Genomic DNA, 57,671 nt, shown 5'->3' on the forward strand with positions numbered 1-57,671 from the left:
GGGATTTTCCTTTTGTTACAAAAGAACAGCAGGAAAAGTTCGGTCTAAGGGGCTATGTTGCTGCCTACGTCATACCAGAGAATTTTGTTCCAAAGTGTGAAGGGGCTGAAATCGCATACATAGAAAAGGATACTTATGCAACAATTACTATAACGAATCCGCATAGTAACTCTTTTGAGAACATAACAAATGCATACCATATGCTTTTAGAATTTGCTAAAACATCATCATGGGAAAATAGACTTGCATTCGAAGAAGAGTATGATATAGATGGAGTCCACTATATGGACGTATACGTTCCCATGAATTAGAACATTCACTAATAAGAATAATATGGGCAATAAAAATTAATTTTAAATATATATTACTAAACAGGAATTAATCAAAGGAGGGGTAAAAAATGAGTGTGTTTTTTTACGGCTGTATTACTATGGATGGCTATCTTGCTGACAAAAACCATAACCTGGATTGGCTTTATCAAACTGGTACAATAGAAGAAACTGGTTATGAAAGCTTCTATAAAAACATAGATATTACTATAATGGGTAAGAGAACATTTAATGAAATAGAAAAAATAGGAGATATCAGCGGTATTTATCCTACTACCAGAAATTATGTTTTTACACATGCTGAAAGCTTATCGGCCAAGGAATTTATTCCTATAAATTGTGATGTTGTTGAATTCGTGAAACAAATAGAGATGGATAAAAATATTTGGATTATCGGAGGAAATACAATATTAGCCCCTCTGCTAGATAGTCATTTGGTTGATAACCTGATAATTCAGATCGCCCCTGTATTATTAGGGACGGGGATACCACTATTTTCACAAAAAGAAGAGTTAAAGCGATTTTGCTTAAAAGAAGTAAAAAAATACGGACAATTTGCAGAATTAATTTATAGTAAAATATGATTCGTTGTAGCTTTTCAAAATCCCTACAATAATCTGGTCATATAAATTCCAATCTATAAATTACAAGACTACAAACTTTAATATTAGGTTAGTAGTCTTTTTTATATGTCTATGAGATTTGACGAAACATAGATTGAAAGTATCATTGCTTTTTACGTAAGATGCACTCCATAACTTTTGGAGTGCAAAATGAGATGAGTCAATGGGGTATAAATTAAACCCTACCAACATTAAAATACCAATTAGGTATAACATCTTTTTTAGCAGGAATCGCTTTGTAACCTGCTTCAACCATGGCTTCCATGAAGCACTGTGAAGTAATTTGGTGCCCAATATTAACCCCTGTAAAGCGGTTGAAGCGAGCCTTCAGACCATAAGCAGTCTGTTGATAGTTAATGCTTGGAATCATCTTATAGTTAAAAAAGATGTGATCGATCAGAATATACTGATCCTGAAGAGATAATTCAGAAAAATGATTAACCTTTATCATGGAACGTCTCCTTTCGATTCTCGTTTCTGGCGTGAGCCTACAAATAAATTATATGAGAAATGTAAAAATATATGTCAAATAATTAAAAAGCTGCAATTATAAGAGTAAGATGGAGGTATATCATGGGAGCTATTGCATTTTTGGGTTGCTTGTAGGGTTAATTTTATGGGCAAAAGAAAGCACGACACCAAACACACCGGCTGAGAACACAAGAGAATGAAGGGTTAGATGTAGAACCACTTGGCTTGTGTGTGGAGGTCTTGTAGAGAAGATATAGAATGAAATATACAATCAAATTAACCACATAAAAGGAGAATTAGGTTAACATGCAAAATTGGTCAAGAAATATAGATTGTTATGAACTATCAGATAAATATTCGATTATAAAAGCCAATCCAAAAGAATTCGCAATATATGAATCAGTTTACGGAGATAAAATTTATAATAGATTTGCCGTTAAGCATTGGGATTTACGATTATCAATAAGTCTCGATAATCCCTTTGCCAAAGATGAAAGCTTTTACTGGATAAAGGCTGGTGAACTAAGAATCGGTGGAGTTCTAATAGAGCCTAATGTAATATCACGTTTATTTATTATTCCTCCTTTTACAAACATATTTGAAATAATAAAATTATTAAAAAAGCTATTGCTTCAATGGTCAGATTCCAACAATAACATATATGCTTATCAAATTCCTCAGGAGCAATCTCACTACTTTGAAATGCTCGGTTTTTGGCCAGATAAAAATAGACGATGGATGATGAGACCTACGGAAGTTTTTGATTTTGTATGGGATAATGCTATAACAGTAAGAATTCCAAAGAAAAGTGATAACGAAGAAATTGCTAAACTATTTTATGAAAGTTTTAGTGGCGGTATAGATCGTGAATATTTTACTAAACAAAATGAGCAAGAATGTACATATGAATATTACTTAGGTGAAGTAAATGCTTACTTTAACGACTGTACTGAAAACATTTTACTTGACGCATCTACACTTGTATATGACAAAATAGAAAAAAAGTTAATTGGTGCTTGTCTTGTATCACTTTTTGAGGAGTGGCCTTTAATACATTCAATTGGGGTGGATTCTTCGCATAGAGGAAAGTATCTCGCAACAACAATGCTTAAAAATGCACTAACAATTTTGAATAAGGAATATCCTATATTACGATTGTTTGTAACAATAGGAAACGCTTCTGAATCAGTTTATTATGAACTTGGATTTATTCCAGGTGTTGAATTTAAAAGATTTTATATACCAGTATTGAATGGTGAACATGAAAATTGGATATAAGCCATAAAAATAGACATACTTATTTTATACAATAAAATAAGGAGTTGTGAGAAAATATGATAGAGTCAGATACGATAGAACTATTACGTGCGTGCGATGCAGGGATAAAAATGGGAGTCGCGTCAATTGATGAAGTTTTAGAATATGCCTATGATGATAAGCTGAAAAAATATTTGATTGACTGCAAAGACAAACATGTTAAATTAAAAAATGAGATACACACCCTTTTAGATGAACTTCACGACGACGGCAAAGAGCCGAACCCAATGGCTAAAGCTATGTCGTGGATAAAAACAAATGCGAAATTGATTGTGAAGGAGTCAGACCATACAATTGCTGACTTGATAACAGATGGATGCAATATGGGTGTAAAATCGCTCAATAAGTATCTAAATCAGTATAAGGCGGCTGACGAAAAGCCTAAAGATATTACGAAACGGCTTATTAGTCTCGAAGAAAAGCTTGCTGAAGATATGCATCAGTTTTTGTAAATAAGTCTGATAAATTTTGTTAACACTGCGGACAGAAATTGAGTGGAGTCATGGAATGAGGGACTCATAAAAAGAACAAGGTGAGCTTATAGGATTGGGATTTGAAAGGTTATGTAAACGGCATCGCGCTTGTAAATACGCGTTTGCCGCCCAGGAAAATCCCGTATCTATATAAAGCACCAGCTGGCTGCAGGAAGCGCTACCCATACGTAATGTTAATATATGTCTCTGATTCCGCATTAGGTGCTTGTCGATATATATTTTCCCTTATGCGTTGAAAATATGCTGAAAAACAACTATGATTGTGAGACGCAGATATTCGCCTTTATAATGTTGTAAAAAAGACCGTTTGGTAATATAATATTACTTATATTACTGAATTGGTCTTTTCTTACTGATTTGGGGTATTATATAGCATGACTCATTAAACCCTTGTAAATGCGACGTTTAGAAGAGTATAAAAAGTAACTTAACATTCCTTCTATGTATATCAGATCACTCCTTATTTGCTGGAGGCGGAGGAATAAAAATTTTGTTTGGTACAGGCATATCTATTTTCGTGATATGCCTGTTTGACTATTATTTACAAAGAAAAGAAAAAAGAGAAAATCCGGTGGGAAATGAAGAAGGTATTTTTAGTTAACAGTTTTAAAAGGAAGTTGATGGTTGCCCTTATGTCTGTAGGGCTGGTGCCATTAATCATTATCAGCATTTTATATCAGAATATCCTGAATAACCGTATCGTTGAGGATACGAATGCAGCAAGCATTGAAAAGCTGAAGTATTTAAGTATGAATATCGAACGTCAAATAGATGCGGCAGAGCAATTACTTGGCTGGATTACATATAATCAACGCCTGGAACAAATTTTGAAAAAGTCATATGATCAGGTTTATGAAAAACAGATGGACATTATTGAATTCAGCTCCTATACCATGGAATATGCCATTAATGCCAACGTAGAAAATAAGATTTTTAAAATACTGATCATGAATGAGGATGGTTCTTCCTTTCAGATGGGCAACGGTTATTCCCTTCTTCGGGAAGCGGATATCATGGAAGCGGGCTGGATGGAAACATTCCAGAGAAGGAAAGCGGATGAATTGATTCTGAGCATGGACCGGTATGCGAAAGATACCTTTGTTTTCCCTATGAGCAGCCGTATTTATGACAATCTGACCGGCAAGCCCATAGGCTGGTGCTTATTGATCTTTCAGAATAATATGTATTCAGATTATCTGCTTGCCGGAACTGAGGAAAATAGACAGGAGCACCTTTTTATCATTAACGGAAGCGGCCAATGCATTGCACATACTGATAAAAATCTGTTGGGGACAGATATGTCAGATGTTTCTATGGTTCAAGAGATTCTTCAATCCGGTCAGGAGACCGGTCATGTTACAGGAATCTATGATGGGGAGGCCATGATTCTCCATTACTATCAGATTCCGAATACAAATATGATAGAGATCCAGGGTACTTCCCTAGAGGCATTCTTACAGGAGAAACGCAGCATGACCAGACTGCTGGCCTTGCTCATCCTCACTACGGTGACGGCTATTTTATTTGTAATTCTCTATTTAAGCAATATGCTGATGCGGCCGATTAATACCATCAGCGAATACATCAAGAAAGTACCGGGAAGTGGTTTTAAGGGTAATATGGTCCTAAAGGGGGATGACGAGTTTAAGAAAATTGCGATATCCATTAACAACATGGAACGGGAGATTCTCCAGCTGATGGAACGGGAAAAGCAGGAAGAGGAAGTAAAGAAGAAACTGGAATTTAAGGTTCTTCAAAATCAGATTAACCCGCATTTCCTCTATAATACTCTAAACTCGATTAAGTGGATCGCCTCGCTGCAGCATGCGGATACCATCCGGGATATGACGTCTGCACTGGGCCGTCTTCTTCAAAATATCTCCAAAGGTACAGACAGTAAGATACCGATTTACGAGGAGATGTCCTTATTAGATGATTATATTCTGATTCAGGACATCCGTTACAGTGGAAAGATACAGGTGGAATACCACATTGGAAACAGTGAGATTACCCAGGCCTATATTGTGAAATTTTTATTGCAGCCAATTGTGGAAAATGCTATCTTTCATGGAATCGAGCCAAAGGATTCAGGAGGCAGGATTGACATCTATCTGGATCGTGTGGAAGATGATATTCATATTAGCATCGTGGATGACGGAATTGGAATGACTAAGGAGCAGATTGCTTCCCTTTTATATCCGGAAGAGGCAGGGGAAAATGTACGGGGACTCAGCGGAATCGGTGTCAGCAATATTCGAGAGCGGATTATAATGACCTACGGAAAAGAGTATGGAATCGAAATCACCAGCCGTATGGGAGAGTATACCAGAGTGATGATTAAAATCCCCTATGAGAGAGAAGGTTAAAAATTGAAAACAATCATGATTATAGATGACGAACCTCTGATCCGACGAGGCCTGGAGAGCATGATTCACTGGGAAGATATGGACTGTCGGTTGATTGGTCAGGCTGCCAGTGGGGAGGAGGGGCTTTTAAAAATCCGGGAATGGAAGCCGGATATTGTATTTACTGATATCAAGATGCCGAAGATGGACGGGATTGCCATGATGAAGGCGGTTGCAAATGAAGCAGATCCGCCTGTATTTGTAGTCCTCAGTGGATATAATGATTTTGAATTGGTCAGAGCCGCTATGCGTCTAGGCGCTGTGGACTACTTGATGAAGCTGAATCTGGAAGAAGAGGAATTAATCCGCGTAGTGAAAGAGGCATCAGAGCGGGTAGCTGATAAGAGGAAAGAGCCGGTTTCTGTTCCGCCTTCCTATGATTTTAAAGAGCATTTTCTAAAAGAACTCCTAAGGATGCGTCAGGATAAAGAGTTTTACCGGAAGATGGAACCACAATCATTTAACTTAAAGTCAGGAGCCTCTTATCGGCTGCTGGTCATAAAGCTGACAGAACTTCCGGACGAACAATGGAATCAGAGTAAATTGTCTCAGAATTTCCTGATCAATATCTGTAAAGAGCAGATTTCAGAAGATGTAGAAGTTTATGAATATCATCTGGAGGCTGATACATTTGTGCTTTATATTGAGAGCGGAGGAGTCCTTTCCAAATCAGTGCTGATTTCTCAATGTGAGGCGATGGAGCTGGCAATCAAGAAATATTTAAATCAGGAAATCAGGATTGGAATCAGTACCCCGCATCATAATGCCATGCATCTTCCGGAGGCATTTGAGGAAGCCTTGCAAAGCATTGCCTTCCATATCGGCGGAGTCAATACCAGAATACATTTCTATATGGATCTATTAAATACACACTATCTGGAAAAGCAGGTGGATCATATAAAATCTGAGACGGATTTGTTTGATGCAATAGAGAACTTTTTGCTGCAGCTGCAGAAGTTTATCACCCAGCGTGCCACAAGGGAGGAAGCTGTACATATTTGTTATCTGCTGATCACTCAGATTTATGAATTGGATTCCAACAGTAAGCCCTTTTTTATCCGTTGGTTTGGGAAAGAATATACCTCCGTCCGGGATTTTAGCAGTGAGGTGGATTTGGCGATGGTAAGTACGTGGGTACTTCGGCTGGAACAGGGGCTTAACAGCTTCAGTCAGGAATATATGGGGGAAATTTACCGATATAAAGTTAAGAAAGCAAAACAGTTTATTTTAGAGAATGTCTACCAGAAAGTTTCTTTGAATCAGGTGGCGGCTGAACTGGAGATTACACCGGGCTACCTGAGCAGAATCTTTAAAAAGGTCACGCAGCAATCTTTTTCTGACTATATTGCAGAGATAAAAATTGAGGAGGCCAAAAAGCTTCTGCTCCAGGATAACAACCGGGTATATGAAGTGTCGAATAAGCTGGGATATGAAGATCCATATTATTTCAGTAAAGTATTCAAAAGGGTAACTCAGATGACACCCAGCGAGTATATTGCAAGAAATTAAGCAAGGCCCATCAGCCCTTTAAACCGCTGGTGGCCACCCCTTCGATGAAGAAGCGCTGCATACTTAAGAATAGTGAGCCGACCGGAATCAGGGAAATCAGCGCAGCGGCCATAATCAGATTGTAGTCTGCCGAATACTGTGTGATGAACATGCGTAGTCCTAGCTGTATGGTTTTTAATTCATTGGAATTTAAGTAAATCATGGGACCCATGTAATCATTCCACACATTGACAAAACTGAAGATGACCAGGGTCGCAATTGCAGGTTTGGACAGTGGCAGCATGATTTTTTGATAGATTCCAAATTCACTGAGGCCGTCAATCCTGGCGGCTTCTGACAGTTCCGTCGGGATGCCTAAGTATGCCTGGCGGATCAAAAACACGCCGAATGCAGTGAATGCCTGCATAAGTATTAAGGACAGGTGAGTGTCGGCCAGATGCATTTTACGTATCAGGATAAACTGTGGAATCATATATACCTGCCATGGCACCGCAATGGTTGCAACATAGCATAGAAAAATAAAGTCCCTGCCGGGGAATTTCATCTTGGCAAACGGATAAGCCGCAAAGCTGCTGGTCAGCACTTGAAGTAAGGTGATGATGATAGCTAATTTAAAGCTGTTTTTGAAGAATAGCAGCAGGGGAATCTTTGTCCATATGTCTGAAAAATTTTTCCAGTTAACCTGTTCAGGAAGCCAGTGCATGGGAACGGAAAATACATCCTGGCTGGTTTTTAGTGAGGAGGACATCATCCAGAAAAATGGGAGCAGGATGATGAGGCTTAATATGATCAGCAGACCATAAAGGATAATCTTTTTAAAAGAACTAGTTTGTGAGTTCATTCCTCTTAATTCCTTTCTCTCGTTTTTTACATGTAGCTGACCCATTTTTTTTCTGCCCGGAACTGGACGATGGTAATAGCCAGGACTATGATAAACAATATCATGGAGATGGCACTTGCATAGCCAAATTCATAGTTGATGAAAGCAGTGTTATAGATGTTAAACACCAGTACATTGGTGGCCCGGCCAGGCCCTCCGTTGGTCATGACGGATACCAGGTCAAATACCTTAAAGCAGGCAATGGTGAGCATGATACTGACGAAAAATGTAGTCGGTGTCAGCATGGGCAGGGTAATGCTTTTAAAACGCTGGAAGGAATTGGCTCCGTCCACCTTGGCTGCCTCGTAAAGTTCCCGGGGGATTGCCTGAAGGCCGGATAAATACAGGATCATATAGTACCCCATACTTTTCCAGATGCTCACGATAATGATAACCGGCATAGCCCAATCAACGGAGGAGGTCCATCCCGGTGGATTGGCGATACCGAGGAACCTAAGAATATTGTTGACTGGTCCCAGAGTCGGATGGAACAATAAGTTCCATACCACTGCGATCGCTACCAGGGATGCCACATGTGGAAAAAAGAAGATGGTACGGAAGATGTTAATCCCTTTCATCTTCTGGTTTAAAATGATTGCAAGGCCCAGAGCCGCCGCCATGGTGAGTGGTACGGTGAATACAGAGTAATATACCGTATTCCATAAAGAAATCTTAAAGGTGTCATCGGTCCAAAGACGTTTGAAGTTTTCAAACCCCACGAATACCATAGGGTTGGCTGAATCCCATTCCATAAAACTGAGCCCCATGGAACACACGATTGGAATCAGGGTGAAGATCAGAAAGCCAACCAGATTGGGAAGTAAGAACAGGTAGGCCATTGCCATATTTTTAACTTTTCGCTTTGTCATAGTTATGCTGTTGCCAGCTCCTCCTTCGATTAGAATTTTAAAATCCTCTAGATCCATTGCAACGTAGATTTAGAGGATTTTAATGGATGATACTATTTGTTCAGCAGCTTCTGAACACGCTTTGCCATATTGTCAAGGCCGTCATCTATGGTCTCTGCTCCCAGCATAATTAAGTCATGCTCTTCAGAAATTATCTTATCAACGGCACCAGCCTGAGGAATCATCTGACATTCCAGCACAAAGGAATCAACAGTGATAGCTTCTTTGAATCCTTCCGGCATACCTTCTACATTCACCAGGGTGTTGATGGTTTTCTCATTCTGGTAAGCGGGAAGGGTTCCCAGGCTTGCAAGGAGGTCAGCGCCGGGTTCGGAACACATGAACTGAATGAACCGCCATGCTTCTTCCGGATGGGCTGCATTTTTGTTGATCGCAATTGGAGTAGGGTTGCTGATTGCAATATTTGGATCCTGGCCCTCGAAGTGAGGTGCTTTTGCTGCGCCCCATTCAACGCTTGTTTCACCCTTATTTTTGGCATTAATGATTAAGTTGGCAAACCAGGTACCCATAGGTTCCATAGCAACCTGCTCTTTATAAAATGGTCCGCTGTAGTGGACATTACCGGTTTTTAATGTACCGTAATCCATGGCAGTTTTATCTTCGTTCTGTATGCCAAGGAACAGTTCATATACAGGCTTTAAGAACTGGTAATCACCTTTATCCATGGCATGATCTTTATCCATACCCCAGCGGTAGAGGGAGCCTGGCCAGGTATGAAGATGGGAGCCATAGACCTTGTCATTGCCTTCGCCGGAAGTCAGCTTCTTGGCCAGTTCGCGGTATTCGTCCCAGGTCATATCATTGGAAGGATAATCTACACCGGCTTTGTCAAACAGGGTTTTGTTGTAATATAGGAGATAGTAATCGTTTCTGAACGGAAGACCATATAACTGATTACCGATCTTGATTCCTTCATCCGAACCGTAGTAGGGTGCCATATCCAAACCGCTTTTTTCAACCATATCATCCAAAGGCATCAACTGGTTCTTCTCTACCAGACTTGTGTAGATTGGCATGCTCTTGATTGTGATGACATCAGAGGTATCGCCGGAAGAAAGAAGAACCGGGATCTTGGTGTCGTAATCGGTTCCCCCGATATCAGTAACCTTTACTTTGATATCGGGATTTTCTTTTTCAAACGCCTCCACAAGCACTTTCCAGTAATCGGTTGTGCCATAATCCCAGACGGTGAAGGTGATCTCCACCGGTGCTCCGCCGCCTTTCTGTGTGTCAGAATTTTCTGCCTGTGCAGCTCCTTGCTTCTCAGCCGGTTCGGTTTTAGCGCTTGTACTGCTGCAGCCGGTCAGCAGAGAAACGCCACAGGCTGCGATACAGGTTAATGCGGCTGTTTTTTTCATCAAGTGTTTCAGTTTCATGTAAACTCCTCCTGTTGTTTGTGTTGATATCGGTATTATAAAAAAATAGACGGTGTAATTGAATGGAATATCTGTTTTTATTTCGCCATTATTGAAACTCTGAAGGATAATTTTGATTTTAACCCTATAAAATTATGAACTTTCATGGAATATATTGCAGTTGCTGCTGGTTGCAGGGATAAAATCATACAGTATTTATGAAAATCCTCCATGTATTTTCCGTCTATATTCTACTATACTTATGGCAGATTAAAAAGGAGGTTTTAAGAATGGAAGCGTGGTTGGAGCAATTATATAAGAAGATAGAGGGGAAGATAGAGGCAGAGTGCAAACGAATAGGTGGAAGAATTCCGTATTGGACGAAAGATGGTATCTATGCGGAAGATTACGCCGTGAAAGATATTTACTGGTGGACCAATGGGTTCTGGCCGGGTATTCTCTGGAAAATGTATTACGCAACCGGCAAGGAGGAATACAAACGGCACGCGCAGGAGGCAGAAAAAACTCTGGATGGAGCACTGCATGGTTTTATGGGACTTCATCATGATACGGGTTTTATGTGGCTCCATAGTGCGGTGGCCGATTACCGTCTGACTGGCTCGGAGGAATCCAGAGTGAGAGGTCTGATGGCCGCCAATATTCTCGCTGGAAGATATAATCCGGCGGGAAGCTATATCAGGGCATGGAATCAGGAATGTGTGAAAGAGGGGGAGGACTGTACCGGATGGATCATCGTGGATTCCATGATGAATATCCCATTGCTTTATTGGGCGAGTAAGGAACTAAAGGATCCCAGATTTTACAACATTGCAAAGAATCATGCGGATACAATCATGAGAACTTTGGTCAGAGAGGACGGATCCTGTGGGCACATTGCCTGTTTGAACCCCGATACCGGAGAACTGGAACGGATTCTGACGGGACAGGGATATTCGGATACATCCTCCTGGTCCAGAGGGCAGTCGTGGATTCTGTACGGTTTTGCGCTGAGCTATCGACATACGGGGAATGCTGCTTATCTTGAAACAGCGAAAAGGACGGCCCATTATTTTATCTCCAATATCACTTTGACGGAATATATTCCGCTTTGTGATTTCCGCCAGCCGGATCAACCGGCATATCTGGATGCTTCCGCAGGATTGTGTGCCGCTTGTGGACTCTTAGAGATTGCGGAGCATGTGGAGGAGGGAGAGAAAGCCCTTTACCGGAAACATGGTGAAAGGATTGTGAAAGCCATATCGGAAGTGTGCTGTAACTGGGATCCGAATGTGGATTCGATCGTGCAGCAGTGCAAGGTGGATTACCATGGCAGCGGCAACCGGCAGACGGATTTAATTTATGCGGATTATTTCCTTGTGGAAGCGGTTTTAAGACTTCTTAATAAAGACTTTTTAATTTGGTAAAGAGGGAAAGAAGGTGTGGCAATGAAACAGATCATAGAGAGACTGCATAAAAGAGAGGATTTTGAAAGGCTTGTTTTAGAATTGCTGAATCCCCTAAAACCATATTATTCTCAGAAAGGGGCCTGTCTTAAATTAGGCAGCACGGCGGCGGTTTATGATCAGGACGCCGCCTTGGCGGAAGGATTTTTAAGGCCGCTATGGGGGCTAGTTCCATTGTGGGCAGGAGGAAGCGAAGAGTCAGAGTTTAAAAAGATTTATCAAAAAGGTCTGGCTGCAGGCACAAACCCGGATGGTGCAGAGTACTGGGGAGGATTTCAAGATGTAGATCAGCGGTTTGTTGAGATGGCCGCAATCTCTTACGGGATTTTAATGTCACCGCAGGTAGTATGGGAACCGCTGTCAGAACAGGAACAGTCTAATTTGGCCGGATGGCTGGATGGAATCAACCATTATCAGTGCCCGCCCTGTAACTGGATGTTCTTTGGAATCCTGGTTAATGTTGCATTAAAGTCTCAAGGACGGCCATATAATGAAGATCGTCTGATAGAATATCTGGATTATATTGAGTCATGTTATCAAGGGGAAGGTTGGTATATTGATGGTCAGAATGGGGAAAAGGACTATTACGTTTCCTTTGCATTTCATTATTATGGGCTTATATATGCACGGTATATGAAAGCAGAGGATCCTAAACGGTGCAGGATTTATGAACAGAGGGCATTTAGCTTTGCTGGAGAATTCCTTTACTGGTTTGCGGAGGATGGTTCTGCACTGGCCTATGGACGGTCTTTGACGTATCGTTTGGCACAGGTTTCATTTTTCTCCATGTGTGTGGCCAATGAATTGGAGGTGCTTCCTCTTCCGGTGATGAAAGGACTGATTGTGCGCCATCTGCAGTTCTGGTTGAAACAGTCTATATTTGATAATGCCGGCATTCTGACGATAGGATATGGATATTCCAATCTGCTGATGTCGGAACAGTATAATGCCCCTGGTTCTCCATACTGGTGCATGAAGGCATTTGCCCTGTTATCTCTTCCGGCAGCCCATCCTTTTTGGGAGATGGAAGCAGCCCCCTTGCCAGAAATGGATGATCTGCGTGTAATTTCAAATGGTTCTATGCTGGTGCAGCGTCTGGGAGGAGAAGTATCTGCTTATGTCAAGGGACGTAGTCTGCCACATCACCATGTGCACATGGAGGAGAAATATTCTAAGTTTGTATATTCCAGTAAGTTCGCATTTAGTGTTCCCCGGTCTCTTCGGACTTTGGAGGAAGCGGCTCCTGACAGTGTTCTGGCTGTAGAGCATGGTGGGATGATTCATACGAAAGGAATTACAGGACGTTCGTATATTGAGAATAATGAAATCTATATGGAATGGTCTCCCTGCGAGGGAGTCGATATCGTAACAAGGATTGTGCTTCTTCCTAAGGGGCACAGAAGAATTCATACAATTAACAGCAGATTCTCCTGCAAAGCCTTTGATTGCGGTTTTGCCATACCTTGTAATAAGGAGACAAGGAAAGAACTATTGGAAAATGAGGGAGTTGCATCAGTATACAATGGCTGGACCGGTTACCAGGCCAGATGTGTAGGAAAGAAGGGGAAGGGATTCCTGATCCATGCTGCGCCTAACACCAATCTAATGGATCCGAAAACAGTGATTCCCAGTGTTGTGTACGAAATTATAGAAGGAACTCAGACGGTCATGACTGAATTCCTGGAAGTAACCGATGAGAGTGTGGTATAACACGAGTTATAATCAAAAAGGCTGGTATTTATTCAATGGAAGATTGAATAACCAGTCTTTTTTAATTTGTAATTATCATACGGTTGGTAATAAAAGGAACAGGAAACCAGAGATTTATATGCCATATATATACAATTGAACCATTTTTTGCGCGTTGTTCAAAGAATAACCAGCATGTTATACTTGTAAAAAACTAAGAGAGAAAAGGAACATGTGATGAACAAAAGTATTATGAAGAAACTATTTCTGTCTGTCTCCGTTTTTATGGTGATCATTCTGAGTTGTTACTTAAGCAGGGTGGCATTTGCTGAAAAGCCTAACAGAATTTCCTCAGAACCTTCCCAAGATTCCACAACCATAACGGTTGCAGACAATCCGGTACCTCTTTCCCCGAAAACCATTGCAGATAATTCTGAAACGGCTGCTGTCCTTGCTGCAGAGGAATCAGATGCACCACCCGCAACGGAACAGTCTACTTCGTTAGCAGCGGAATCATCAGCTTTACCCGCAACGGAACCCACCAACTTACAGTCCGGAAAATTAGTTGGATATTATGCAGCATGGGCGGCCTATTATAATTACTATCCAAATCAGATCGATGCCGGGAAATTGACCCATATTAATTATGCCTTTGCCAACATTGGTTCTGACTTAAAGCTAACCCTGGGTTATCCTGACGTGGATTCTTCTAATATAAAGCTTTTAAATTCTTTAAAGCAGACAAATCCGGATTTAAAAACACTGATTTCCGTCGGAGGCTGGAACTGGTCAGGGAAATTCTCGGATGCGGCTCTGACAGAGGAGACCAGGACTGCATTTGCAGACAGTTGTGTTGATTTCATTAAAAAATACGGGTTTGACGGAGTTGACTTGGACTGGGAGTATCCGGTCAGCGGAGGTCTGGCAACAAATACCAGGCGCGGAGAAGATAAACATAATTTTACTCTGCTTCTTAAAAAGATTCGAGAAAAACTGGATGCTCAGGGTGCTGCTGACAATAAGCACTACTTACTGACCATTGCAGGAGGAGCGGATACTTCTTACATAAACAAAGTAGAACTGTCAAAGCTGGCCCAGTATCTGGATTATGCAAATCTCATGACCTATGATCTGCATGGATATTGGGATTCCAATACAGATCTTCTGGCTCCTTTATATGACAACGATGATCCTTCTCCTCAGTATAAATCCAGTGTGGATAAGGCTGTCAATGCCTGGCTGGGCGCCTCTTTTCCGGCAGAAAAGCTTGTAATGGGGATTCCGTTCTACGGATATTTATATTCTTCTGTAAATAATTCAAACAATGGAATGTACCAGACCTTTGGCGGTTCCAGTTCCATTGGATATCAGGATATTAAAGACAAATATTTAAATAAACCAGGTTATACCAGTCATTTCCATTCCCAATCAATGGCTCCCTGGATATTTAATGGTACAATCTTTATAAGCTATGAAGACCCGAAGTCCATAGGCTATAAATCTGATTATATCAAATCAAAGAAGTTAGGCGGTGCTATGGTTTGGGAGCTGAGCCAGGATCCAAAGGGAGAACTTCTCAGTGCACTGTATCATGGATTAAAACAATAAAAGAAAGGCGTCAGTTCCTTATCCCAGGCAGGGAATATGGAATTGACGCCTGTTTTTATCTTATTTTTCCAAAGTGCTTAGACCAGCAACTTCATCAACGGGAAGAGAAAAAGCAATGGCATGTTCTCCGGTTTCTTTTAACACCGTTTCACAGATGGATTTAAGAACTGCCTGTTTATCCGTGAAGGGAACCAGGATAAGGAGAATTTCCTTCTCGCTGGAAAGAGTCAAACCAAAAAGCTTTTTTGAATCATCAGCAAGAGCTTCTCTGGCTTTGACCAGGGTTCCTCCCTTGCAGCCGGCATTTCTTGCCGCTTCCATAATAGGAGCGGAAAGGTCGGTATTGATGACAGCAGCAATTAGTTCGTATCTGATCGTATCTGACATAGAGCGATCCTCCTTGTGATAATCTGTGGATGTGGGCATATCCCCGGCTGCCGGGGCAGTTTCTAATATACTGGAAGCAGCGGCGCTGATCCCTGATAAGGGGATGGTGAATACAATGCCATAGCCTGGCTTTTCAAGCTCTAATGTTTCGTGCAGTGCAGATAGTAAGCGTCTGGTAGCTGCTTCCTCCACAATTCCGATAACCAGATCTTTTTCCGGCTCATCAAACCCCAGGCAATCCCTGATTGCAGAGCTTGCGGTTCCATGTCCTCTGGTAATGAGAAGCAGTTCCTGATGATGTTCTCTAAAAACGGAAGCTGCTTTCTCGCCCTTTCCTCTGGCTACGATAATCGTGATCCAGTTTATTTTACGATTGGAAGTCATCAGCCTCCTCCTTTCCTAAGTCAATAAATTCTAACTCCATATTAAGAAGCGGCGCATTGGCCGGAACGTTCGCTTTTTTAGTTTTGTAGTTATAGGAAACACCGATGAGCTGAATAATGATCAAAGGCGTCATGGCAACCATGGCTACGATACCAAAGGCATCAGTTACAATATTTCCTCCCAGAGCCTCACAGGCTCCCATTGCAAAAGGAAGCAGGAAGGTAGCCGTCATAGGACCGGAAGCAACCCCGCCCGAATCAAAGGCAATGGACGTAAAAATAGGTGGGACCACAAAGGAAAGGCCAAGGGCCAGGGCGTAGCCGGGAAGCAAGAGAGCCATTAAGGGCAGGCCGGTCATAACCCTTATGATTGACAATCCAAGGGAGATAGCCATGCCTATGGATAATCCTGTCATCATGGTTTTTTCTGAGATTGATCCTCCTGTAATCTCCTCTACCTGCTTATTTAAAACCTGTACGGCAGGTTCGGCTTTCACGATAAAGTAACCGATAAGCATGCCGATGGGAACCATGACCCAGTTATAATGGAGTGAGGCAAGCTGCTGCCCCAGATAATTACCGGCAGGCATAAAACCTACGTTGACGCCGGTAAGGAAGAGCGTCAGTCCGATGTAAGAGTAGATGAGTCCTACCAGGATTTTAATCAACTGTCTTTTTCGCAGCTTCAGAAAGAAAAGCTGGAATATGATAAAGAACACCAAAACAGGAAAAAGAGCCAAAAAGACTTCCCATGCATAATCAGGAAGTTCATGCTGAAAAGCCAGCCAGAGATCCTGGGAATTATTTATGGAAGGGATCATTAAGGGTTCATAATCAGTGGCAGAGGATTTATAGACCAGACCCAGTATCATAACGGAAAGAATCGGTCCTATGGAACATAGGGCGACCAGACCGAAGCTGTCGCTATCCGAGTTCTTACCCCGTCCGATTGATGAGAGACCCACGCCAAGAGCCATGATAAAGGGCACTGTAATAGGTCCTGTTGTAACACCGCCGGAGTCAAAGGCTACAGCCAGAAATTCTTTAGGAACAAAAGCGGACGTTACAAAGAGTATGGCATAACAGATCATAAGGATATGGGATAAGGTCCAGCCAAACAAGGTTCTTAAAAATGCGATTGCCAGGAATACCCCAACTCCTCCGGCCACAGAAAGAATCAGGACCATGTCAGGAACTGCGGGCGTCTGTCCCGCCAGGACCTGAAGGTCAGGTTCTGCGATGGTAATGATAAATCCAACGACAAAACAGGCAAAAACAATAAGCGGAAGCTTTTTGGATTTTGCCAGGTGGGCACCCGCTTTTTCGCCGATAATCATCATGGACATATCAACACCAAGTGTGAAAAAGCCCATTCCAACGGTTAAAAGGGTTGCACCTACCAGAAACAGCATCAGTGGGTCAAGAGGCATGGGAGTGATGGTTATGCACAGGATCAACACGATACATGTAACGGGCAGGACAGATGATAAGGATTCTACTATTTTTTCTTTTAATTTTTGATTCAAAGAGATACCTCCTGTTGTCCGTCTTTTATGATAGGGATTCTTAAGAATGATAATTTGCACAGAATTGTGCGTGAGCCTGCAGACTCTTTTTAGATCATGACTAGTTTAACATACAATTAGTTGCGAGTGCAACTAAAATTTTTATGAACAATTGGTATTTCTGGAAAATTCCCTTTTCAACTGTTCACAAATGTACAATTACCTGTCTTACTAATTTCATACCCTTTTAATGGAAGGAGGTTGTTTTTAAATTCCTGAGAATTTACGGTATCGGCAATGCTTTGAAAGACCGGATGGTTAAAGGCTTCCTTAGAAAAGACCAGGTCCATGGATGCAAAGGACAGAGGGATATAATCCAGTTGTGGGTATGCAGCCAGGTGGGAGATATCGCCGATGCCTGCGTCAGCACTTCCCGATGCGACCGCATTAGCGGCTGACATGTGGGAGAGACATTCCTTCTGGTATCCGTGTATAGCGGCCTTCTCCGTGTTTTGAGTTGAAAGGCTGGAGTCCATATAGATCCGGTACCCGTTACCCTTCTCTCGGTTTATGAACCTAATATCCGGCCGGCATAAATCCTTTAAGGTGTGTATGCCCTTTGGATTTCCTTTTCTGATATAAAGACCTGCCTGAAGATTGCAGATATGAAGGACTACGGCTTCCTTTCCTGGCATCAGGTTTTGAATCTGCTGAATTTCCTGTCCTTCCCGGCCGATACAGAAAGAGGTGAGAGCCATATGGGTCTTTTCAAAGTACAGGGAATACAGGCTGTTATATTCATTCATATAAGAATGCAGGATGGGAAGGCTGTCCGGACGCAGGCTCAGCTGGCTGCGAAACAGCTCCACAACTCTGGATTCCTGGCTGCTTATAATCAGGCCGCTGGCATTAAGAAGATAATCCATCTGCCGGATTGCAGAATCGGCGGTAAACAGGGGGATGTCCATGATCCCGGGAAGAGGTTCATCTGCGTGGGAAGAGCTGTTGCTGCCTGGAATCTTTAAATATTCATCCAGCTGTTCCTGACTGATCCTTATCTGCTTACCTACCTTGCTTGCACTTAATTCTCCCCTCTTTATCAGTTCATATACAGTGGATTTTTTAATTTTAAGCTGATCGGCGACTTCCTGGGTGGTATATATTTTTTCCATACGGTTTCCTCTTTATTTCTTGTGGTTTCCATTATTTATAAATAGTTATAGCATATTTCATTTCATTGTCAATCAAAGCCGCAAAAGCCGGCTCAAATCCCGATATTATTATAAAATTAGATTGGCATTGACAATCCGTAGGATATCATCTAAAATGAATTGGTAATTACCAAACGGGACAAAACCCAACGAAACATAATTAAAATGAACAATAATATATTATTGTTCAAAAACCAGGAGGAAGTATTATGAAATCAGGAAAGAAATTACTTGCAGTAATGATGGCGGCTATGTTTGCTGCCGGTACGGTTGCGGGGTGCGGTTCAACCGGTACAAAGGCTACGCAGGCAGATCAGACAACTGCAAAAGAGGAGACCAGTAAGGTTGAAGAAACTACGAAGGCAGCTGAAACCACCGAGGCAAAGGCAGAGAAAGAAGACCTTTATGTTTTTATTGCGGCCAGTTTAAAAAATACAATGGAAAAGATTAAGGAAACTTATGAAAAAGATCATCCAAATGTAAACATAATATACAATGCAGACAGCTCCGGCACTCTTCAGACCCAGATCGAAGAAGGCGCCCAGTGTGACGTTTTCTTTTCTGCAGCAACCAAGCAGATGGATGCGTTAAAAGAAGGCGGATTTGTAGTAGACGGCTCCATCAGCAACCTGCTTGAAAATAAGATTGTTCTTATTAAGCCAAAAGATGGGAAAACTGAGGTAACTGGTTTTGACAATATCACAAAGGCATCAAGCCTTGCTCTCGCAGGAGAGGATGTACCAGTTGGCCAGTATGCGAGAAAGCTGTTCACCAATCTGGGAACCCTTGATCAGGTAATGAAGATGGAAATTAATGAAGGCGCGAATGTTACTGCTGTTTTGACAGCAGTTGCAGAAGGAAGCAATGAAGTTGGTGTTGTTTATGCAACCGATGCAGCTTCTATGGCAGACAAGGTTGAAATCATTGCAGAAGCAGATAATAGCATGATCGATCCTGCTGTTTATCCGGTGGGCCTGATCATCGACAAGGAGGCTTCAGAGGGGCAGGTTAAGGCAGCCGCTGATTTTAAAGAGTATCTGGTAAACGATGAAGGCGTTATGAAGCTGTTTACAGATGCCGGATTTGCAAAATCCACAAAATAATAATACATAAAAAAGGGGGTGAAAATCTATGCTTGATCTGATGAAAACAATAGATTGGAGTCCCCTTTTTATTTCTCTTAAAACGGGGATTCTGGCAACTGTGCTGACATTTTTTCTGGGAATAGGCGCTGCTAGACTGATCATGAAGCTGAATAACACGGCAAAATCCATTGTAGATGGTATCTTAACATTGCCTTTAGTGCTCCCGCCTACTGTGGCCGGGTTCTTTCTTCTTTTGATCTTCAGCCTTCGCAGACCTTTCGGTAAATTCCTTTTTGAAGAATTTAACATAAAAATGGTACAAACATGGCCAGGCTGTGTTATAGCTGCTTTTGTCATCGCGTTTCCTTTGATGTACCGGAATGCGAGAGCAGCTTTTGAGCAGGTAGACGTTGACATGATTCATGCGGGAAGGACCCTTGGTTTATCGGAGAGGAAGATTTTCTGGAAGATTATCGTTCCCATTGCGGCACCTGGACTGGCTTCCGGGACCGTGCTCGCCTTTGCAAGAGCCATCGGAGAATACGGGGCCACTGCCATGCTGGCAGGGAACATCCTGGGAAAGACCAGAACGGTTTCCGTTGCAATAGCTTCCGAAGTAGCGGCAGGAAACTGGGATAAGGCTGGATTCTGGGTTTTTGTCATTGTTATCTTGTCTTTTTTTATCGTTGCTGTTATAAATTATATATCCGGAAAAAATATGAAACATGTGAACAGGTGGATTTGATATGGCATTGCAGGTAAACATCCGAAAAAAGTTTTCAGGATTTGAATTAAATGTAGAATTTGAGACTGAAGCCGGCTGCATGGGGATCTTAGGAGCCTCAGGCTGCGGGAAAAGTATGACTTTAAAATGTGTGGCAGGAATTGAAACACCGGATCAAGGCCGGATTGTTTTAAACGGGAAGGTGTTGTTTGATTCGGAAAAAGGGATCAATCTACCTGCCAGAGAACGCCGTACCGGCTACCTGTTTCAGAACTATGCCTTGTTTCCCACCATGACCGTAGAGGAAAACTTAAGTATCGTGCTTCCAGGAAAAAAACGGGATAAGTTACCCCTTGTTGCAGAACAGCTAAGGCGCTTTCAGCTGGAAGGGCTGGAAAAAAGATACCCCTCCCAGCTATCGGGAGGGCAGCAGCAAAGAGTGGCTCTGGCCCGCATGCTTTTATACAAACCGGATATTATTATGTTAGATGAGCCCTTTTCTGCATTGGATGGCTTTTTAAAGGACACGCTTCAGATGGAAATGCTGGAACTGATCAGGGACTATAGCGGTGATGTGCTCATGGTATCCCATTCCAGAGATGAAATCTACAAATTCTGTGACCATATGATGCTCCTTTCAGAAGGAAAGACTATATTAAAAGGCTGCACAAAAGACATTTTCCGAAGACCGGAACGAATGGAAGCGGCAAAGCTGACCGGCTGCAAAAATATATCATCCATAGAGAAAATAAGTGATTATGAGCTTTATGCCTGTGAATGGAAGATAAAGCTTAAAACAGAGGAGAAAATCGGAGATTCCGTCAGGTACGTGGGAATCCGGGGCCATAACCTGATTCCGGTTCAGGAACGGTCGGAGGAAAATGTCATGGGAATTGAATTGGCTGGGTTTGCTGATACGCCTTTCCAAAGGCAGTACCTGTTCCAGAACTCAGACGATAAATCCTCCTCAAAGATCTGGTGGGTCCAGGATAAAATGGACTTTGAGGAAGGAAAGATTCAAAATATTCCGCCATTTATGAAGTTTCCCAAGGAAGACCTCCTGCTTTTGCTATAGTGTTTGTGAGAACCGGTTGACAATGAGTATAGAAATGCTTACAATCATTTTATGAAAAAGCAGTATAATCTTTTGGCTTATAATCCATAATTACTTCTATATATTTCCACTTTCCTGCCATGCATTTTTGGCAGAACCCGCCCCGTTTTACCGGGTGTAAAGGTATACCGAAGTATATTTCAACAGGCCAGGATTGGATGAGAGGAGGCATATGAGATGAAACTCAGTGCAAGAAATCAGTTTAAGGGAAAAGTTGTAGGAATTGAGACAGGTGCGGTAAACGCCATTGTAACCATTGATATTGGCGGCGGCAATATCGTATCGTCCACAGTTTCCATGGCGGCGGTGAAGGACTTAGGACTGGAAGTCGGAAAGGATGCCTATGCCATCATTAAAGCGACTTCTGTAATGGTTGGGATTGATTAAAAGTATATTTTCTAAAAAACTGACAGTCCTATATAAGACAGTTTAAATTAAAAACTGTTTATGGGCACTGCCAAGTAAGATGTGTAAGAAAGGAAGCGTATCGTTCAATCCGAATGATACGCTTCCTTTCAATTTGTACGATGATTTATTGTTGTTTTGGCTTGATTGGACTTATCTGCTATATGGACAGGGGAAGAAAGGAAGTAATTGGAACACCAAAACAATGAGATAGAAATCAAACAAACAGAGAATTTATGAAATGTATTGGAGAACTATTGACTCTAGCATAGTGCTATAGTTTATGATAATTGATGCAGTTGGATTAATTGCAAGGAGGTGGTATTTATGCTCAAAATTGGAGATTTTTCAGCATTATCAAAGATAAGTATTTTTATGCTCCGGCACTACAATGAAATAGGTTTGCTCATTCCGGTATATATTGATGAGTTTACAGGTTACCGCTATTACAGCGAAGAACAGCTCCCTATTGCCAATCGTATACAGGCGCTAAAAAATATGGGGTTTGGGTTGTCAATTATTAAGGATATCCTAGCGGAATACAATAATGAGGATAGCCTAAAACGATATTTGACTCTTCAAGCCGCTCAAAAACAAGAAGAAATTGAGATAATGCAAAAGCAATTACTGTTGCTTCAAACAACCATAAAGGGTCTTAACAAGAGTTCCTCACTTTCCAGATTTAACATAGCGATTAAGGAAATTCCTAAAAGGAATGTCATAAGTTATCGCAGTACAATTGCCGCATACAATCAGGAGGGTATTCTGTGGAAGGAATTGTCGGAGAATATTGAGGAACAAAACATACAGTATGCTAATCCAAGCTACAACATTGCAATCTTTCATAATGAAGGATTTGTAGAACATGAAATTGATGTAGAAGTTCAGAGAGCTGTTGTTGGAAATTATAGAAGTACAGATATTGTAAAATTCAAAAGCGTTCCTGTGATTACCGCCGCGACATTAACTTACAAGGGTGGTTACATTCAACTTGTCGAAGCAAATGAAGCAATTGCAAATTGGATTTCAGAAAATGGTTATGAATTTGATGGTCCAATCTTCAATATCTATCATGTTTCTCCTGAAACTGAACCCGACCCGGCCAATCTGATTACAGAAGTATGTTTTCCAATTAGAAGCAAATAGCGTGTTCATTTTAATCGTTGCTGAATAAGCAGCGGTTTTTTTGTTACTTAAATTTCTTTTATACCTATTGACTCTAGTACCGTACGATACTGTACGCTTATTACAAAGAGAAAAGGAGGTATAAATTTGGAGGCTATTTCAGTTAATAATCTATCAAAAGAGTATGCAAGCGGTAAAATGGCGCTTGACAATGTAAGCATTACAGTTTCAACAGGAGAAATATTTTCTTTGTTGGGGCCGAATGGAGCGGGTAAAACGACATTAATCAATATCCTGACTACGTTTTTAAACCCTACAGGCGGGCGGGTATCGGTTCTAGGTCATGATGTTATTACAGAGCAGAAATCTGTTAGAGCCGATATTTCCTGCGTTGCTCAAAAGGTATCCATTGACGATCACTTGTCCCTGCGGGAAAACATGCTGTTCCAAAGCCGACTTCATAAGCTGGACAGAATGACTGCAAACAAGCGCATGGACGCTCTTATTGACACATTTAGCTTAAAAGAATATGAAAAGTACAGGGTAACAGCATATTCCGGAGGTGTAAAACGGCGTTTGGATATTGCCATGAGTATGATGTCATATCCCAAGATTCTATTCCTTGACGAACCAACTGTAGGAATGGATATTGAATCACGTAAAGCCATGTGGGAAGTCGTTAAAACAATCAAAACCCAGTTTGGCACAACCGTTTTTCTGACAACTCATTATTTAGAAGAAGCCGATATGTTAAGTGATACGGTATGTATTATGAAGGATGGACATGAACTGGTGCAGGATACACCGGAACATTTACGAGAACATACCCGCAAAAATATTGTTCGTATTGATTTGAATGATCCAGAAAGGCAACAGGAATTAGCAGCGCAGATTTCAGCCCTGCCATTTGTGAAAGGAATTCGAAAAGAGCAGAATACCATTTATGCAAATACGTATGACGCAAAAAAGGACTTTTACGTTCTGAATCAATTTTTGTCAGACAAACGAATTCATTACTCCGCAATTGGAGTTGTAACACCCAGCCTTGATGATATCTTTCTGTCTCTTACACAAAAAAATGATGGGAGCGTTCGAAATGCAAACTTATAATCTTTTTTGGAGAAGCGTAAAATGGCGCTTTCAAAATCCGGTAACTATTATTATGACATTGGTTCAGCCGCTCATTTGGCTTTTATTGTTCAGCACTATATTTAGCGGCGGTAAAGCAGAAGAAAATTACACTGCTTTTATTCTGCCCGGCATACTGGTCATGGGGGTGCTGTCCAGCTCCGGGGTAAGCGGAATCGCCAATTATTCCTTGAAAACAGGAGGCAGTTTCTACCGGATTATGATTTCCCCCGTGAGAAGGAGCTCTGTTATACTTGCTCATATTTTGGATGCCGCTGTCCTGTCATTTATCCAAATTGCAATTTTAATGGGCATCGCTTTTCTAATGTCCGTACGAATTGCTTCAGGAATAAGTGGAATGCTTTCCATGGCTGTATTGCTGTTCCTGGCGGTGGCATTTGTGGCAGCTGTGTCTTATGCCATCAGCCTTACGCTGCCAGATGAAAATTCTTTTATTGCACTTATAAATACGTTCACTTTGCCGTTGTTCTTTGTCAGTTCAGCATTAATACCTTTTGAGCAACTTCGTGGTGGATTCCGGATTGCAGCAATGATTAACCCGTTTACCCATGTTGTTAATAGTCTTAGAATGCTGGTACAAGGAACAATGATTGATTGGTTTCAATTGTTTTCCGTAGTGGGACTTCTCCTCGTCTTAGGTGCAATTAGCTTTATTGCAGCTGTCTATTCATTAAAGAAAGATAGTTATTGATTTATTTCTAAGACATTGGGAAACGTCAACAGATAGAAATATGGCGTAGCTTTGCGCTACGCCACACTTTCAAAACTGATACAATACTGTTATACGAAGGACTGCCATTTGACAGTCCGTTTTATACTTTTTAATTATGTACATGTAAATCTTCATAAAAGGAATAATCTAATCCTTAAAGGTCCCTGGATTTATCCCCTTTCATAATATGAGCGCCAAGGAGGAGTACCAGATAGAATATGCTTAATATAGTAATATGGAATGCAGTTTTTATAAATAATGGCATGCTCTTAAATGGATCTGTCACGGAAAACAGCGCAAAGTAGATACCGATGGCGAGCACCATCAGGGCCGCCGGCTTTAGGATCATATCCCAAGCGTTCCACACAAAATCCACCTTTTTCCGCAGGGTCAGCACATGCATCATGGCCAGAAGCAGTTCACTGGCCAGCATTCCCACCAAATAGGCTAAGATCCCATATTTGGGAATTCCAAAGAGAACAAATCCTAAACGCAATAACAATGCAATGGCGTTCTGGACAAAGGTGACAGAGGTTTTCCCCAGGCCGTTTAAAATACTTCCCATAGTAGTTACCAGATAGAGGAAGGGACAAAGCCATGCTAATATGGTCATATAGGTTCCGGCGCTATTATCCTTAAATACGCTGACACCCAAGTCATTACCAAACAGGGTAAAGATACCGATGCAAAGGATTCCTACGTACAGGCAGTAACGAAGTGACATGGAAATGGCATCACCGATCCTCCGGTCATTTCCCTCTGATTGGGCCTCGGCTACCGTTGGCAGCAAAAGGACGGCCAGGGAATTAAATATGGTGGAAGGGAAAAGAATAAAGGGCAAAGCCATTCCGGTTAAAACACCATATACGGAAAATGCTCCTGAATCGGAAAGCCCTGACATCTGCAGTCTGCTGGGAATCAGGATGGCTTCTGCGCTTGCAAGGACATTTAAGACCAGGCGGTTCCCCATAAGAGGCATTGCCAGGTGCATGAGCCCGGGAGCAGTTTCATGGAAGGAAGATGTAACCGCTGTGACGCCTTCGGGCATTTTTGGTGAAAAAAAGCGATAGGCCGTGATCGTATAAAGAGAAGAAACAATTTCTCCTATCAGATGTCCCATGGCTGCCAGCTGGACAGTGATTTTAATTCCGGATTTTATCATAATATCTGCAATGAGGAACACAGCTCCGATTCTTATGAACTGTTCTATTACCTGAGCAGATGCCGGGACATGAGGGCGCTGCATACCATAATAGTAACCATTGATACAGGCGTGAATGGCCGCACATGGGACGGATACCGCAATAAAGAGAAGAAGAGGGGCGCAGCGGGGTTCCATCAGGATATTGGCGGCCAGGAAGTCCTTAAACCGGATGATGGCGTAAGCCAGGATCATGGAAATTGCCACTGAAATAATAAGGCCGGTTCGGAAGATGGAACGGCCTTTTCTCACATTAGCGGCTACGGACTGGGATATGGCGGTCTGGATGGAACCGGCGCATAAGGCAAAGCAGACGCCAAACACCGGATGGATCAGGTTAAAGATTCCTAGTCCTTCTGCGCCAATGGTCCGTGAGAGAAAAATCCGGTAAAAAAAGCCTAACAACCGGGTAATCAGCCCGGCAGATGTCAAAAGAAGGGTGCCGGTGAGAAGCGCATATTTTCTTGGCGAAAGTTTTCGGGGAAATTTCAGAGAATCATTCATGCAATCTCCTGAAAATGAGAATTATTATAAATATATGGAATGGGTTTCTTCTTCATGACATCTGTTGCAGTTCCATTATGCCAACTCCGATTGTACAAATTTTTATGCATGGCTAAACTGTAACTATAATGAGAATCATTCCTATTGAAATTCTAGGAAATGTGTGTATAATAGAATTTGTAGATGAAGCTTTTAACTTTAGGACTACAGAAAGGCGGAACTAACAATATGAAGCAATTGATTTATCTTGACAATGCAGCAACTACCCAAACACGGCCTGAGGTCGTGGAAGCCATGCTGCCTTATTTTACGGAGTATTATGGAAATCCATCATCCGTATACGAGTTTTCCGGCATCTCAAAAAAGGCCGTCTCAGGAGCCAGAGAAACCATTGCAAATGCTCTGGGAGCCAAGGCCAACGAGATCTATTTTACAGCAGGCGGTTCAGAGTCTGACAACTGGGCACTGATTGCAACTGCTGAGGCTTATGCTAATAAAGGAAAACATATCATCACCAGTAAAATCGAACACCACGCTGTGCTTCACACCTGTGAATATTTGGAGAAGCAGGGCTTTGAGGTGACCTATTTAAATGTGGATGAAAATGGGGTTATAAAGCTGGAGGAGCTTAAAAAAGCCATCCGCCCTGATACCATTCTCATTTCCATTATGTTTGCAAATAATGAAATAGGTACCATAGAACCGATTAAGGAAATCGGTGAGATTGCAAAGGAACACGGAATATTATTCCACACAGATGCGGTCCAGTCATTTGGCCATGTGCCCATTAACGTAGATGAATACCATATCGATATGCTCAGTGCCAGCGCCCATAAGATCAACGGACCCAAAGGTATTGGCTTTCTCTATATCAGAAGCGGCATCAAATCCCGTTCCTTCGTTCATGGAGGTGCACAGGAAAGAAAACGCCGTGCTGGTACGGAGAATGTGCCGGGAATCGTAGGCTTTGGCAAGGCGACAGAGCTTGCGGTAGCAGGTATGGAAGAGAGAGCAAAGAAGGAAAGCGAGCTTCGCAATTATCTGATGGACCGGGTTATGGCAGAAGTTCCATTTACAAGAATTAACGGGCACAGGAAAAACAGACTGTCCAATAACGTTAATTTTGCTTTTCAGTTTATTGAAGGAGAATCCCTTCTGATCATGCTGGATATGAAGGGTATATGCGGTTCCAGCGGTTCTGCCTGTACTTCAGGCTCCCTGGACCCATCCCATGTGCTGCTTTCCATAGGCCTTCCTCATGAGATCGCCCATGGTTCCCTTCGTCTGACCTTAGATGAACGCAACACAAAAGAAGAGATGGACTATGTTGTGGAATCCATTAAGGAGATCGTGGAAAAACTGCGCAGTATGTCCCCGCTTTATGAGGATTATATCAGGCATCAGGCGAAATAATTCAAAGCACCGCCTTTAGGCGGCCGGAAACAAAGCAGATTGATTACCTGGAAATGGAGAAAATAAATTATGTATACAGAAAAAGTTATGGATCATTTTGAGCATCCAAGAAATGTAGGGGAAATTGATAACCCCAGCGGTATGGGTACCGTAGGAAATGCCAAGTGCGGCGATATTATGAGAATTTATCTGGATATTGATGAGAATCAGATTATCCGTGATGTGAAATTTAAAACCTTTGGCTGCGGAGCCGCAGTTGCTACAAGCAGCATGGCTACGGAGATGGTGAAGGGAAAAACTGTTCAGGAGGCTATGGCTGTGACCAATATGGCCGTTTGCGAAGCTCTTGATGGATTACCTCCGGTAAAGGTACACTGTTCCCTGCTGGCAGAGGAAGCAATTCACGCTGCCTTATGGGACTATGCAAAGAAAAACGGACTTGAGATTGAGGGCTTAAAGAAACCCAAGTCTGATATCGGTGAGGAAGAAGTGGAAGAAGAATATTAAGATGCCGGGCTTTTGCTTATCCGGCTAGAAAGTGGAAACATAAAGCTATGAGCAAAGGGAAAGTAGTAGTAGGAATGTCTGGAGGTGTGGATTCTTCTGTGGCGGCATGGCTCTTGAAAGAACAGGGGTATGAAGTCATAGGTGTTACCATGCAGATATGGCAGGATGAGGATACCGGGACCCAGGAGGAAAACGGAGGCTGCTGCGGCTTAAGTGCTGTGGACGATGCCAGACGGGTGGCCTGGGACCTGGAGATTCCTTATTATGTTATGAATTTTAAAGAAGAATTCAAATCCCAGGTCATTGATTATTTTGTAGATGAATACCAGAAGGGACGTACGCCCAATCCGTGCATTGCCTGCAACCGTTATGTTAAGTGGGAGTCTCTTTTAAAGCGCAGCCTGGATATAGGGGCGGATTATATTGCCACAGGCCATTATGCTCAGATTGATAAGCTCCCAAGCGGAAGATATGCATTAAAGAAGTCCGTGACAGCGGCAAAGGACCAGACGTATGCCCTTTACAATTTAACACAAAACCAGCTATCCCATACCTTAATGCCGGTGGGTGCTTATTCCAAGGACCAGATCCGTGAGATCGCGGATAGGATCAACCTGATGGTTGCCCATAAGCCGGACAGTCAGGAGATCTGTTTTATTCCGGATAATGATTATGCAGGATTCATTGAGGAAAGTGCAGGAGAAAAAGCACCGGAGGGGAACTTTGTAGATCTTTCCGGCCAGGTGATCGGCCGGCACAAAGGAATTACCCATTACACCGTAGGCCAGAGAAAGGGACTTAACTTATCCATGGGCCGCCCGGTTTTTGTGGTGGAGATACGGCCTGAAACCAATGAAGTAGTGATTGGAACAGGCGATGATGTTTATTCTGATACCCTGCGTGCCAATCATATTAACTGGATGGCTATCCCCGGACTTTATGGAGAGAGCATGCGGGTATCGGCAAAGATCCGCTATAGCCATAAGGGTGCCATGTGTACCATACGTGAAGTGGAAGATGGCGTAGTGGAATGCAAGTTTGATGAACCTCAGCGGGCTATCACTCCGGGGCAGGCCGTGGTATTCTATGACGAAGACTATGTTGTCGGAGGAGGAACCATAATTTGAGCAATTTAAGAAAAGGTCGCGGTTGGCTGATCATAGCCTCAATCCTTCTTTGTACATTTATGCTTGCAGGCTGCGCCAGGAAATATGAAGCAGTAAAAGCACCTGCACTGGAAGAAGCACAGGGCGGCATAGGCCAGGAAGAGGGCGAAGAGACCGCTCCTGTGTCCATTGCGGAGGATAAAACCGTAGAAACTGAGAACGGTAAATCAGCGGAGACAAGCTCTCATGAAGCTGCCGTAACCATGGAGACAGCTCCTGCCTTTGAGGCAGCCGATGAGACTGTTTATGTTACCGGATCCCAGGTGAATGTAAGAAAGTCACCTTCTGCTAACGGAGAGGTCCTGGATAAGCTTGATAAGGGGACTGCCCTTAAACGGACCGGATACAGCGAAAGCTGGAGCCGGGTGGTTTATAAAGACAAGGAATGCTATATTTCCTCCCGGTACGTGTCAAAAGACAAGCCGGTACAGGAAACGGCAAGTGCTGCTCCTTCTGTTTCCGGAAATGGGACAGGAAAGATTATTGCCATTGATGCGGGCCATCAGGGAAAAGGCAATTCCGAGAAGGAACCCATCGGGCCAGGCTCTTCTGAGATGAAGGCAAAGGTGGCTTCCGGAACCCAAGGAACGGCAACCGGAATACCGGAATATCAGCTCACTCTTGCAGTTTCTTTAAAATTAAAGCAGGAGCTTATAGACAGAGGTTATCAGGTTTATATGATCCGGGAAACCAATGATGTGAACATCAGCAATGCAGAACGTGCACAGATGGCGGATAAAAGCGGAGCGGACATATTTGTCCGGGTCCATGCAAATTCCTTAAATGACAGCAGCGTTCAGGGTGCTCTTACCATGTGCCAGACATCTAAGAATCCTTACAATGGGAGTTTATACAGCAAGAGCGTGTCTCTTTCCAAAGCCGTTGTAAATGGAATCTGCAATCAGACCGGATTTAAGAACCGGGGAGTGCAGGAGACGGATTCCATGAGCGGTATCAACTGGTGTAATATACCGGTGACCATTGTGGAGATGGGATTCATGAGCAACGCGGACGAGGATAAGAAGATGGCTACCGAGGAATACCGAGATAAGATCGTAAAAGGAATTGCCGACGGGATTGACGCTTATTATAAATAAAATAAAAGAAGAACAGTGTTTTGAGCTTGACTCAAAACCTGTTCTTTTTTGCATTTGCCAGGCCAGGCATAAATGAAAAAGAAACAGCATACATTTTCCTGAAATGCGGCTGAGCAGCAAGGAGAATGGAATCATGGCAGATTATGGACTGGCGATGGCAGGAGGCGGAACCAGGGGAGCGGCTCATGTGGGAGTATTATCTGCGTTAGAAGAAGCAGGGCTTCTTCCAGACAGGGTAGCGGGAGCCAGTGCCGGAAGTATTGTCGCTGGACTTTATGCATCAGGCATGACAATAGGGGATATGAGGGAAACGGTGCGGTGGCTGATAAAACATGGCAGGAGCATGATTGATCCGGATATTTTAGGAATTGCCCTATTTCTTCCCCAGTTCCTGATGGGAAGGGAGACAACGCTTCAAGGGCTTATAAAAGGGAATCGGCTCCAGCGTTTTCTCTGCGATTTAACAGATGGGCTGGAGATACAGGGAAACTGCTGCAAGGGCCTGCTGGTTCCGGCTGTGGATATTAACAGCGGGGATACGGTAGCCTTTACAAACATGTTTACAGAAGAAATTCCCCTCTCCGCATTAAAGCAGGAACATGTGAAATGGGAGCGGAGCGGACTTCTTTGTGATATCATGATGTCAAGTTCCTCAGTTCCTGCCGTATTCCGGCCAAGGCAGATGAACGGGTTTCTGCTGGTAGATGGGGGCGTAACGAACAATCTTCCAGTTGACCTTTTGATTTCGGCGGGGGAAGCAAAAGTCATTGCGGTAGACATTGGAGAAGAGTATGAAATGCCTCATGATTATTCCATCATTGAAACTGCATTCCATTCCTTTTCCATTATGAGCAGGGAGCTTAAGGACTGCCGTTCCAGTGGTGAGATCCTTCTGCTAAAGCCGCCTATGCCAAAAGGAGCAGGGCTTTTGACCTTTGAATGCATGGAAGAGTGTATGGAAAATGGCTACGTTTACACAAAAAAAATGATACCAAGAATCAGACGGGTACTGGAAAGGAGATAAGATTTATAGTATTCTATAAAAACAGATTACGATCAGGAGGAAGAGAAATGGAATTGACATTTAAATACGCCGAAAGAAGAGATACGGCTCTTATATTGAAATTCATTAAAGAACTGGCAGAATATGAAAAGATGCTTGATGAGGTGGTGGCCTCAGAGGAACTGCTGGAAGACTGGATTTTTAATAAGCAGAAAGCAGAGGTGATCTTTGCCCTGGCTGACGGGAAAGAGGTTGGATTCGCGTTGTTCTTCCATAACTTTTCTACATTTTTAGGGAGAGCGGGAATCTATCTGGAAGACTTGTACGTAAACCCGGAATACAGAGGCTGTGGAATTGGAAAGGCATTATTAAAGAAGCTGGGGAAGGTTGCTGTGGAACGGGGCTGCGGAAGGCTGGAATGGTGGTGCCTGGATTGGAACAAACCCAGTATTGATTTTTACCGTTCTATGGGAGCGGAGCCTATGGAGGACTGGACGGTTTACCGGATAGCCGGCAATGCTTTAAAGGAGCTGGCTGATTAATTTTTGATATTTTATTTATAGCCATAAAAGAGGGCGTACACAGATGCAACTGCGTACGTCCTTTTTCACGTTTATTTATTTTTTTCAATTTCCTGCATCTTCATAGCACGAACCTTTAATGGAAGTCCAAACAGAGTGATGAAGCCATCCGCGTCGTGGTGGTCATATAAATCGCCTGTTGTAAAGGAAGCCAGGGACTCGCTGTATAAGGAGTAAGGAGAAGTGGTTCCTGCCTTAATGATATTTCCCTTATATAGCTTAAACTTTACTTCTCCGGTCACATACTCCTGAGTGGATTCCACAAATGCCTGAACTGCTTCACGCAGGGGGGTAAACCATTTTCCCTCATAAACAATCTGTGCAAACTTATTGCTCATATCTTTCTTCACTTCCATGGTAGCACGGTCTAACACCAATTCCTCTAATTGCTGATGAGCCTCAAGGAGGATGGTTCCGCCGGGAGTTTCATAAACGCCGCGGGATTTCATGCCCACAACCCGGTTTTCCACGATATCCACGATGCCGACGCCGTGCTTGCCGCCCAGTTCATTTAACTTGGCAATGATATCAGAAACTTTCATCGTTTCCCCATTGACGCTGGTAGGAATCCCTTTTTCAAAGGTCATGGTCACATATTCCCCTTCATTCGGAGCCTTTTCAGGAGATACGCCCAATACTAATAAATGGTCATAGTTCGGTTCGTTTGCCGGATCTTCAAGTTCCAGGCCTTCATGGCTGATATGCCATAAGTTACGGTCACGGCTGTAGCTGTTGTCAGCAGAGAACGGAAGGTCGATTCCGTGCTGTTTGCAGTATTCGATCTCATCTTCACGGGACTGCATGGTCCATACATCGGTCATACGCCATGGAGCAATGATCTTTAAATCAGGAGCCAGAGCCTTGATTCCCAGCTCAAAACGGATCTGGTCGTTTCCTTTGCCTGTAGCACCGTGGCAGATGGCGGTAGCGCCTTCTTTCCTTGCGATTTCCACCAGCCTTTTTGCAATGGCCGGACGTGCCATGGATGTTCCTAATAAGTATTTGTTTTCATAAACTGCATTTGCCTGCACACATGGAATGATGTAATTATCGCAGAAGTCATCAACCAGATTTTCAACATATAATTTGGTAGCACCGGATAATTTGGCTCGTTCCTCTAAGCCATCCAATTCATTTCCCTGACCGCAGTCGATGCAGCAGCAGATTACTTCATAATCAAAATTTTCCTTTAACCACGGAATAATGGCTGTGGTATCAAGACCACCGGAATAAGCTAAAATAACTTTCTCCTTCATTTATACATCCTCCTAAAATTTAAATGGATTTTTTTCTTTGAACTTTCATAAATATACACCAAAATATTAGAAAATGCAAGGGTAAAATAAAAAATATAAAAAAAACTTGCATAATATACGCTGTCAATGTATAATTATGAACTATCAGTAATAGAAAAGTCTGGAGGAACCTTATTTTTAGCAGAAGAGTATGTATAAATAAAGTATAAAATGCCAGAATCCAGCAGTGATAAAAAATTGATAACCTATGAAAAAATATAAGGAGAGATGAATATGATTAAGGCAGGAATAATAGGATCTACCGGATATGCAGGCGGCGAGCTTGCAAGACTTTTGCTCCAGAGAGACGACATAGAGATCTTATGGTACGGATCAAAAAGCTATGTGGATCAGAAATACGCATCTATTTACCAAAACATGTTTCAGATTGTGGACGATTCCTGCCATGATGATAATGTGGAGGCCTTGGCTGATATCGCAGATGTAATTTTTACGGCAACTCCCCAAGGCTTTTGCGCCTCTCTGATGAATGAGAAGATTTTAAGTAAGACAAAGGTGATTGATCTAAGCGCTGATTACCGGATCAAGGATGTAGCTGTCTATGAGGAATGGTATAAGATGGAGCACAAGACGCCTCAGTTTATTAAGGAAGCGGTCTATGGGCTGCCGGAAATCAATCGGGAACAAATAAAGAATGCCAGGCTCATTGCCAATCCAGGCTGTTATCCTACCTGCTCCACTCTATCCATTTATCCTTTGGTAAAGGAAGGTCTCATTGACCCCGGCACGATCATCATTGACGCAAAATCCGGAACGTCCGGTGCCGGAAGAGGAGCAAAGGTGGATAACTTATACTGCGAGGTCAATGAAAACATCAAGGCTTACGGCGTAGGCGTTCACAGACATACACCGGAAATTGAGGAGCAGTTATCCTATGGAGCGGGCCGTCCAGTCACCATAAGCTTTACCCCTCATCTGGTGCCCATGAACCGGGGCATTCTCATAACTGCTTATGGGACTCTCACCAAGTCGGTTTCTTATGAGGAAGTAAAGGCAGCTTATGATAAATATTACGCAAAGGAATATTTTGTCCGGGTTTTGGAAAAAGATGTGGTACCCCAGACCAAATGGGTGGAAGGAAGTAACTTTGTGGATGTGAATTTTAAGATTGATCCTAGAACCGACCGAGTAATCATGATGGGGGCTATGGATAACCTGGTAAAGGGTGCCGCAGGACAGGCGGTTCAAAATATGAATATCATGTTTGGATTGCCGGAGAATAAAGGGCTTAGGCTTATTCCTATGTTTCCGTAAGATATGCCAGTAAAGGTTTAGTCAAGAAAGAAACAGCCAGTTTAGTCCAACCGGATCGATAATTAAAAGGATAAGGAGAACATATATGATACTTCGTACCATGACATTGGAAGATTATTACCAGGTACATAAGCTATGGACCGGGATCAAAGGATTTGCAATCCGTACGATAGACGATTCAAAGGAAGGCGTAGAACGGTTTTTAAAGAGAAATCCTGAAACCAGCGTGGTGGCAGAAGAAGATGGAAGCATCATTGGATCCATCCTATGCGGACATGACGGGCGGCGGGGCTGTATGTATCATGTTTGTGTGGCAGAGGAATACCGGCAGAACGGAGTAGGACATAAGATGGCTCTGGAGGTAATGAAACGGCTGCAAAAAGAAGGAATTAGCAAGGTTAACTTAATTGCCTTTAAGTCCAATACTGTTGGCAATGAATTCTGGAGCAAGACAGGCTGGACATACCGCAATGATATCAATTATTACGATTTCAATCTAAATGACGTAAACTCTATAAATTTTGTTGATTAAGTGAGGAAAATGAGATGAATTTAAAAAGAATATCTGCAGAATTTTCCGTATGCAAACTATCCGGGCCAATGGACTGGGGAAAACTTAATGAATCCTCCGGGTTTTGGTTTCTGGGAAAGACAGATGAGGAACTGTCGCTGGTATGTGAAACAGCCTCAGTTCCCGAAAATACCGTGGAGCGGGAGGACGGTTTTTTGGCATTCCGCATAGAAGGAATCCTGGATTTTTCCCTTATTGGAATATTATCAAAGATATCAACGGTATTGGCTGATCATGGTATCGGAATATTTGCAGTATCTACATTTAATACGGATTACATTCTTGTGAAAAAAGATAATTACGAAAAGGCTTTGAATCATCTGGAGGCCGCAGGGTATACGGTCACAGGAACAAAGGAGGAAGACTAATATGAAACAGATAGACGGCGGAGTAACTGCGGCAAAAGGATTTAAGGCAGCATCCACGGCAGCGGGAATTAAATATAAAGACAGAAAAGATATGGCGATGATTTACAGCGAAGTGCCCTGTAAGGCAGCGGGAACCTTTACAACCAATCTTGTGAAAGCTGCCCCGGTAAAATGGGATAAAGTCGTAGTGGAAAATTCTACTTGCGCTCAGGCTGTGATTGTCAATGCGGGAATCGCCAATGCATGTACCGGAGAGGAAGGGCTTCGTTACTGCATGGAAACTGCAGAAGCGGCGGCGGAGAGCCTTTCCATCCCTGTCAGCTCCGTGCTGGTGGCGTCCACTGGAGTGATCGGGAAACAGCTTCCGATGGACCGCATTGTAGCAGGGGTGAAAGCCATGGTGCCGGAACTTGATAGCAGCCAGGAAAGCGGGACGGCAGCTGCCATAGCTATCATGACTACAGATACGGTTAAAAAAGAAGTTGCGGTTCAATTTGAAGTCGGAGGAAAGACCATCACCATGGGCGGCATGTGTAAGGGTTCCGGAATGATCCATCCCGACATGTGCACCATGTTAAGTTTTGTTACCACAGATGCGGCTATTTCCAAAGAGCTTTTGCAGGAAGCCTTAAGAGAGGATATCAAAGACACCTATAACATGATTTCCGTGGATGGGGATACCTCTACCAATGACACTGTGCTCCTTCTTGCAAACGGCATGGCAGGAAATGAGGAGATCCAGTCTAAAAACGAGGATTATGAGGCATTTTGCAAGGCGCTTAATTTCATTAACGAAACTCTTGCAAAGAAGATGGCAGGTGATGGGGAAGGCTGTACCGCATTGTTTGAGGTAAAGATCATAGGAGCAGAAACGAAGGAACAGGCAGTGATCCTTTCAAAATCAGTCATCACCTCAAGCCTTACCAAGGCTGCCATTTTCGGCCATGATGCCAATTGGGGCCGAATCCTTTGTGCCATGGGCTATTCCGGAGCCGTGTTTGATCCGGAAAAGGTAGACTTATATTTTGAGAGCGCAGCGGGAAAGTTAAAAATCATTGAAAACGGAGTCGCTCTTTCCTACAGTGAAGAGGAAGCCACCAGGATCTTATCCGAACCGGAAGTGACGGCAACTGCGGATATAAAATTAGGTGAAGCAACAGCTACAGCCTGGGGATGTGACCTGACTTTTGATTATGTGAAGATCAATGCGGATTACCGCTCATAAGAAGGGGATATCAGGCAGGAAAGTGGAAAGGAGAAAATATATGCAACTGGATCATAGCATTATGGAAAAAGCAGAGGTATTGATCGAAGCCCTTCCCTATATACAGCGTTTCAACCGTAAAATCATTGTGGTGAAATACGGCGGCAGCGCTATGGTGGATGAGGAATTGAAAAAGCAGGTCATCCAGGATGTAGTTCTTTTAAAGCTGGTAGGTTTCAAGCCAATCATTGTTCATGGCGGAGGAAAGGAAATCAGCAAGTGGGTAGAAAAGTCTGGCATGGAGCCCCGATTTGTCAATGGCCTCCGAGTAACGGATGAACCTACGATGGAGATTGCAGAGATGGTGCTGAACCGGGTCAACAAAAGCCTGGTACAGATGGTGAATGAGCTGGGAGTAAAAGCAGTGGGAATCAGCGGCAAGGACGGTATGATGTTAAAATGCCAAAAGCGCTATTCAAACGGAGAAGACATTGGATATGTGGGAGATATTACAGAGGTGGATCCTCAAATCATATATGATTTGCTGGAAAAAGATTTTCTCCCTATCATCTGCCCTGTAGGCTTTGATGAAGATTTTGAAACCTATAATATCAATGCCGATGATGCGGCCTGTGCCATTGCTACGGCTATGGAAGCGGAGAAGCTGGCTTTTTTGACGGATGTTGAGGGTGTTTATAAGGATTTTCAGAATAAGGAATCCCTGATTTCAGAAATGTCCATGGCCGAAGCACAGGAATTTGTGGAAAGCGGGATGCTGGGAGGAGGTATGCTCCCTAAGCTTCAAAACTGCATCGATGCTATGAAGCAGGGAGTATCCAGGGTACATATCATGGATGGACGGATTCCCCATTGCCTGCTTTTGGAAATATTCACGAACAGGGGAATCGGAACAGCCATTATGAGTGCAGGAGAGGAGCGGTTTTATCATGCGAAGCAAGCAGGAATACATTGAGAAAGCGGAGTCAGAGATTTATAAGACCTACAACCGATTTCCGATTGTTTTTGACCATGGAGACGGTGTCCGTCTTTATGACACGGATGGAGAGGAATATCTGGATTTTGGAGCCGGGATCGCAGTCATGGGTTTGGGCTATAACGACCCGGAATTTAATGAAGCCTTAAAGGAACAGGTGGATAAGCTTCTTCATACCTCTAATTTATTTTATAATGTCCCGGCCGTGGAAGCGGGAGAGCTGATTTTAAAGGCCTCGGGTATGGATAAAGTGTTTTTTACCAACAGTGGAACGGAAGCTGTGGAAGGCGCTTTAAAGATAGCCAGAAGATACGCTTACAATAAGGACGGAGGCCATGACCACGAAATCATTGCCATGAAACATTCTTTTCACGGCAGGAGCTTTGGAGCTCTTTCCGTAACAGGTAATGACCATTACCAGGAACCTTTTAAGCCTTTGCTTCCGGGAATTAAATTTGCTGACTTTAATGATCTGGACAGTGTGAAGGAACTGCTGAATGATAAAACCTGCGCCATAATCATGGAAACAGTTCAGGGAGAAGGGGGCATCTATCCGGCCGATGAGGAATTTTTAACGGGTGTAAGAGCACTTTGTGATGAGCATGACATGCTGCTGATCCTTGATGAGATCCAGTGCGGAATGGGACGGACCGGTACCATGTTCGCCTGGCAGAAATACGGTGTAAAGCCGGATGTGATGACCGTGGCAAAAGCTTTAGGAAACGGCGTACCGGTGGGAGCATTCCTGGCAGCAGGAAAAGCCGCGACGGCCATGTCCCCCGGCGACCATGGTACCACATACGGCGGAAACCCCTTTGTAACAGCTGCGGCGTTCAAAGTACTGGAATTGTTTGAAAAGAGGAAAATCGTAGACCATGTAAAAGAAATGGGAGAGTATCTTGCAGCAAAGCTTAAATCTCTGGCGGACCGGTATGATATTATAACTGACCAGAGAGGCATGGGACTGATCCAGGGACTTGAGTTTTCTGTACCGGTTGCCCCCATTGTGAGCCAGGCCCTGTTGGAACAAAAACTGGTGCTTATAAGCGCCGGGGCGAATGTTATCCGCTTTGTTCCTCCGCTTGTGATCGAAAAAGAGCATGTGGATGAAATGGTTGAGAAGTTAGAGTCGGTACTAAAGCGCCAGCCTTAACACTTTTGCCGGAGTTTTCGGAAGGATTTCTGAAGACTCCGGTTTTTTATGATTGATTCTCAAAGCTTCAGCAATTCCGGCTCAATCCTGTTAATATAAGTTTCCAAAGAATTCCGGTCAATGAGCGCTGGAATCACCCCTTGTCTGGAAACGCAGAAGCCTGCGGCATATGCAGCGATTCTGGCCGATGCTTCCATGGAATATCCGGATGATAAATAAGCGGCCAGCGCTGCGATGAAAGCATCTGCGGCTCCGGTAGTATCCACAGGGGGAAAGGGGGAGGCTGGTAAGTATCCCTGAAAGGATGGATCCTTTAGATAACAGCCGGAATGCCCAAGGGTAATGATTACAGTCTTTGCTCCCTGTTTCACAAATTCCTCAGCTTTTCCTTCCACATCCGGAATATGCGGGCATAATAATTCTGCTTCTATCCGATTGGGAACGAAAATATCGATCAGCTTCATGAGAGAAGGACGGATGGATTTCATGGCAGCCGGCTTCAAAATGTTTTCGGCCCCATATTTTTTTGCCAGACTGGCAGCCGTTTCTATGGCTGATTCAGGAACTTCCGTTTGAAGAAGGCAGTAACCGGAATGTTCAAATGCTTTTTCATAAGAGATAACATCAGCCGGTTCCAGATTCTGATTGGCTCCTGTCAGGATGGTAATCATGCTTTCACCGTCATTCTGGACATGGATATAGGCTTTTCCTGTTTCCCTGTGAGCATCTCTTTTCAAACCCTGGACATCTACCTGGTTTTCTTCCATGCAGGTGTATATTAAGTTGGAGTCATAATCGCTTCCCACTTTGCCGATAAGAGAAACTTCGTTCCCGAGTTTTGCAACGCCCACAGCCTGGTTAGCTCCCTTTCCCCCTGGGATGACGGAATGCCTGCTGGTGCTGACGGTTCGTCCTGGCTGGGGAAGTTCATCCACGTTTAAGGTTACGTCGATGTTTACACTTCCGACTACCACAATCTTTTTTCCATGAGAGGCAAAGGGGAGGGCAATGCTTTGGGTATTTTCAAGAGGAAAGTCCCCTAGAAAAGGTGAAAATTCTTCTTCCCTTTTTTCACACTTTTCTATCAGACGGCCGCAGACAAAGCCTCCGAATTCATAGTAAGGAATCCGGATGCTTGATATACCTGGGAAGGCAATGTTTTCACGGGCATCATCTCTTAAACTAATAAGGGACAAATCCGAAGGAACATGGAACCGGAGCTTTGATAAATGTTCCAAGAGAACAAGAGCGGATGCATAATGAGTGCTGATAATTCCCGTCGGAGTGTGGGTCAATATGCCGTTGTGCCAGCCTTCTGCTTCAAGAGGAAGGTTCATGGAACTGTTGTAAGGAATGCTGTGGTCAAACAAACATTTCTTAAAACCTTGGAGAACCATCTCTGACCGCAGGCTGCCCTGTTTTGTGAGACAGCCAAGTTTTGTGTGGCCATATTGAATCAGAATTTCTGCTGCAGCATATCCCATGCCTGCAAAATCAATGGAGTAGGAAAGAGGATCTTCCCTGCTGTTAATACAACAAACCTCTATGCCCTGTTCCTCGAAATAATGTCTGCCATCCAGGCTGGCGTCGCTTACTGGTTCCCAGATGACCCCATCTACATGATTATTGCATAGGGAAGTGATATTTTTCAGTTCATTTTCAGGACTGTCCATGCTGTCATAGATTAAAATACTATAGCCGCTTTTCTGTGCCGCACTTATCATACCGTTTATCAATTGACTGGTTTTCCCTATGGATTTAAGCAGGACACCGAACATAAAGGTTTTTGCTTCCGGATTATTTTTAACCATACTGTAAGGGGTATAGTGATAGTCTTTTACAATTTTGAGGACACGGTTTCTGGTTTCAGGACTTATGTTTTTGTCTTTGTTGTTCACTATTTTTGATACGGTGGATATTGAAACACCGGCCAACTGGGCGATTTCCTTAATTGTCATGTGGCTCTCTCCCTTTTATTTATTGATTATAACAAATAATGAGTAATATGAAGTTAATTATGTGGCAGATATATGTATTTGTCAATAAGTTATATAAATGATATTAGCAAAATAATATAAGAAAGTAGTTTAATAAAATATTTTTTTATGCAAAAGTACTTGACATCTCATTCGGAGGATGTTAGCATTGGGATTATAGAAATGCAGATAAGAAAGCTGTTTTATTTTTGGGCAAAAAGGAAAAACGTTTTACCAAAAAGATAAGAGTGAAATGATTTCCTTTTTCACTATATTTTTAAAGGAGGTATTTCAATGAAAAAAAGAGTTTGGAGCATTCTGATGACGGCAGCACTGGCAGTATCGCTGACCGGCTGTTCCGGTGGGGCGGGAGCAGCAAAGGAGGCCGGTAAAACGGTAGAGGCAACCGCAGGAACAACGGCAAAGGCAGCATCAGAGAATGGGGATGGAAAGGAAAAGACAGGGGCCGGAAAAAGGGTATGTATTGTTTATTCCGGTAATTTAGGGGACAAGTCCTATAATGATTCCTGCAATGAGGGGGCAAAAGAGGCTGCCGCAGATTATGGAGTGGAAATTAAAAATCTGGAGGGCACATCTGCAGAGGAATGGGAAGCAAACTTTTTATCTGCCTGCGAGGACGGTTATGATCTTGTCATCTGCTCCTCCTCTAACTTTGAAGAGTACATGAAAGAGCATTGTGCCAGCTATCCGAATGTGAAATTTGCAATTATCGACACTACGGTGGAAGGCGATAATATTGTATCCATCAGCTTCGCACAGAATCAGGGTTCTTTCCTGGCAGGTGCGGCAGCCGCCATGTTTACTCAGAAGACAGATATTGAAGGGGTAAACCCGGATAAGATCATTGGCTGGGTAGGCGGAATGGATATTCCGGTTCTTCATGATTTCTTCACTGGATATGAGCAGGGAGCAAAATACATAGACCCGGATATCAAGGTTCTACAGTCTTTTGCAGGAACATGGAACGATCCGTTAAAGGGCAAGGAGCTGACACTGGCGCAGTTTGATCAGGGCGCAGATATCGTAATGAACGTAGCTTCTGGTACAGGCCCTGGAATTTTAGAGGGAGCAAAGGAAGCTGGAAAATATGCCATAGGTGTGGATTTAAACCAGGATAATGACCAGCCGGGAAGCATACTGACCTCTATGGTAAAGCGTGTGGACACAGCCTGCTATCTGGCAATCCAGTCAGTGGTTGAAGGCACATTTAAGGGTAATTCCACTTCATATCTGACCATAAAGGAAGAGGGCGTTGGCCTGACCGATTTCAGTGTGATGAAAGAGCACCTGGGAGATAAATTCCCGGAAGACATTGTAGAAAAGGTTAAAGAACTGGAAGAGAAGATCGTTTCCGGTGAAATAGTTGTAGAGAATTATACCGGTTTCGGTGCAAATAAATAGCAGGAACTGAAAAGAATGCAGAATGGTTTGGATTTCCTGATTCCCCTCGGATTTCCAAACCATTTTACAATCATAAGGTGCGGGAAACGGCTGCTAACATAAAGAAGAGGGTGAAAGTTTGAGCGAATATGTAATAGAAATGAAGGATATTGTAAAGTCATTCGGAAATGTTCATGCAGTAAGGAACGGGCAGTTCACCTTAAAAAAGGGTGAAATCCATTCTCTGATCGGAGAAAACGGAGCCGGTAAATCCACCATGATGAAGCTGCTTTACGGTATGTATCCCATTGATGACGGAAGCATCCGGATCCATGGAGATCATATCCCATCCATTTCTCCTAAAATTGCCATTGAAAAAGGAATCGGAATGGTTCATCAGGAATTTATGCTGGTCAATGAACTGACGGTATTGGAAAACATTATTCTAGGATTTGAACCAAGGCATGGAATCACCATTGATTTTGATAAGGCCAGAAAGACGGTGGAACAGTATATCAATCAATATGGAATGGATATCCAGCTTGGGAAAAAGATCAATCAGATATCCGTAGGTGAGGCGCAAAGGGTGGAGATCATCAAAACCTTAACCAGAGGAGCAAATGTTATCATTCTGGATGAACCTACGGCAGTCTTAACGCCCCAGGAAACCAAACAGCTTTTTGTGATTCTTCAGAATCTAAGAAAAGATGGGAAATCCCTGGTATTTATCTCTCATAAATTGAATGAGGTCATGGAGATTTCTGACCGCATCAGCGTAATGCGTCAGGGAAATTATATTGGAAGCGTCAGTAAGGAAGAGACTTCTCCGGCAGAGCTTGCCAAAATGATGATCGGAAGAGAAGTATTTTTAAATATAGAAAAAACACAGACAAAGCCAGGGGAAAAGGTTCTGGAAGTAAAGGATGTATGGGTTTCCGGAGAAAAGGAGATCTCAAAGATCCGTGGGGTATCACTGGATGTCCGGGCAGGAGAGATCGTTGGTATAGCGGGAATCGATGGAAATGGACAAAGTGAGCTGATTGAAGCAATCGCAGGACTCCGGCAGGTTGAAAAAGGAAGCGTGCTCTTAGACGGAAAAGAGTTAGGGGGCCTAAGTCCAAAACAGATCCGAAAAGCAGGTTTGTCCCATATTCCGGAAGACCGTAATACAAGAGGTTTAAACCGGTCTATGAGTATCAAGGAAAACCTCATAGCCGTACAGGTTGGGGAAGCTCCCTTTTGCAAAGGGGTCGTACGAGATGATAAGGAAACGCTGGAATATGCAAAACAGCTGTCTGAAGTTTTTGATATCCGTCCCAGAGACCCGGAGATATCCACTCAGTCCTTATCAGGCGGAAACGCACAGAAGGTAGTAGTTGCAAGGGAAGTTTCTATTGGGGGGAAACTTCTGGTTGCATCACAGCCTACCAGAGGTGTTGATATTGGAGCCATTGAATCCATCCGGAAAATTCTGCAGGAGGTCAAAGCCAAAGGAATGGGGGTTTTGTTAGTCTCCGCTGATTTGGAGGAAATCTTGTCCCTTTCAGACCGGATCGTTGTCATGCACGAAGGCAGGATAACAGGAAGGTTAAAAGCGGAGGATGCCAACGAGGATAATCTGGGATTACTGATGATGGGCGGAACTGCATCAGCTGAGGAAAGGGGAAGTACAACATGAATGTAGCGGTAAAGAGCATACAGAAAATTTTACTTACCATGCTGCTTGCATTGGCAATCGGAGCCTTATTTATCCTATTTATCGGAGAAAATCCCTTAGAAGCCTATGGGGCACTGCTGCGTGGGGCATTTAACGGGAAGCTAAAGATAGGAACCACCCTGGCTAGCTTTACGCCCCTTCTTCTCACCTCTTGTGCGTTTGCGGTCGCGGCAAAAGCGGGAGCATTTAACGTAGGTGTGGAAGGTGAGGTGTTTCTGGGAGGGATTACTGCCGCATACATCGGCATCAACTGGACCTTTCTTCCGGCTCCTGTCCTCTTAATTGTCTGCTTTCTGGGAGCCATGACAGTGGCGGCTTTGTGGGCACTTATTCCAGCCGTGCTGAAAGCTTATTACCGTGTGAGTGAGGTTTGTGTGACCATTCTCATGAACAGCGTAGCTTTGTACATAACCTCTTATCTGGTCAGCGGTCCCATGAGTGCAGGCGTGGCCAATGCCCAGTCTCTGCCGGTGACGGTGAATCTGCCTCAGTTTATGAAGCCAAGCAGTGTCAATGCGGGACTTTTCATAGCCCTTATTACAGTGGTTTTTATGATCTGGGTCTTAAACAAAACTACTTTTGGATATAAAGTAAAAACAGTGGGAACCAATCCATCACATGCGGAGTATGTGGGCATCAGTCCCAAGAAGATATTTATACAATCCATGATGCTTAGCGGAGCATTGGGCGGAATGGCCGGCTGTATTGAGGTCTTGGGAGTTCACGGTTATTTCCTGAATAATTTTGCGGCAGGGCTTGGTTCCAACGGCATGCTGGCTTCTCTGATCGTTAAGAACAATCTGATCTTTGCACCCTTTATGTCCTTCTTCCTGGCGGTGTTAAAATCAGGAGCCATGGGGATGCAGCAGAGCACCGGTGTACCAAAATCCATTGTTGACACCATAACAGCCGTCTTCATTATTGTGGCAACCATGGAACTTTTGTTCCAGTTTAAGGATAAGAAAAATAAAAAGGAAAAGAGCAAATAGGAGGAGGCAGGACTATGGATTTAGGAAAAATTTTCAGTGTATCCTTGATATATGCAACCTTTCGTTCTGCCACGCCTATTATTTATGCGGCATTGTGTGCAGCCATCACTCAGCAGGCGGATATTTTAAATATCGGAACGGAAGGAATCATGCTGACCGGTGCGTTTGCGGCAGTGGCAGTCAGCTATTTAACCGGAAGCTGGCTTCTGGGAGTTGTAGTTGCCATGATAGCAGGGCTTATTATGGCCATGATCATGGCAGTAGGCCATATCCGTTATAAAGCGGAGATCTGTGCCATCGGTATGGGGATCAATTTATTTGCACTGGCGATCACCAAGTTTCTTTTAAACAGTGCTTTGGGAAAAAGCGGAACCTTTTCGGAACCAGGGATCATTGCAATCCCAAGGGTCAGTCTTCCTTTTCTGGCTAAAGTTCCATTTTTAAAAGAGATTTTTGACAACTGGTGCATCACCGAGTGGTTTGTGATTGTACTGATTATACTGGTCTGGTTTGTGTTTTATAAAACGGTCTGGGGCCTTCGTTTAAGGGCAGTAGGACAGTTTCCAATGGCAGCACAGACGGCAGGAATCAATGTAAATTCCATGAAATACCGGGCCATTGCCATATCGGGCCTGATCGGAGGCCTGGCAGGTGCCCATTTATCCTTAGGATACAGCAAAATGTTTACGGAGAATATGACAAATGCCAGAGGATTTATGGGAGTGGCGGCCATGTATTTTGGAGGTGCCCACCCAATCCTGACTGCGGCAGGATGTCTGGTGTTCGGATTAACAGATTCCATAGGAGCCAGACTTCAAGCTTACGGAGTGCCGTCTCAGCTGGTGCTTTTGATGCCTTATGTGGTGACCATAGCCACCCTGGCAGTATCCATGGCATCTAAAATGGCAAGGGAAAAGAAGAAAAAGAGTGCATTGGCAAAAGCTTAAAAAGGAGAATAATCAATGGAAAAGCAAAAGGTTATCCTGGACTGTGATCCGGGACACGATGATGCAGTGAACATAATACTGGCAGGAAAAAACAGTGGGATAGAGGTGCTGGGCATTACCGTGGTGGCAGGAAACCAGTCCCTTGAAAAAACAACAAGAAATGCCCTGAATATCTGTCAGTACTTAGGGCTTGATATCCCAGTCTATGCCGGCTGTGGGCAGCCCATGATCCGGGATAAGCAGCTCCTTGCAGGGGATATCCATGGAGAAAGCGGACTTGACGGTCCGGTTTTTGAACCGTTACAGAGAAAGGAAGAGGCGGAGCATGGAGTCATGTTTCTCGTCCGCACGCTGATGGAGTCGGAAGGTGACATTATTCTGGTGCCAACAGGTCCCCTGACCAATATTGCCATGGCTATGAGAATGGAGCCTCGTATTATACCGAAGATAAAAAGAATTGTCCTTATGGGAGGCTGCTATCAGCTGGGTAATGTAACTCCGGCGGCTGAGTTTAATATCATAGCCGATGCAGATGCAGCTCATGTGGTATTTACCAGCGGACGCCCGATTACTATGGTAGGGCTTGATGTGACCAGGAAGGTACTCTGTTATCCCCAGGTGGTAAAACGGATGGAAGCAATCGGTACACCGGCGGCCCGACTGTTTACAGATCTGATGGGACATTTCAATAAGAGCCAAAGGCAAGTTTTCGGCTGGGAAGGCGGCCCTCTTCATGACCCGGTGACCATTGCCTCCATCATTGATCCGGAGCTCCTGGTGACAAAACCTATGTTTACGGAAGTGGATATCAGAAGCGTACAAAGCTATGGAAGGACCAATTGTGACTTCTTTGGCTACAGTCACAGAGAAGCAAATGTGGATGTGGCAGTGGATATTGATGTGGAACGTTTCTGGGATTTGATCGAGACGGGAATCCGGGCTTACGGTTCGTGAGGTAGATGATGGAACGATTAAAAGAAGTACTGGAAAACAAAAAAGATGAATATGTTAAATATTTATCAGAGCTGATTGCCATTGATACTCAGGATCTGGGACATGGGATTGCCGGAGGAAGAGAAAAAGAGGGACAGGAATATTTAATACGGCTGCTGGAGGAGATGGGAGCAGATCAGATAGAAAGAGATCCCATGACCGAAGAGACGATCGCAGCCTCTATAGAAAAATATGGAGAAGGCAATCCTGGTCATGATTATAAGGACCGCTATAATGTTTATGCCGTTTTCAAAGGGCAGGGAAGCAAGAGCCTGATGTTTAATGGACACATGGATACCATGCCTCCGGGGGATGAGTCCTTGTGGAATGTGCCTCCCCATGCACCGGAAATAGCAGATGGCAAGCTGTTTGGCCTGGGAGCTGCGGATATGAAAGGGGGCCTTATGGCTTCCGTCATGGCAGTAAAGCTTTTAAAGGATGCCGGTATCTCCCTTCCTCTTAATGTCCACATCTGCTCGGTGTGTGATGAAGAGGGAGGCGGAAATGGCTCCATTCAGGCGGTCATGAGAGGAAAACGGGCAGATGGAGTGGTGGTCTGTGAACCAACATCCGGAGAGCTGATTCTGGCTCATATGGGATTCGTATTTATGAAAGTACGGATCGCCGGGAAATCCAACCATTCCGGAGCCAAATGGCTTGGGGTAAGCGCCATTGAAAAGGCAATAAAGATCATAGAAAGGCTGAATGAACTGGAGCATGGTTGGCTGCTTAAATTTAAGCACCCCCTTCTTCCGGCCCCTAATTTAAACGTAGGGACCATTCATGGAGGAAGTGCGGGATCTACGGTTGCCGGGGATTGTGAATTTGATATGTGCATCCATTACCTTCCTGGTCTGATGAGTCATAAGCAGGTGGCAGATGAGGTCACAGATGAGATCAGGCGCCTGGCAGAAAGCGATCTATGGCTGCGGGAGCATATGCCGGAAATCAGTATTTATCAGGCCGGAGGTCCTTTTGAAATGGAAAAGGGGCCGTTTGTAGACAGCTTTGAACGAGCATTTGAAAAAGCGGAGGAAAAACCAGTGGCCATAAAGGGCTCACCGGCTGGCTGTGACTCCAGGCTGTGGAGAAATATAGCTGGTTGTCCGACCATTCAGTTTGGACCCGGAAATCTGGAACAATGCCATTCCGTAAATGAATATATTCAGATAGAGGAATATCTTAAGGCAATTCATATCTATGCACAATTGATTTTAGAGTGGGGAAAGGAAAACAGGACAGATGAATAAGAAAATACTATTGGCAGGAGAATCCTGGATGAGTTATACTACACATGTAAAGGGGTTTGATTCTTTTTATACCTCTACCTATGAGACAGGAGAAAAGTGGCTGAAAAAGGCGCTGGAGAATGCCGGTTATGAGGTAACGTTCCTTCCGAATCACCTGGCATCGGACGAATTTCCATTTACTATGGAAGAATTAAAGCAGTATGATGGGGTCATTCTGTCCGATATCGGAGCAAATACCCTGCTGCTTCCCGTAGCGACTTTTGCTCACAGCCGGAAGATGCCGGACCGCTGTAAGCTGATCCGGGATTATGTTCTGGATGGAGGCGCACTTTTGATGATCGGGGGATATATGACATTCTCCGGCGTGGATGCAAAGGGAAAGTGGCATGATACCGCTGTACAGGAAGTTCTTCCCGTAGAGGTTTTGACTGTGGACGACCGAATGGAACACTGTGACGGAGCAAAGCCTGTTGTAGGAGAAGTCCATGAAGCCATATCCGGACTTCCGTCAGACTGGCCGGAGGTATTGGGATACAATAAAACAGTGGCAAAGCCGGAAGCAATTGTACCCGTTACCATAGAAAATGATCCGTTCCTGGCATTGGGAACCTACGGAAAAGGAAGAAGTGCGGCATTTACCACGGATTGTGCCCCTCATTGGGCTCCGCCGGAATTTTGTGAGTGGGAATATTACGATCAGCTTTGGAAGGGGATTCTTGACTGGCTGACAAAAGAATAGAGGGCTTGTAATGAAAAAGGAAGGCTGGGAAGAGGAAGCGGTACAGCTTTTAAAGGATTTGATGGAAATCAGGACAGTAAACGGAAAAGATGGAGAGAAACCGGCTGCGGAATATATCTGTCAATACTTAAACAGCCGTGGGGTGAAGGCCTTTGTCCAGGATATCGGAGAGGGAAGGGGAAACGTAATTGCCCTGCTCCCTGGAGAGGATACGGACAAGGGAATGATCTGGAATGGACATCTTGATACGGTGGACTACGGTCAGCTTGAGAGCTGGGAGCGTTCACCATGGACTCCTGTGATCCATAACGGTTTCCTCTTTGGCCGGGGAGCCAGTGACATGAAGAGCGGACTGGCTGCCATGGTATATGTTCTCGGAATGCTGGGGGAGGCTGGAAGAAAGCCCAAAACCTCCATCCAGTTTCTTGGGACATGTGACGAAGAGCGGGGAGGAACCGGAGCAAAGGCTATCATTTCCGGCGGACATATGATGGAAGCATCCACGTTACTGATCGGAGAACCTACAAGCTGTACCGTGGGGATCGGACAAAAAGGCTGTATCTGGCTGGAATTAGAAGTAAGGGGTAAGACCAGCCACGGGGCATATCCGGAAGAAGGCTGCAATGCTGTCACGTGTGCATATGAAGCGGCCGAGCGACTGGGAGACTGGATCTGTGGTCATGACCATCAGGTACTTGGAAATGCCACCGCACAGATTACAGAAATCCGGGGAGGGATACAACCTAACATGACACCGGATCTGTGCACTGTTTTAATGGATATCCGAACCGTGCCGGGACTTACATATGAAAAGATTCTCTGCCAGCTGGAGACAGTTTTTCAGGACATCAGCCGGAAATCCGGAGGAATTCCCAGTCTGAATACTTCAATTAAGAATCATAGAATAAGCATTGAAGCGGACAAGTATTCCTGGGGAGTTTCCCGGTTGGTAAAGAGTATGGAGGCTGTGGGAATTAAGGAAGCTTATTCAGGAATCTCTTATTTTACAGATGCCTCCATACTGGCAGAAGGAAAAGAAGGGATGACGACTGTCTTATTTGGACCAGGTTCGGCAGATATGGCACACAAGCCCAATGAATGTGTACGCATCGCAGATTACCTTATGGCAGTACAGGCATTGACAAATATGGCAGCAGCGAGGATTGAGGATGAGAGCGACAATTAAGGACATTGCGAATGACACAGGACTTTCTGTGACGACGGTATCTCTGGTATTAAATGGGAAAGCCCATAAGATACCGGAGGATACAAAAAAACGGATTATGGAATCGGCACAGAAGCTTAACTATCGGCCGAACCAGCTGGCAGTCAGTCTGGTTAAAAAGAGAAGCAAAACCATAGGCCTAATTATTCCTGACATCGGAAATGTCTTTTACGCCCATATGGTAAAGGGAATTGAGGAGTGCTGCAGGGAGTTTGGCAGAACGCTGATCTTGTGCAACACCAACGATCTCCATGAGAGGGACATGGAATATATCCATCTTCTGGCCGACCAGGGCGTAGACGGAATCATCTATGTCATGGCCAGAGAAAGTGATGAGACAGCCGGTAAAGAATCGGTTCGTTTATTGGAACAGCTTCAGCTGCCGTTTGTGCTTTTGGACCGCTATCTTACGGATGCGGACTGCGCTGAAATAATCCTGGATCATGAGCTTGGAGGGTACCTGGCAGCGAGACATCTGACAGAGCTTGGCCATAAGAAGATCGCCTGTGTAACAGGTCCTGCAAATCTGGCGGATTCAGAAAGAAGATTAAAAGGATATGCCCGCGCTCTGCAGGAATTTCATATTCCTTTTGATAAAAAACTGGTTTATGAAGGCGATTATACCATGGAATGCGGGGAACGCGCCGTAACAGAGCTGATGCAGTATGGATTTACGGCGGTATTTGCCTGCAACGACCTATCTGCTTTTGGAGTGTATAGGCAGCTGTCCAAATATCATAAGAAAGTACCTGAAGATATATCGGTGGTAGGATATGATGATGTTTTGTATGCGGATATGATGGCAATTCCTCTTACAACGGTCAGACAGCCGGTATATGAGATGGGAGTGGAGTCAGTCAAACGGTTGATTTCTCAGATAAAGAAGAAAAAAGTAGAAAAAAGACAAGCGGTATTTGAACCGAAATTGATAATAAGAAGCAGTACAATGGGAATTGGACAGGAGTGCAATATATGAAAATATTGAATTTTGGTTCTTTGAATATTGATTATGTTTACCAGATGGATCATTTTGTCAGAGAGGGAGAAACCATATCCTCTGATTCTTTGGAGATATTTTGCGGAGGAAAAGGCCTCAATCAGTCTCTGGCACTGAGCAAAAGCGGCGTCAAAGTCTGGCATGCAGGAGCGGTTGGGGAACTGGATGGCGAAATATTGACCCAGCAGCTGGAGCAATTTGGCATAGACACAAAGAATATCAAGCGGGTAAAGAATAAGACAGGTCACGCCATAATTCAAAAGAATCAAGCAGGACAAAATGGCATTCTTTTGTATGGTGGAGCGAATCAGGAAATAACAAAGAATCAAGTGGACCAAGTTTTAAATGAGTTTGGAAAAGGAGATTTTCTCATTCTTCAAAACGAAATTAACGAAGTTGGATATATTATGGAGCAGGCATACGGGAAAGGAATGAGAATCGTTTTGAATCCATCCCCTATGAACCGTAAAATATGGAGTTATCCTCTTCATTATGTGGAGTTTTTTATACTGAATGAAATTGAAGCAGGGGATATCTGCCAAAAGTCCGGAAGCGGCAGAGAACTTTTAGATCAGTTGACCGAAAAATTCCCCAATGCAAAGATTCTTTTGACGCTGGGGCAGGATGGTTCTTTATACAAAGACGGCGATCAGGTGTATGAACAGGAAATTTATCGGGTAAAGGTGGTTGATACTACCGGGGCTGGAGATACGTTTACCGGATATTTTATTGGCGGACTTGCTCTGGGAGAAACTCCCGGACAGGCGTTGGATCATGCGGCAAAGGCAGCTTCCATTGCAGTATCCAGAGCTGGTGCTGCACCATCGATTCCTACGAGGGATGAAGTATTAAATGGATATTGAGGCTCAAAGTAAAAAGAGGAAGCACCCGGGAGAATGGATCCCAGGGCTTCCTTTTCTGCTACGAAGCTGTCTCTCGGTTCAGTTCCCGGATCTCACGAACACGCAAAAGAACAGGAAGTAAAGCCCCGGCTGCAATCAAACTGAACAAATTTTGCACAAGATTGAACGGAACATTAGAAATGGCAGCAGGCCAGCTATAAACTGCAAGTTCAAATATGAAATAGCCGCCTGTGACTACTGCGCTGCATACCACGCCGGCGGTTAAAAAAGGCAGTACGCGAAATCCTACTGACCGGCTCCGGGAACGCAGATGTTTGTACAAATATCCACCTGCAAATGCCGCCAATGCTTTAATGATTAAGGTAGCTGGTGCGTAAAAAGCGTATCCGGACAGCAGGTCAGCCATCATAGAGCCTATCCCTCCTGCGGCAGCACCGGCCATAGGTCCTAAGAGCATGCCGCTTATTAATACCATACCGTCTCCCAGGTGGATATAACCGCTGAATGCAGATGGTATATGTATTACCATAGTAGCTGCAGTGGTAAGGGCTGCCATCAAAGCGCTGAAAACGATTTTTTTCGTTCTGTTGTTGTTCATGTTTTCTCCTCTCTCGCAGATCATATTGTTTATATTACACCTATCATATAGAAAAACTGGCATTTTATAAATATCCAATTTGAATAAAATTATACATACCAGTTTTGCTGTAGCAATTTAAGATATTTAATGAAGAAGATACACTCGAAAGGAAAAGGGCATTTTTGGCATAGCGGAACATTTCTCTTTCATTTATAATCAAATCACCACGTGGGAAATAAAAATAAAGGAAGCGGTCAGGATGGAAAAGGAGAATTGGGTATTGGCATGCGCGGTCTATATAGACGAACACTTAAAAGAAGAACTGTCTGTGGAACGCATATCTGCATGGGCAGGATATTCTCCCTGGTATTTTTCAAGACGTTTTAAGGCACAAATGGGAGTTTCTCCCATGGAGTACGTAAAACAGCGGCGTCTCTTTGCAGCGGCCGGAGAAATCCGCAGGGGAAAGAGGATCATAGATGTAGCCTTGGATTATGGCTGGGAGACTCACAGCGGCTTTACCAAAGCTTTTTGCGGCCGGTTCGGGTATGCCCCTGTTCTCTTAAGAGCAATCTACATTTGTGATGCTTCTATGGAAGGAGAACGAGAGCATATGGAATTATATTTAAAGACAATGGAGACTTATAAAAAAACGGAGGAGCTGTGGGAAATTCTTTGCCAGACGCTTAGAGAAAATAAAACAGAACATGACCAGGAGAATTTAATAAGAATCTATGAACTGGCATCGTCTTGTCACAAGGGACAGAAACGGTATTCGGGGGAAGACTATATCACTCACTCTTTAAATGTTGCTTTGATTCTTGCAGATATGGGGGCCGATGAGGAGACCGTATGTGCCGGACTTATGCACGATGCCGAGTCGGGTATCTGGGAAGAAGAGTTGAAGGGAGAAGTAACTGGAGAGAGGATTCTGAATGTCCTGCTGGCATACCGGGAATTTGAAGGCAGATATGAAAGTCACGATGAGAGAGGGGCATTAATTGCTCTGGCTGACCGGCTCCACAATATGCGCACAATAGAATTTGTCGATCCATCAACCTGGAAAAGGCGAGCGGAAGATACGATGAAAATATTTTCTCCCATAGCAGAAAAATGTGGAGATATCAGGCTTCGGTCAGAGCTCGATGAGCTTTCCATGAAATTCCTCTGAATACAGACTGTTTGATAAACTTGTTGTTTTTTTATAGAAAGCCTTATATAATAATGGAAAATAAAATGCGGTTGGAAAGGCGGTTCAATGTTATGATACAGGACTTTACAATTCACACATTCCTTGAAAAGTTATCCTCAAAAAGCCCAACGCCGGGCGGTGGCGGAGCAGCAGGTCTTGGCGGTGCCATAGGAGCGGCCTTAGGAGAAATGGTGGTGAACTTAACACTTGGCAAGAAGAAGTATGCCGACGTGGAAGAAGAAATGCAGTCAATCCTTGAAAAGCTGGAAGCTTTAAAAAGCGAATTTTTAAGGCTTGCGGATGAAGACGAAGTTGTATTTGTACCTTTAGCGGCTGCATACGGCCTTCCCTCCGGCACCGAGGAAGAGAAGCTGCATAAATCTGAAATCCTGGAAATCCACCTTCTGGCAGCCACTCTGGTTCCTCTCATGGTCATGGAGCGTTCTATGGAAACTCTTGATATCATGGAGTTCCTGGCGGAGAAGGGAAGCCGCCTGGCTGTCAGTGATGTAGGCGTGGGAGTCCAGTTTATCCGCTCCGCTCTGCTGGGAGCAAAGATGAATGTTTCCATCAATACAAAAGCCATGAAGGAGCGGGAAAAGGCCGGAGAGCTTCTGGTTCAGGCGGATCATCTGGCAGAAGAAGGAATCAGAAAGGCAGATGCCATCTATGCGAAGGTGGAAGCTGCATTAAAGGCATAATAAGGAGGAGGAAAACAGACGTGATAACCTTAAAGGGTGCAGCCGTATCTGCAAAAATCAAGGAACAGGTAGAAACACTTTTGACTGGTTTAAAGGGAAAAACTCCAAAGCTTGCCATTGTGCGGGTAGGAGAACGGCCAGATGACTTATCCTACGAGCGGGGAGCTTTAAAGAAGATGGAAAGCTTCGGCCTGATGGGAGAAAGCTTTGCATTTCCTCAGGACATCACTGATGAAGCATTTAAGGAAGAATTTGCAAAAATCAATGAAAACCCGGATATCGATGGCATCCTTCTTCTTCGTCCCCTGCCAAAGCAGATAAAGGAAAAGGATATTGAGCATATGATTGACCCGGGAAAAGATTTGGATGGCATATCACCAGAAAATATTGCCAGGGTATTTGCCGGGGACGATACCGGATTTGCACCCTGCACAGCGGAAGCGGTGGTGGAAGTTCTGAAAGCCAATGATATTTCCCTGACAGGCAAAAGAGTAGCCATTGTGGGCAGAAGCATGGTAGTTGGCCGTCCTTTATCCATGCTGATGCTGAAAGAGAACGCTACGGTTACCATCTGTCACACTCGTACAGAAGATTTAAAGGAAACCTGTAAAAATGCTCAGATCCTTGTGGCTGCTGCCGGACGTGCAAGGATGGTGGATGCATCTTTTGTAGGAACGGATGCCATTGTGGTTGATGTAGGAATCAATGTGGACGAAGACGGAAAACTTTGCGGAGATGTGGATTTTGACTCCTTAGAAGGAACCGCCTCCATGGCAACTCCAGTACCGGGAGGAGTAGGAGCGGTAACAACGGCTGTGCTGGCTAGGCATTTGGTAATGGCAGCACTCAAAAAATAAAATAGGAAAGTTCGTGGGTAGACTGTAACCTAAAGTGAAGACACAGAAAATGTGTTGTGAGCTATTAAGGTTACAGTTTACTTTTTTTGCGTAAAACAAGAAAACAGAGGCTCAATGGCCTCTGTTCATTTATCCGTTTAAAGCCTGCCGCTTCACCTGTCCGATAGCTCCCAGTACTGGTGGGAAATACAGGACTAATACGGTTAATACCAACTCTGGCAGGATATAAGTGGCATTATAACCCAGAGTATAAACCAATGGGGGTATGCCCTCCGGTGTATAGGATGCAAAGAATATATAACCGGAGATAACATGGAATAAGTACCGACCCGTAACGCCCACAATATATCCGGCTACAAGACCGTGCTTTTTATTACTGAACAGACCGGAAAGCCCCAAAGCACCGAATGCCAAGGGATAGTCAAGAAGAACCTGGATCGGAGCGAATATATAGGGATTCGTGATAAACTGTAAAATTCCGTAGGCTACACCGGTCGTGATCCCGGCCTTTACACCGTAAACATAACCGATGAGGCAGATGAACATCATGGAAAACAGAGTGACGGAACCGCCAAAAGGAAGGGAAGCTACTTTGATAAAGGAAGTTACCGTTGCAAGCGCCATCGCGCCTGCGCAGTAAACCAGCTGGCGGGTCTGCAGCTTTTGAGATTTAGAAGACGATCTGCCAAGAAGATGCAGGGCAAAAAAGATTGCAGCAAATAGAACAATCACCAGCAAGTATCCTGCCGGCTTTAATAAATACTCTTCACTTTCCGCAGAGTAAGTTAGAAAAAATGACATAAAAAATCCTCCTTTGTGTGCGCAGGAGGGGACTACTATTGCTTCCTTACGCCGGCATTATCCGGTTCAAGTAGTGAGGGTTTGGTTTCTACCAATCTCAGCCAATGGCTCCCCTAGCGTGTGTAATTTATACAATTTTGCTGTGAGTATAGCGCAAATACACAGGCTTGTCAAGCCTTATCAAGTCATGTTTTTGCATGTCTGATCCATAACCAAATTGTAAATTCAGTATAAAAATGCAAATTAAGCACAACCTAGTAAAAGCAGTAAAGTTGAAATAAGGTCCGCTTGATTTATTATTAACAAATTGGAGATACGGAGGTTGTTTTCATGACAGGCTTTATTATTGCTCTTATATCCGGAGCGCTTATGAGCATACAGGGAGTTTTTAACACGGGAGTGACAAAGCAGACCAGCATGTGGGTTTCTACAGGCTGGGTACAGCTGACTGCATTTTTGACCTGCCTCATTCTGTGGTATTTTTCCGGCAGGGAGAACATTACCGGTCTATTTGACGTACAGCCAAAGTACTTATTGATTGGCGGAGTTTTGGGTGCATTCATTACCTATACCGTAGTTAGGAGTATGGGAACCCTGGGGCCGGCCAAAGCGGCTCTGATTATTGTAATTTCCCAGATCATTGTTGCCTACGCCATCGAGTTGTTTGGCTTGTTCGGAGTAGAAAAGGTAGGATTTGAATGGAAGAAGCTGATCGGCGCGGTTGTTGCCATTATCGGAATCATGATATTTAATTAATTTGGAAATAGTGCTTGTATTTACTTATTTCTTTAGGTAGAATAGTAACATAGGCTGAAGATGGTATCCTTTTTTGGAGATTTTTGTAAGAGGAGGGATATCATGGATTACAAGAAAGTTAAAATCATCCTTATCGCCCTGTGTGTCTTAGGGGCGGGTGTTTGTTACGGCTTGAGCAGAAGCCAGGAGGTTCGCAGGCCAGGGATTTCTCTGTCAGAGGAATCAGCTTTATCTTCCAGGGAAACGGTTACCGGAATTGGAGCAGGTGATGGCCCGGCGGCTTTAACGGCAGAAGAGGACAGTTTAGGAAGTGCAGGAGAGGAAACGGCCCTGCCTTTCTATGTACATATCTGCGGAGAAGTTATTTCTCCCGGTGTTTATGAGCTTAAAGAAGGAAGCCGGGTTTTTCAGGCAATCGAGAAAGCAGGCGGAGTCACAGACCAGGCTGCGGCAGAATATTTAAATATGGCGGAGCAGGTCAAG

The 57,671-nt window shown here is 43.8% G+C and carries 55 protein-coding genes and 1 riboswitch (2 of these 56 only partly in view); of the genes, 43 read left to right on the forward strand and 12 right to left on the reverse strand.

The window, feature by feature from the left end; translation table 11 throughout:
• Window positions 1-311: the 3' portion of a hypothetical protein gene (locus ACHZES_RS19565; RefSeq protein ID WP_395546315.1), read on the forward strand. It extends 175 nt beyond the left edge of the window; only the last 311 of its 486 coding nucleotides appear in the window; its start codon lies off the left edge, out of view; the stop codon is at window positions 309-311.
• An 89-nt stretch (window positions 312-400) separates the two neighbouring features.
• A complete protein-coding gene (locus tag ACHZES_RS19570; protein WP_038276898.1) occupies window positions 401-913 on the forward strand; it encodes a dihydrofolate reductase family protein in 513 nt (170 codons plus the stop codon).
• 214 nt (window positions 914-1,127) lie between these two features.
• Here the strand turns inward: ACHZES_RS19570 and ACHZES_RS19575 are convergent, their stop codons facing one another.
• The gene (locus ACHZES_RS19575) at window positions 1,128-1,403 is read right to left on the reverse strand and encodes a hypothetical protein (protein WP_395546316.1); all 276 of its coding nucleotides are present in this window, start codon (window positions 1,401-1,403) and stop codon (window positions 1,128-1,130) included.
• A gap of 326 nt (window positions 1,404-1,729) precedes the next feature.
• Here ACHZES_RS19575 and ACHZES_RS19580 point away from each other — a divergent pair, with 326 nt between their 5' ends.
• The 4 genes from ACHZES_RS19580 to ACHZES_RS19595 all read left to right on the forward strand — a co-directional run bounded on the left by ACHZES_RS19580 (window position 1,730) and on the right by ACHZES_RS19595 (window position 7,148).
• Entirely contained in the window at window positions 1,730-2,701 is a 972-nt protein-coding gene (locus ACHZES_RS19580; RefSeq protein ID WP_395546318.1) for a GNAT family N-acetyltransferase, read from the forward strand.
• A 56-nt stretch (window positions 2,702-2,757) separates the two neighbouring features.
• Window positions 2,758-3,192 (forward strand): hypothetical protein, encoded by a 435-nt coding sequence (locus tag ACHZES_RS19585; protein ID WP_038276907.1) that lies wholly within the window; start codon window positions 2,758-2,760, stop codon window positions 3,190-3,192.
• Window positions 3,193-3,812: 620 nt separating this feature from the next.
• Complete coding sequence (locus ACHZES_RS19590; protein WP_395546321.1) at window positions 3,813-5,600, forward strand: sensor histidine kinase; 1,788 nt, start codon at window positions 3,813-3,815, stop codon at window positions 5,598-5,600.
• 3 nt (window positions 5,601-5,603) lie between these two features.
• A complete protein-coding gene (locus ACHZES_RS19595) occupies window positions 5,604-7,148 on the forward strand; it encodes a response regulator (RefSeq protein ID WP_395546323.1) in 1,545 nt (514 codons plus the stop codon).
• A 10-nt stretch (window positions 7,149-7,158) separates the two neighbouring features.
• Here ACHZES_RS19595 and ACHZES_RS19600 read toward each other — a convergent pair whose 3' ends face one another.
• The 3 genes from ACHZES_RS19600 to ACHZES_RS19610 all read right to left on the reverse strand — a co-directional run bounded on the left by ACHZES_RS19600 (window position 7,159) and on the right by ACHZES_RS19610 (window position 10,333).
• Window positions 7,159-7,989: a carbohydrate ABC transporter permease gene (locus ACHZES_RS19600; RefSeq protein ID WP_038277399.1), complete on the reverse strand. Its 831-nt coding sequence runs from the start codon at window positions 7,987-7,989 to the stop codon at window positions 7,159-7,161.
• A gap of 26 nt (window positions 7,990-8,015) precedes the next feature.
• On the reverse strand, window positions 8,016-8,897 hold the full coding sequence (locus tag ACHZES_RS19605) for a carbohydrate ABC transporter permease (protein WP_089990447.1): 882 nt from the start codon (window positions 8,895-8,897) through the stop codon (window positions 8,016-8,018).
• Between the two features lie 92 nt (window positions 8,898-8,989).
• Window positions 8,990-10,333, reverse strand: coding sequence for an ABC transporter substrate-binding protein (locus ACHZES_RS19610; protein WP_154522994.1), 1,344 nt, complete (start codon window positions 10,331-10,333; stop codon window positions 8,990-8,992).
• Window positions 10,334-10,602: 269 nt separating this feature from the next.
• Between ACHZES_RS19610 and ACHZES_RS19615 the strand changes: the two genes are divergently transcribed.
• From ACHZES_RS19615 to ACHZES_RS19625, 3 genes are all read left to right on the forward strand, one after another.
• Window positions 10,603-11,736 carry a glycoside hydrolase family 88 protein gene (locus ACHZES_RS19615; RefSeq protein WP_395546326.1) on the forward strand — a complete coding sequence of 378 codons (1,134 nt, stop codon included), beginning with the start codon at window positions 10,603-10,605 and terminating at the stop codon, window positions 11,734-11,736.
• 21 nt (window positions 11,737-11,757) lie between these two features.
• On the forward strand, window positions 11,758-13,485 hold the full coding sequence (locus ACHZES_RS19620) for a DUF2264 domain-containing protein (protein ID WP_395546328.1): 1,728 nt from the start codon (window positions 11,758-11,760) through the stop codon (window positions 13,483-13,485).
• Between the two features lie 231 nt (window positions 13,486-13,716).
• Window positions 13,717-15,072: a glycoside hydrolase family 18 protein gene (locus ACHZES_RS19625; RefSeq protein ID WP_166429683.1), complete on the forward strand. Its 1,356-nt coding sequence runs from the start codon at window positions 13,717-13,719 to the stop codon at window positions 15,070-15,072.
• Between the two features lie 60 nt (window positions 15,073-15,132).
• Here ACHZES_RS19625 and ACHZES_RS19630 read toward each other — a convergent pair whose 3' ends face one another.
• From ACHZES_RS19630 to ACHZES_RS19640, 3 genes are all read right to left on the reverse strand, one after another.
• Window positions 15,133-15,843 (reverse strand): hypothetical protein, encoded by a 711-nt coding sequence (locus ACHZES_RS19630; protein WP_038276917.1) that lies wholly within the window; start codon window positions 15,841-15,843, stop codon window positions 15,133-15,135.
• Complete coding sequence (locus ACHZES_RS19635; RefSeq protein WP_038276920.1) at window positions 15,827-17,368, reverse strand: DUF1538 domain-containing protein; 1,542 nt, start codon at window positions 17,366-17,368, stop codon at window positions 15,827-15,829. The genes ACHZES_RS19630 and ACHZES_RS19635 overlap by 17 nt, the downstream gene beginning before the upstream one ends.
• Before the next feature lie 176 nt (window positions 17,369-17,544).
• Window positions 17,545-18,519 carry a substrate-binding domain-containing protein gene (locus ACHZES_RS19640; protein ID WP_395546330.1) on the reverse strand — a complete coding sequence of 325 codons (975 nt, stop codon included), beginning with the start codon at window positions 18,517-18,519 and terminating at the stop codon, window positions 17,545-17,547.
• Window positions 18,520-18,767: 248 nt separating this feature from the next.
• On the opposite strand from ACHZES_RS19640, the gene modA reads away from it, so the two are divergent.
• From modA to ACHZES_RS19675, 7 genes are all read left to right on the forward strand, one after another.
• On the forward strand, window positions 18,768-19,661 hold the full coding sequence (gene modA / locus ACHZES_RS19645) for a molybdate ABC transporter substrate-binding protein (protein WP_395546332.1): 894 nt from the start codon (window positions 18,768-18,770) through the stop codon (window positions 19,659-19,661).
• A 28-nt stretch (window positions 19,662-19,689) separates the two neighbouring features.
• On the forward strand, window positions 19,690-20,388 hold the full coding sequence (modB, locus tag ACHZES_RS19650; protein WP_038276925.1) for a molybdate ABC transporter permease subunit: 699 nt from the start codon (window positions 19,690-19,692) through the stop codon (window positions 20,386-20,388).
• Window position 20,389: 1 nt separating this feature from the next.
• Window positions 20,390-21,442 (forward strand): sulfate/molybdate ABC transporter ATP-binding protein, encoded by a 1,053-nt coding sequence (locus tag ACHZES_RS19655; protein ID WP_395546334.1) that lies wholly within the window; start codon window positions 20,390-20,392, stop codon window positions 21,440-21,442.
• Between the two features lie 216 nt (window positions 21,443-21,658).
• Window positions 21,659-21,868, forward strand: coding sequence for a molybdopterin-binding protein (locus ACHZES_RS19660; protein ID WP_025234675.1), 210 nt, complete (start codon window positions 21,659-21,661; stop codon window positions 21,866-21,868).
• A gap of 345 nt (window positions 21,869-22,213) precedes the next feature.
• Entirely contained in the window at window positions 22,214-23,032 is an 819-nt protein-coding gene (locus ACHZES_RS19665) for a MerR family transcriptional regulator (RefSeq protein ID WP_395546336.1), read from the forward strand.
• 126 nt (window positions 23,033-23,158) lie between these two features.
• A complete protein-coding gene (locus ACHZES_RS19670) occupies window positions 23,159-24,121 on the forward strand; it encodes an ATP-binding cassette domain-containing protein (protein WP_395546337.1) in 963 nt (320 codons plus the stop codon).
• Window positions 24,108-24,851 (forward strand): ABC transporter permease, encoded by a 744-nt coding sequence (locus tag ACHZES_RS19675; RefSeq protein WP_154523021.1) that lies wholly within the window; start codon window positions 24,108-24,110, stop codon window positions 24,849-24,851. Before ACHZES_RS19670 ends, ACHZES_RS19675 begins: the two co-directional genes overlap by 14 nt.
• Before the next feature lie 175 nt (window positions 24,852-25,026).
• On the opposite strand, the gene ACHZES_RS19680 is transcribed toward ACHZES_RS19675, so the two are convergent.
• Window positions 25,027-26,577 carry a polysaccharide biosynthesis protein gene (locus tag ACHZES_RS19680; RefSeq protein WP_154523024.1) on the reverse strand — a complete coding sequence of 517 codons (1,551 nt, stop codon included), beginning with the start codon at window positions 26,575-26,577 and terminating at the stop codon, window positions 25,027-25,029.
• 228 nt (window positions 26,578-26,805) lie between these two features.
• On the opposite strand from ACHZES_RS19680, the gene nifS reads away from it, so the two are divergent.
• The 6 genes from nifS to ACHZES_RS19710 all read left to right on the forward strand — a co-directional run bounded on the left by nifS (window position 26,806) and on the right by ACHZES_RS19710 (window position 32,305).
• Window positions 26,806-27,990: a cysteine desulfurase NifS gene (gene nifS, locus ACHZES_RS19685; protein WP_154523027.1), complete on the forward strand. Its 1,185-nt coding sequence runs from the start codon at window positions 26,806-26,808 to the stop codon at window positions 27,988-27,990.
• Between the two features lie 69 nt (window positions 27,991-28,059).
• Window positions 28,060-28,497 carry a Fe-S cluster assembly scaffold protein NifU gene (nifU, locus tag ACHZES_RS19690; protein ID WP_038276934.1) on the forward strand — a complete coding sequence of 146 codons (438 nt, stop codon included), beginning with the start codon at window positions 28,060-28,062 and terminating at the stop codon, window positions 28,495-28,497.
• A gap of 47 nt (window positions 28,498-28,544) precedes the next feature.
• Window positions 28,545-29,624: a tRNA 2-thiouridine(34) synthase MnmA gene (mnmA, locus tag ACHZES_RS19695; protein WP_395546338.1), complete on the forward strand. Its 1,080-nt coding sequence runs from the start codon at window positions 28,545-28,547 to the stop codon at window positions 29,622-29,624.
• Entirely contained in the window at window positions 29,621-30,760 is a 1,140-nt protein-coding gene (locus tag ACHZES_RS19700) for an N-acetylmuramoyl-L-alanine amidase (protein ID WP_051834904.1), read from the forward strand. Before mnmA ends, ACHZES_RS19700 begins: the two co-directional genes overlap by 4 nt.
• 133 nt (window positions 30,761-30,893) lie before the next feature.
• Window positions 30,894-31,784, forward strand: a complete 891-nt coding sequence (locus ACHZES_RS19705) for a patatin-like phospholipase family protein (RefSeq protein ID WP_038276938.1) — start codon at window positions 30,894-30,896, stop codon at window positions 31,782-31,784.
• Window positions 31,785-31,831: 47 nt separating this feature from the next.
• Window positions 31,832-32,305, forward strand: coding sequence for a GNAT family N-acetyltransferase (locus ACHZES_RS19710; protein WP_154523030.1), 474 nt, complete (start codon window positions 31,832-31,834; stop codon window positions 32,303-32,305).
• A 71-nt stretch (window positions 32,306-32,376) separates the two neighbouring features.
• Here ACHZES_RS19710 and ACHZES_RS19715 read toward each other — a convergent pair whose 3' ends face one another.
• Window positions 32,377-33,600 (reverse strand): argininosuccinate synthase, encoded by a 1,224-nt coding sequence (locus ACHZES_RS19715; RefSeq protein ID WP_038276941.1) that lies wholly within the window; start codon window positions 33,598-33,600, stop codon window positions 32,377-32,379.
• A gap of 273 nt (window positions 33,601-33,873) precedes the next feature.
• Between ACHZES_RS19715 and argC the strand changes: the two genes are divergently transcribed.
• The 6 genes from argC (at window position 33,874) to ACHZES_RS19745 (ending at window position 39,204) form a co-directional block, all read left to right on the forward strand.
• Entirely contained in the window at window positions 33,874-34,914 is a 1,041-nt protein-coding gene (argC, locus tag ACHZES_RS19720; protein WP_395546339.1) for an N-acetyl-gamma-glutamyl-phosphate reductase, read from the forward strand.
• Window positions 34,915-34,999: 85 nt separating this feature from the next.
• On the forward strand, window positions 35,000-35,446 hold the full coding sequence (locus ACHZES_RS19725; protein ID WP_038276946.1) for a GNAT family N-acetyltransferase: 447 nt from the start codon (window positions 35,000-35,002) through the stop codon (window positions 35,444-35,446).
• A 14-nt stretch (window positions 35,447-35,460) separates the two neighbouring features.
• Entirely contained in the window at window positions 35,461-35,853 is a 393-nt protein-coding gene (locus ACHZES_RS19730) for an ACT domain-containing protein (protein WP_395546340.1), read from the forward strand.
• A 1-nt stretch (window position 35,854) separates the two neighbouring features.
• Window positions 35,855-37,078, forward strand: a complete 1,224-nt coding sequence (gene argJ / locus ACHZES_RS19735; RefSeq protein ID WP_038276951.1) for a bifunctional glutamate N-acetyltransferase/amino-acid acetyltransferase ArgJ — start codon at window positions 35,855-35,857, stop codon at window positions 37,076-37,078.
• Between the two features lie 40 nt (window positions 37,079-37,118).
• Entirely contained in the window at window positions 37,119-38,030 is a 912-nt protein-coding gene (gene argB / locus ACHZES_RS19740; protein WP_038276954.1) for an acetylglutamate kinase, read from the forward strand.
• Window positions 38,005-39,204: an aspartate aminotransferase family protein gene (locus tag ACHZES_RS19745; protein ID WP_395546341.1), complete on the forward strand. Its 1,200-nt coding sequence runs from the start codon at window positions 38,005-38,007 to the stop codon at window positions 39,202-39,204. Before argB ends, ACHZES_RS19745 begins: the two co-directional genes overlap by 26 nt.
• A 59-nt stretch (window positions 39,205-39,263) precedes the next feature.
• On the opposite strand, the gene ACHZES_RS19750 is transcribed toward ACHZES_RS19745, so the two are convergent.
• A complete protein-coding gene (locus tag ACHZES_RS19750) occupies window positions 39,264-41,162 on the reverse strand; it encodes a PfkB family carbohydrate kinase (protein WP_395546342.1) in 1,899 nt (632 codons plus the stop codon).
• 312 nt (window positions 41,163-41,474) lie between these two features.
• Here ACHZES_RS19750 and ACHZES_RS19755 point away from each other — a divergent pair, with 312 nt between their 5' ends.
• The 10 genes from ACHZES_RS19755 to ACHZES_RS19800 all read left to right on the forward strand — a co-directional run bounded on the left by ACHZES_RS19755 (window position 41,475) and on the right by ACHZES_RS19800 (window position 52,301).
• Window positions 41,475-42,602: a BMP family protein gene (locus ACHZES_RS19755; RefSeq protein WP_038276963.1), complete on the forward strand. Its 1,128-nt coding sequence runs from the start codon at window positions 41,475-41,477 to the stop codon at window positions 42,600-42,602.
• A gap of 139 nt (window positions 42,603-42,741) precedes the next feature.
• Window positions 42,742-44,259 carry an ABC transporter ATP-binding protein gene (locus ACHZES_RS19760; protein WP_038277406.1) on the forward strand — a complete coding sequence of 506 codons (1,518 nt, stop codon included), beginning with the start codon at window positions 42,742-42,744 and terminating at the stop codon, window positions 44,257-44,259.
• Complete coding sequence (locus ACHZES_RS19765; protein WP_395546343.1) at window positions 44,256-45,287, forward strand: ABC transporter permease; 1,032 nt, start codon at window positions 44,256-44,258, stop codon at window positions 45,285-45,287. Before ACHZES_RS19760 ends, ACHZES_RS19765 begins: the two co-directional genes overlap by 4 nt.
• Window positions 45,288-45,301: 14 nt before the next feature.
• Window positions 45,302-46,234, forward strand: a complete 933-nt coding sequence (locus tag ACHZES_RS19770) for an ABC transporter permease (protein ID WP_038276968.1) — start codon at window positions 45,302-45,304, stop codon at window positions 46,232-46,234.
• A gap of 15 nt (window positions 46,235-46,249) precedes the next feature.
• Window positions 46,250-47,188 carry a nucleoside hydrolase gene (locus tag ACHZES_RS19775; RefSeq protein ID WP_038276973.1) on the forward strand — a complete coding sequence of 313 codons (939 nt, stop codon included), beginning with the start codon at window positions 46,250-46,252 and terminating at the stop codon, window positions 47,186-47,188.
• A gap of 5 nt (window positions 47,189-47,193) precedes the next feature.
• Window positions 47,194-48,477, forward strand: coding sequence for a M20 family metallopeptidase (locus ACHZES_RS19780; protein WP_395546344.1), 1,284 nt, complete (start codon window positions 47,194-47,196; stop codon window positions 48,475-48,477).
• On the forward strand, window positions 48,470-49,216 hold the full coding sequence (locus tag ACHZES_RS19785) for a glutamine amidotransferase (protein WP_038276977.1): 747 nt from the start codon (window positions 48,470-48,472) through the stop codon (window positions 49,214-49,216). Before ACHZES_RS19780 ends, ACHZES_RS19785 begins: the two co-directional genes overlap by 8 nt.
• Before the next feature lie 10 nt (window positions 49,217-49,226).
• Entirely contained in the window at window positions 49,227-50,402 is a 1,176-nt protein-coding gene (locus tag ACHZES_RS19790; RefSeq protein ID WP_395546345.1) for a M20 family metallopeptidase, read from the forward strand.
• Complete coding sequence (locus ACHZES_RS19795) at window positions 50,386-51,417, forward strand: LacI family DNA-binding transcriptional regulator (protein ID WP_395546346.1); 1,032 nt, start codon at window positions 50,386-50,388, stop codon at window positions 51,415-51,417. Before ACHZES_RS19790 ends, ACHZES_RS19795 begins: the two co-directional genes overlap by 17 nt.
• A complete protein-coding gene (locus ACHZES_RS19800) occupies window positions 51,414-52,301 on the forward strand; it encodes a ribokinase (RefSeq protein WP_395546347.1) in 888 nt (295 codons plus the stop codon). The genes ACHZES_RS19795 and ACHZES_RS19800 overlap by 4 nt, the downstream gene beginning before the upstream one ends.
• Window positions 52,302-52,359: 58 nt before the next feature.
• Here the strand turns inward: ACHZES_RS19800 and ACHZES_RS19805 are convergent, their stop codons facing one another.
• Entirely contained in the window at window positions 52,360-52,899 is a 540-nt protein-coding gene (locus ACHZES_RS19805) for an ECF transporter S component (RefSeq protein WP_395546348.1), read from the reverse strand.
• 241 nt (window positions 52,900-53,140) lie between these two features.
• Between ACHZES_RS19805 and ACHZES_RS19810 the strand changes: the two genes are divergently transcribed.
• The 3 genes from ACHZES_RS19810 (at window position 53,141) to ACHZES_RS19820 (ending at window position 55,631) form a co-directional block, all read left to right on the forward strand.
• Window positions 53,141-54,052, forward strand: coding sequence for an HD domain-containing protein (locus tag ACHZES_RS19810; RefSeq protein WP_395546349.1), 912 nt, complete (start codon window positions 53,141-53,143; stop codon window positions 54,050-54,052).
• A 92-nt stretch (window positions 54,053-54,144) separates the two neighbouring features.
• Window positions 54,145-54,774 (forward strand): cyclodeaminase/cyclohydrolase family protein, encoded by a 630-nt coding sequence (locus ACHZES_RS19815; RefSeq protein WP_395546915.1) that lies wholly within the window; start codon window positions 54,145-54,147, stop codon window positions 54,772-54,774.
• A 20-nt stretch (window positions 54,775-54,794) separates the two neighbouring features.
• A complete protein-coding gene (locus ACHZES_RS19820) occupies window positions 54,795-55,631 on the forward strand; it encodes a bifunctional 5,10-methylenetetrahydrofolate dehydrogenase/5,10-methenyltetrahydrofolate cyclohydrolase (RefSeq protein ID WP_395546350.1) in 837 nt (278 codons plus the stop codon).
• Between the two features lie 129 nt (window positions 55,632-55,760).
• Here the strand turns inward: ACHZES_RS19820 and thiT are convergent, their stop codons facing one another.
• The gene (gene thiT / locus ACHZES_RS19825) at window positions 55,761-56,432 is read right to left on the reverse strand and encodes an energy-coupled thiamine transporter ThiT (RefSeq protein WP_154523096.1); all 672 of its coding nucleotides are present in this window, start codon (window positions 56,430-56,432) and stop codon (window positions 55,761-55,763) included.
• 26 nt (window positions 56,433-56,458) lie between these two features.
• Window positions 56,459-56,557, reverse strand: a riboswitch (TPP riboswitch).
• A 205-nt stretch (window positions 56,558-56,762) separates the two neighbouring features.
• Between thiT and ACHZES_RS19830 the strand changes: the two genes are divergently transcribed.
• Complete coding sequence (locus tag ACHZES_RS19830; RefSeq protein ID WP_025234636.1) at window positions 56,763-57,188, forward strand: DMT family transporter; 426 nt, start codon at window positions 56,763-56,765, stop codon at window positions 57,186-57,188.
• Between the two features lie 102 nt (window positions 57,189-57,290).
• Window positions 57,291-57,671, forward strand: the 5' portion of a protein-coding gene (locus ACHZES_RS19835; RefSeq protein ID WP_395546351.1) for a helix-hairpin-helix domain-containing protein. 294 nt of this gene lie beyond the right edge of the window; the window shows 381 of its 675 coding nt (coding positions 1-381); it begins with the start codon at window positions 57,291-57,293; its stop codon lies beyond the right edge, outside the window.

Origin of the sequence: Lacrimispora sanguinis (genome assembly GCF_044987295.1) — a bacterium.
In the GTDB taxonomy this organism is placed as follows: domain Bacteria; phylum Bacillota; class Clostridia; order Lachnospirales; family Lachnospiraceae; genus Lacrimispora; species Lacrimispora celerecrescens_B.

Bases quoted from the DNA above. Each gene is read 5' to 3' on its own strand.
- ACHZES_RS19570 (WP_038276898.1), top strand. From the start codon at position 401: ATGAGTGTGTTTTTTTACGGCTGTATTACTATGGATGGCTATCTTGCT.
- ACHZES_RS19575 (WP_395546316.1), bottom strand. From the start codon at position 1,403: ATGATAAAGGTTAATCATTTTTCTGAATTATCTCTTCAGGATCAGTAT.
- ACHZES_RS19580 (WP_395546318.1), top strand. From the start codon at position 1,730: ATGCAAAATTGGTCAAGAAATATAGATTGTTATGAACTATCAGATAAA.
- ACHZES_RS19585 (WP_038276907.1), top strand. From the start codon at position 2,758: ATGATAGAGTCAGATACGATAGAACTATTACGTGCGTGCGATGCAGGG.
- ACHZES_RS19590 (WP_395546321.1), top strand. From the start codon at position 3,813: ATGAAGAAGGTATTTTTAGTTAACAGTTTTAAAAGGAAGTTGATGGTT.
- ACHZES_RS19600 (WP_038277399.1), bottom strand. From the start codon at position 7,989: ATGAACTCACAAACTAGTTCTTTTAAAAAGATTATCCTTTATGGTCTG.
- ACHZES_RS19605 (WP_089990447.1), bottom strand. From the start codon at position 8,897: ATGACAAAGCGAAAAGTTAAAAATATGGCAATGGCCTACCTGTTCTTA.
- ACHZES_RS19610 (WP_154522994.1), bottom strand. From the start codon at position 10,333: ATGAAACTGAAACACTTGATGAAAAAAACAGCCGCATTAACCTGTATC.
- ACHZES_RS19615 (WP_395546326.1), top strand. From the start codon at position 10,603: ATGGAAGCGTGGTTGGAGCAATTATATAAGAAGATAGAGGGGAAGATA.
- ACHZES_RS19620 (WP_395546328.1), top strand. From the start codon at position 11,758: ATGAAACAGATCATAGAGAGACTGCATAAAAGAGAGGATTTTGAAAGG.
- ACHZES_RS19625 (WP_166429683.1), top strand. From the start codon at position 13,717: ATGAAGAAACTATTTCTGTCTGTCTCCGTTTTTATGGTGATCATTCTG.
- ACHZES_RS19630 (WP_038276917.1), bottom strand. From the start codon at position 15,843: ATGACTTCCAATCGTAAAATAAACTGGATCACGATTATCGTAGCCAGA.
- ACHZES_RS19640 (WP_395546330.1), bottom strand. From the start codon at position 18,519: ATGGAAAAAATATATACCACCCAGGAAGTCGCCGATCAGCTTAAAATT.
- modA (WP_395546332.1), top strand. From the start codon at position 18,768: ATGAAATCAGGAAAGAAATTACTTGCAGTAATGATGGCGGCTATGTTT.
- modB (WP_038276925.1), top strand. From the start codon at position 19,690: ATGCTTGATCTGATGAAAACAATAGATTGGAGTCCCCTTTTTATTTCT.
- ACHZES_RS19655 (WP_395546334.1), top strand. From the start codon at position 20,390: ATGGCATTGCAGGTAAACATCCGAAAAAAGTTTTCAGGATTTGAATTA.
- ACHZES_RS19660 (WP_025234675.1), top strand. From the start codon at position 21,659: ATGAAACTCAGTGCAAGAAATCAGTTTAAGGGAAAAGTTGTAGGAATT.
- ACHZES_RS19665 (WP_395546336.1), top strand. From the start codon at position 22,214: ATGCTCAAAATTGGAGATTTTTCAGCATTATCAAAGATAAGTATTTTT.
- ACHZES_RS19675 (WP_154523021.1), top strand. From the start codon at position 24,108: ATGCAAACTTATAATCTTTTTTGGAGAAGCGTAAAATGGCGCTTTCAA.
- ACHZES_RS19680 (WP_154523024.1), bottom strand. From the start codon at position 26,577: ATGAATGATTCTCTGAAATTTCCCCGAAAACTTTCGCCAAGAAAATAT.
- nifS (WP_154523027.1), top strand. From the start codon at position 26,806: ATGAAGCAATTGATTTATCTTGACAATGCAGCAACTACCCAAACACGG.
- nifU (WP_038276934.1), top strand. From the start codon at position 28,060: ATGTATACAGAAAAAGTTATGGATCATTTTGAGCATCCAAGAAATGTA.
- mnmA (WP_395546338.1), top strand. From the start codon at position 28,545: ATGAGCAAAGGGAAAGTAGTAGTAGGAATGTCTGGAGGTGTGGATTCT.
- ACHZES_RS19705 (WP_038276938.1), top strand. From the start codon at position 30,894: ATGGCAGATTATGGACTGGCGATGGCAGGAGGCGGAACCAGGGGAGCG.
- ACHZES_RS19710 (WP_154523030.1), top strand. From the start codon at position 31,832: ATGGAATTGACATTTAAATACGCCGAAAGAAGAGATACGGCTCTTATA.
- ACHZES_RS19715 (WP_038276941.1), bottom strand. From the start codon at position 33,600: ATGAAGGAGAAAGTTATTTTAGCTTATTCCGGTGGTCTTGATACCACA.
- argC (WP_395546339.1), top strand. From the start codon at position 33,874: ATGATTAAGGCAGGAATAATAGGATCTACCGGATATGCAGGCGGCGAG.
- ACHZES_RS19725 (WP_038276946.1), top strand. From the start codon at position 35,000: ATGATACTTCGTACCATGACATTGGAAGATTATTACCAGGTACATAAG.
- ACHZES_RS19730 (WP_395546340.1), top strand. From the start codon at position 35,461: ATGAATTTAAAAAGAATATCTGCAGAATTTTCCGTATGCAAACTATCC.
- argJ (WP_038276951.1), top strand. From the start codon at position 35,855: ATGAAACAGATAGACGGCGGAGTAACTGCGGCAAAAGGATTTAAGGCA.
- argB (WP_038276954.1), top strand. From the start codon at position 37,119: ATGCAACTGGATCATAGCATTATGGAAAAAGCAGAGGTATTGATCGAA.
- ACHZES_RS19745 (WP_395546341.1), top strand. From the start codon at position 38,005: ATGCGAAGCAAGCAGGAATACATTGAGAAAGCGGAGTCAGAGATTTAT.
- ACHZES_RS19750 (WP_395546342.1), bottom strand. From the start codon at position 41,162: ATGACAATTAAGGAAATCGCCCAGTTGGCCGGTGTTTCAATATCCACC.
- ACHZES_RS19755 (WP_038276963.1), top strand. From the start codon at position 41,475: ATGAAAAAAAGAGTTTGGAGCATTCTGATGACGGCAGCACTGGCAGTA.
- ACHZES_RS19760 (WP_038277406.1), top strand. From the start codon at position 42,742: ATGAAGGATATTGTAAAGTCATTCGGAAATGTTCATGCAGTAAGGAAC.
- ACHZES_RS19765 (WP_395546343.1), top strand. From the start codon at position 44,256: ATGAATGTAGCGGTAAAGAGCATACAGAAAATTTTACTTACCATGCTG.
- ACHZES_RS19770 (WP_038276968.1), top strand. From the start codon at position 45,302: ATGGATTTAGGAAAAATTTTCAGTGTATCCTTGATATATGCAACCTTT.
- ACHZES_RS19775 (WP_038276973.1), top strand. From the start codon at position 46,250: ATGGAAAAGCAAAAGGTTATCCTGGACTGTGATCCGGGACACGATGAT.
- ACHZES_RS19780 (WP_395546344.1), top strand. From the start codon at position 47,194: ATGATGGAACGATTAAAAGAAGTACTGGAAAACAAAAAAGATGAATAT.
- ACHZES_RS19785 (WP_038276977.1), top strand. From the start codon at position 48,470: ATGAATAAGAAAATACTATTGGCAGGAGAATCCTGGATGAGTTATACT.
- ACHZES_RS19790 (WP_395546345.1), top strand. From the start codon at position 49,227: ATGAAAAAGGAAGGCTGGGAAGAGGAAGCGGTACAGCTTTTAAAGGAT.
- ACHZES_RS19795 (WP_395546346.1), top strand. From the start codon at position 50,386: ATGAGAGCGACAATTAAGGACATTGCGAATGACACAGGACTTTCTGTG.
- ACHZES_RS19800 (WP_395546347.1), top strand. From the start codon at position 51,414: ATGAAAATATTGAATTTTGGTTCTTTGAATATTGATTATGTTTACCAG.
- ACHZES_RS19805 (WP_395546348.1), bottom strand. From the start codon at position 52,899: ATGAACAACAACAGAACGAAAAAAATCGTTTTCAGCGCTTTGATGGCA.
- ACHZES_RS19810 (WP_395546349.1), top strand. From the start codon at position 53,141: ATGGAAAAGGAGAATTGGGTATTGGCATGCGCGGTCTATATAGACGAA.
- ACHZES_RS19815 (WP_395546915.1), top strand. From the start codon at position 54,145: ATGATACAGGACTTTACAATTCACACATTCCTTGAAAAGTTATCCTCA.
- thiT (WP_154523096.1), bottom strand. From the start codon at position 56,432: ATGTCATTTTTTCTAACTTACTCTGCGGAAAGTGAAGAGTATTTATTA.
- ACHZES_RS19830 (WP_025234636.1), top strand. From the start codon at position 56,763: ATGACAGGCTTTATTATTGCTCTTATATCCGGAGCGCTTATGAGCATA.